The organism is Corynebacterium sp. 122RC1 (assembly GCF_024580955.1).
Classification (GTDB): domain Bacteria; phylum Actinomycetota; class Actinomycetes; order Mycobacteriales; family Mycobacteriaceae; genus Corynebacterium; species Corynebacterium kozikiae.
In genome coordinates this window covers 1-53865 of sequence record NZ_JANIKD010000017.1, presented here as the reverse complement: position 1 = coordinate 53865, position 53865 = coordinate 1, and the positions used below count along the sequence as shown (strand labels likewise).

Genomic DNA, 53865 nt, shown 5'->3' with positions numbered 1-53865 from the left:
CTCCCCAACTGCTGCCCCTACACGGACACCTCCGGGTGCAGGTCCTTGAACTTCATTTGGCGTTCACGGCGCCCCGCCAAGGTGGAAATGCTTAGGCACAGGACGGTGATTCCCACAAGGATCAAGATGGCCTGCTGGCCGCGCGGATCAAGCGCGGTATCCGTGTTGTAGAGCACCTGGCGCAACAGGTTCACTGTGTAGGTCATGGGGTCGTAGGTGTGGAACCAGCGCAGCGGCGCGGGCTGCGTCTCCGGCGGGTAGAGGCCACCGGAGGAAACAATCTGCAAAGACATAAACGCGATACACAGCACCCTGCCCACGGTGGTGCCAAATACTGAATTAAACATCTGGGTGATGCTCATGAAGGTAATGGAGGCCAGACACATCGCGAGCCACGCTCCCACCTCGTTGTACGCCTCCAAACCAATACCGAAGCGCTGCACCAGCACCATCACGGTTGCTTGTGCGATGCCAATGAGTGCCGCGGGCAAGTACGACGCAACCACGGCCCGAAATGGCGAGGCTCCAGCATCAATTGCGCGCCGCTGCAAAGGCCGCAGCACCATGAACGTCACCGTGGCACCCATGAACAGGCCCAGTGAGATGAACATTGGCGAAAGGCCAAAGCCAAACAGGGACATCGTGTCTTTGGCGTAGTTCAAGGACACGGGTGCAGCCACGTTACGGGCGGCTTCTTCCAGGGTGTTTTCGGAGAAGTTGGGCACCTGGTCTGCGCTCTGGTTGAGCTTGAGCGCGAGCTCCCCCGAACCTTCGTCGAGCTGCACCAAACCGGAGCTGAGTTGCGCCGCGCCGACCGTGAGCTGCTGGGAGCCTGCGGAGAGCTGCTCTGCGCCGTCGGTGGCCTGCTGCATGCCGTCACGGTAGTCCGAGATGGGGTTGCTCAATTGGTAGGCCAATTGGCCGGTGCCGTCGCTGAGTTTGCCCAGTTGGGTCATGAGTTCGCTGCCCTGGCCCAGGCCCTGGGTGTGGATTTGGTTGACCAGTTGGTCGGCCATGTTGGCCAGCTCAATGGCTACGGGGATGCCGGTGGAGCGCAGCTGCGCGGCGAGGTTGATCAGCGGCACGGTGAGCTGCTCCTGTGCCAGCGAGGCACGGTTTGCCACACCGACGAGCTGATCCACACCCTGGGAAATTTGGCCTGCGCCCTCACCGAGTTGCTGCGTTGCCGCGTTGAGTTGCTGCAGCCCTGCAGAAAGCGAGTTCGCGCCTTGGTGCGCGGTTTTGATGCCTTCGTCGAGCCTTTCGGCACCATCGGTGAGCTGCTGCGCACCGTTATCAGCCTGGCCGAGGCCGTCGGAAAGCTGTGTGGCACCGCCAACAAGATCTCCCGCGCCGTTGTTCGCGGTGGCGGTGCCGTCAGCGAGCTGCTGCGCGCCGTCACCAGCGGTGTGCAGACCGTCGCCGATAGTGTTGAACCCCACCAACAATTGGGAGGCCACCTGAGTACCAATTTGCTCATTGACCGTAGCCAGCACCTGGCCAACAACCAGATTGCCCAGCATTGTGGCCAGGAATCCATTGGCATTGTTATACACCGCGTTGAGCTTTGCCTGATGCGGCGTGTCACTGTTTGCGCTGGTGGCGGCAATGGAGAAATCGGTGGGCAGCTCCACTGCAAACTAATAGGTGCCGTCGGCAATGCCTTCGCGAGCCTGCTCAGGGGTCACCTCGATGAAGTCCGTCTGAGTATTGGCAATCAGGGATTTGGTCACCTCGTCACCCGCGTTGAGCTCCTTGCCGTCAACGGTGGTGCCTTGATCCGAGTTCACGATCGCCACCGGCAACTGGTTAATCCGCCCGATTGGGTCCCAATAACTCCACACAAACAACCCGCCGAACAGCAGCGGCAGCAAGATGATCACCGTAATCGCCACCGGGGGCAGCTTCCCGTGGCCGAACCTGCGCAGCTCCGAACCAATGTGAAACAGATTCACTGCCCCACCTCCTGTTGAATACGCTCCCGGACCAAATGCAGTGGCCCCTGAGCGCTGGCACGACTGAGCGCCTCACCCACTTGAATGGTGGCGTCGGCAATGCCATCCACATCATCGTTCACGGCGATTGCAAGTACCGACGTACCCAAGGCCTGCCCCTCGCCGGGAGCACCTAGGCCGCGCAAGGCTTGCAGAAACTCGGCACGCAAGCGGAGACTGCGGAGCTGATCAATGTCATCGACGATGAGCAGCTCAGCCTCAGGACGGGCGAGCAACGCCAGACAGATACGCAGCTTGAAGCGCTCGAGGGGACCCAATTCACCGACAGTAGTGTGCTTGGCCTCTTGATTGCTCAACGTGAATCCGATGCGCTCGGCGGCGGTGCAATAACGCTCGATGTGATCGATATTGCTCGGGGTGCGGCGGTACCACGGGCTGATCCACGCTACTTGCTCGCGGACAATGGAACGCACCGGAACCAGGCGCTCCACGTAGTCAATATCCGGCACCCCACTGAATGCGATGTGACGATGCAACTCATCTAGCGAGGTGAACTTCCCGTGGCTCGGACGGTACTCAATGCGGCCGGATTTCGGCTTCATCCGCCCAGCGAGCGTGAGCGCCAACGTGGTGGCAGAGGTTTCTCTGGGGCAATGCAGTACCGTTAGGCCCCGCTGAACCTCCAGTTCACTGAGGTGGAACCCGGAGGCAAACTGGACGTCAGTGGCGTTCAAAATGGGATGGGGCGCTTCGGCCGCTTCTTGTTGGGTGGTCTGTGTGTGCCGCTTGGGCTGCGGCAGGGTCGATTTTTGTGGATGCGTCTTCTTGCATCGGCTTCACCTGGTTTTGAAGTAATTTGGCTCAACATTACGCCGCACCCAATGCAGCGAGGAGCTGCGCTTGGGCGGCGTTTGTGAGCCTTGTCTTTGATTTCTTTCCGCTTCCGAGGCGGTACTAGAATTTGATGTGGTTGAGGATACCTCAACTGATAAACTTAACTCCACTTTGAAGAAGGCCACCATGCGTACCGACGCACTCCGACGCCGCAATGCGATCCTCGCAGCCGCCTCAAAGGCGGTAATCACCAACCGATTCGGCTTCACCGCCGAAGAAGTGGCCGCTGCGGCCAAGGTGGGAATCGCCACCCTGTACCGCAACTTCCCTACCCGCCAGGATCTCACCAACGCTGCGCTGGCGTTCCTGTTGGAGGGGTGCGCAACCCAGTTCGAGCAGATCCTCGCAGAGCTTGAAGCACAGGATTCCGTGGATGAATCGAATCCAGAGGCAGCAGAAAAGGCCATCGCCCAAACCATTGATGTGATTGCGAGCTTCGGCCCAAACGTTCTTGGCCCAGACGTCCTCTCCCCTGTGTTCGATCCCGAAGCACATGAAGAAGACCTGTTCCGCGAATCCCGGGAACGCATTGTGGAAAGCCTTCGAACACTGGATATCCATTATCGCGCCGCTGGTCTTATTCACGAAAGCGTGCAAGTTCTGGACTTCATCAATGGCCTCGTGGCACTGTGCGGCCCCCCGCAACTGGAAGAATTTGAATCCACCCGCACCAGCAGTGATACCTTGATCGCCATCTATCTAGCCGGCTGCAAGGTTGGTATTTCCACTCCGGTAGTACCCACGGTGATGCGCACAAAGGACTAACCTTTGTGCCATGACCATCAGCGTGTGTGATCTGTTCAGCATCGGCATCGGCCCTTCCTCAAGCCACACCGTAGGCCCCATGCGGGCGGCAAACAACTTGGTGGAACGCTTCCCGGAAGCACTCAGATCAACCGTAGAAATTACGCTGCACGGCTCTCTAGCAGCCACCGGCGTGGGTCATGGCTCCGACCGCGCAGCAATCCTCGGCCTCGCCGGATACACCCCCACTACTTGTGACTCCACCACAGCTCCCGCATTCGGCGAGGCCATCGCCCCCTCCGGGACCGTCACCGGGCCAAATGGCACCGTAGATTACCGCCTCCACTTTGACACCACCGCGCTACCCGAGCACCCCAACGCAATCACCTTCGCCGGCCCTAATGGCGTGTGGGAGGTCTACTACTCAGTAGGCGGCGGGTTTGTGCAGGACTCTACAACCATAGGCCAGCGATCCAGCAGTGCCGGCAGTGCCAGCGCTGCAAGCCAAGCAAACCAAGAAGCGGCACTTCCCTACCCGTTTCACACCGGCGCCGAACTGCTGGCCCACTGCACGCGCACAGGCCTCACCATCCCCGAGGTGATGCTCGCTAACGAGACAGCGATCCACGGAGACTCCAACAAGGTCTTTGCCCACCTCGACGCCATCTGGCACACCATGCAGCAATGCGTTGCACGTGGCATGAAAACCGAAGGCATCCTGCCCGGCGGCCTCGGCGTGAGCAGAAGGGCAATGGGCATCTACACCGCGCTTGTGGAACGGGAAACAAAAAGTACCGACGATCCCCTGCGCGCCATGGAGTGGCTCAACCTCTACGCAATGGCGGTGAACGAGGAAAACGCCGCCGGTGGCACCGTAGTGACCGCCCCCACCAACGGGGCTGCCGGCATCATTCCCGCGGTGTTGCACTTTGCCAAGAAGTTCCGCCCGGAATACACCCACACCACCCACAGAGACTTCCTCCTCGCCGCGGGCGCAGTGGGCCTCATCATCAAAGAAAACGCCTCCATATCCGGCGCGGAGGTGGGTTGCCAGGGTGAGGTGGGCTCCGCCAGCGCAATGGCGGCGGCGGGAATCTGCCAGGTCACTGGCGGCACCCCGCATCAGGTGGAACACGCCGCAGAAGTGGCCTTGGAGCACAACCTCGGGCTCACCTGCGATCCCGTTGGTGGCCTCGTCCAGATCCCCTGCATCGAGCGCAACGCCATTGGCGCAGTGAAATCCATCAACGCCTCGCGGCTTTCCAAGCACAGCACCGGCACGCACCTGGTGAGCTTGGATGATGTGGTGAAAACCATGGCTGATACTGGCCGTGACATGCTCACAAAATACAAGGAAACCTCAACTGGCGGCCTTGCCGTCAACCTCGGTTTCCCTGTGAGTATTACTGAATGTTAGCGGGCGCTAGAGCTGCTCGGCGATAGTGCGCACCAAAGAATCGATGCTCACTTCCTGCTGCTCGTGGCTGCGCAGGTCTTTGAGCATCACGGTCTGCTGCTCCAGCTCCCGGTCACCGAGCACCAGCGCGAAGCGCGCCCCGGCACGGTCGGCGCCCTTCATCGCGCCTTTGAGCCCACGATCCCCATAGCTCATGTCCGCCCTGATGCCTGCCGCCCGGAGAGCGTCGATAAGCTTCACCATCGCTGCCTTGGCGGGGGCGCCCATGGCAACGCCGAACGCGTCCACCCTGGAGCCGTCGGTGACGGTGCGCTGTTCCGCCTGGAGGGCCAGGAGCGCGCGGTCCACGCCCAGGCCGAACCCGATTCCGGAGAGTTCTTGGCCGCCGAGCTGGGCCATGAGGCCGTCATAGCGGCCGCCGCCGCCGATGCCAGACTGCGCGCCAAGGCCGTCGTGGACGAACTCGAAGGTGGTCTTGGTGTAGTAATCCAAGCCGCGAACCATGCGCGGGTTGATGACATACTGCACGCCTAGGTCATCGAGCAGCCCGGTGACGGTTTCAAAGTGCTCGCGGGCCTGGTCCGAGAGGTGGTCGATCATCAGCGGGGCGTCGGCGGTCATCTCGCGTACTTCCTCGCGCTTGTCATCGAGCACGCGCAAAGGGTTGATCTCCGCGCGGCGGCGAGTTTCCTCATCGAGGGGCAGCTTGAACAAGAACTCCTGCAGCTTCTCGCGGTACTGAGGCCGGCAGGTGTGGTCGCCGAGGCTGGTGAGTTCCAGGCGGAAACCGTTGAGCCCGATGGAGCGGAAGCAGCGGTCTGCGAGGGCGATCACCTCGGCGTCCAAGGCGGGGTCATCCACTCCAATCGCTTCAACACCCACTTGCTGGAGCTGGCGGTAACGGCCTGCCTGGGGGCGCTCGTAGCGGAAGAATGGGCCGTAGTAGTTGAGCTTCACCGGCAGTTGCCCGCGGTCCAGGTTGTGTTCGATCACCGCACGCATCACGCCAGCCGTACCCTCTGGGCGCAGCGTGGCCGAACGCCCACCGCGATCCTCAAAGGTGTACATTTCCTTGCTCACCACGTCCGTGGACTCCCCCACACCGCGAGCAAACAGGGCGGTCTCCTCAAAGACAGGCAGCTCAATGTGCTCATAGCCCGCGAGCCGTGCCTGATGGGCGAACGTATCGCGGACAGCAATGAACTCTGCAGATACCGGTGGGATGTAGTCTGGCACGCCCTTGGGTGCGGAAATCTTGTCTTTGCTCACGATCTCCCACCTTAATCGTTTGCCCCGCTACTAATCCACACCCGCGGCCTGCGTGTAGATCAGCAAAAGCCGTTGAGGAAGGGGTTACTGCGCCGCTCCGCCCGAATGCTCGTTGCCCCACCGTGCCCCGGCAGCACCTGCAGTGCATCGTTCAGAGGCAAAACGACGTTCACAAGGCTGCTGTGCATCGCTGCTGGGTTGGAGTGCGGCAGGTCCGTGCGTCCAATGGAACCAGCAAAGAGCACGTCTCCGGAAAAGACCACCTCTTGCCCCACGAACAGCACCGAGCCAGGGGAATGCCCTGGGGCATGCGCCACTGTGAAGGTATGGCCGGCAATCGCTACCTCTTGGCCGTGGTTCAACAAGCGCAAGTCCTGGGCCTGGGGCAGCTCCTGTGCATCGAACAGGACTTTCGCCTGTTCGCTTATGCCGTCACCCCCAGCCAGCATGAAGGCATCCTCCTCATGGATCCACAACGGCACACGCCACTTGTTCGCCAGCGCTGCGGCGTCCCTGGTGTGGTCGATGTGCCCGTGGGTGAGCAGGACCTGCCCAAGCTCTACGCCTTGTTCTTCCAGAAGTTGCTCAACTCTTCCGAGGGCGTGCATGCCTGGGTCAATCACCGTTGCTTTGGGCAACGTGTTGGCGCCGGCGTTCGCGGCACCAGCACTCACCACATAACAATTGGTCTGGTAAGGCCCGGCCGCGAAACCCGTGATGTTCAGCTGCAGCGCCATGGTTAGCGCAGCGCCTCAATTGCGGCGTCGTAATCTGGCTCCTGAGTGATCTCTTCCACCAGTTCAACATGAGTGATCGTACCGTCGGCATCAGCCACAATCACGGCGCGAGCCAACAGACCCTTCAGTGGGGAGCCCTCGAGGTCCAAGCCGTAGTCCTGCCCAAAGCTGGAGCGGAATGCGGAAGCGGTGACCACATTCTCAATACCCTCAGCGGCGCAGAAACGCCCCAGCGCAAACGGCAGGTCCTTAGAGACGCCCAGGACCTTTGTGTTCTCAAGGGATGCGGCGAGCTTGTTGAACTCGCGCACGCTTGCAGCGCATACGCCGGTGTCAATGCTTGGGAAGATGTTGAGCACCAAACGAGAGCCCGCAAAATCTACTTGCGCCACGGTGCCGAGGTCCTGCCCTACCAGGTCGAATGCCGGAAGTACGTCACCTACCTTTGGCAGCTCGCCGGAGGTGGAAACTTCTTCGCCTTTGAAATGTGTGTTAGCCATGGTCCAAGCCTAGGAGCTTTGAGCGTGATGCGCCACACTTTTGCTCAGGATTCTGCGGAGGATTGAAACGGCTCGATCAGGGTTTCCCAGCTTTAGTGGGTTAAGATGGCGCTTTGATACTTGACCACTTTGATTCATGGGAGACGCATCTTGAGCGCAAACAGTGAGCGCCTCGAAGAAGGCCTGCGCGATCTTGACAAGCAAATCAAATCGCGTGATCGCGCAGAAAAAACCAAGCCGCTCGGAGTGATCGCGGCAGCAGCCGTGGCCATCTTGGCAATCGTAGGTGGCATCTACTACGCCACCACCTACACCAATAACGATGAGCAAACCCAAGCTGCAGAGACCGCCGCGGAATCCACCGCGGCTACCCCCGAATACCAGCCGCTAGCGCTCACCCGTGAAACCCCACTGGCAAACACGGTGACCTGTGAATACACCGCAACCGAGGAGGAAACCGGCGGCGACGCACCCGATCTGCCATCCACCTCAAACATCTCAACCTCCGGCACCGTAGATATCACCCTGGAGACTTCCCAGGGCACCATCGGCATGGAGCTGGACCGCAGCGTCTCCCCCTGCACCGTAAACGCCATTGAGTCCCTGGTGGAACAGGGCTACTACGATGACACCGTGTGCCACCGCCTCACCACCTCCGGCATCTACGTACTGCAGTGCGGTGACCCAACCGGCACCGGCTCGGGCGGCCCAGGCTTCCAGTTTGCAAACGAGTACCCTACTGATGAGGCAACGGACACCAATACTCCTGTGATCTACAGCCGCGGCACCATCGCTATGGCGAACGCGGGCGCGGACACCAACGGATCCCAGTTCTTCCTGAACTACCAGGACTCCCCGCTCCCACCGAACTACACCTATTTCGGTCAGATCGATGAGGAGGGCCTGGCTACCCTCGATGCCATCGCTGCCGCAGGCGCGGAAGGCGGCGCTACCGACGGCGCACCCGCCGAGGAAGTGCGCATTGAAAGCGCAACTGTAGCAAGCTAGAAACAACACGAGGCGGTGCCCCACTAAGGGGCACCGCCTTTTGCTTTGCTCGTTCTCAAGCTCCCGGCATCTTCGGGTGGGATTATCCGCCGCTGGTCACACGGTAGACGTCAAACACCCCTTCAATGTTGCGCAGTTGGGTCATGAGAGAGCCCAGTTGTTTGGTGTCAGATACGGAGAAGGTAAACCGTACGGTTGCAACGTGATCGTCGGAAGTGTGTGAGTTCATGGCCACAACCTGCACGCGCTGCTCATTGACCACCCTGGTGAGTTCCATGAGCAGGCCGTCGCGGTCGAGTGCCTCGAGCTGCAGCGTGGCGGCGAATGCGCTACCCGTGCCTTCTGCGGCCCAAGCAACCTGGATGAGGCGCGCGGGCTCTTGCTTGAGCTTTTCCGAGTTGGTGCAGTCCGTGCGGTGGACCGAGACGCCGCCGCCGCGGGTGACAAACCCAAAGATCTCATCCCCAGGCACAGGCATACAGCACTTGGCCAGTTTTGCCATAACGTCTGGGCTGCCCTCCACGAGAATCCCGTTGGAATCAGAGGTCAAGGCCTTCTTGTTGACCAACTCGCTGAACGGTGTGCGGGAAACCAGGGTGTCTTCGGCTTCGTCAGCATCACCGAAGGCGGCCATGAGGCGCGAGGCCACGTGGTGGGCAGACACCGAACCGGAGCCAATGGCGGTGTAAAGCGCATCGATGTCTGGGTAGTGCAGCTCGGTTGCCACGGCCTTCATGGACTGCGCCGTGAACAGCCTGTGCATGGGCAACCCGCCGCGCTGCACCTCAGCGGCCAGGGCATCGCGGCCCGCCTCCAAGTATTCCTCGCGGCGCTCCTTGGCAAACCACTGGCGGATTTTCGCCTTTGCGCGCGGGGACACCACGAAGTCCTGCCAGTCTCGGCTTGGGCCCGCGTTGGGGTCTTTGGAGGTGAAGATCTCCACCTTGTCCCCAGACTTCAACTTGGATTCCAGGGCAACGAGCTTGCCGTTTACCTTCGCGCCGATACAGCGGTGGCCCACCTCGGTGTGCACGGCGTAGGCGAAGTCCAATGGGGTGGCATCCACGGGCAGATTCACTACGTCACCCTTCGGGGTGAACACAAAGATCTGCTGTGAGGTGAGGTCGTAGCGCAGAGAGTCGAGGAACTCGTTCGGATCAGCAGCTTCCTTCTGCCAGTCCAGCAGTTGGCGCATCCACGCCATCTGGTCTACTTCAGCCTGCTCAGAACCATGGTTGCCCTTGGTTTCCTTGTAGCGCCAGTGCGCCGCGATGCCAAACTCCGCGTTGTAGTGCATCTCATGGGTACGCACCTGGACTTCCAGCGGCTTGCCGGCGTCCCCCATCACCGTGGTGTGCAAAGACTGATACACGCCGAACTTCGGGGCGGAAATGTAGTCCTTGAAGCGGCCGGGCATCGCATTGAACATGGAGTGCACAACGCCGATCGCGGCGTAACAATTGTTCACATTGTCCACCAGGATGCGGATTCCCACCAGGTCAAAGATCTCATCAAAGTCTTTGCCGCGCACGATCATCTTTTGGTAGATGGACCAGTAATGCTTTGGTCGGCCCATGACATCGGCCTCGATGTGGTTTTCTTTCAGTGCCGCCTGAAGCTGCGAGGTGATTTCTTTAAGGTAGCGGTCCCTGGAAGGCGCGCGGTCTGCAACCAGGCGCACCACTTCCTCGTACTTCTTTGGGTAGAGGATGGCAAAGGAGAGATCCTCCAGCTCCCACTTCACGTTTGCCATACCGAGGCGGTGTGCCAGCGGCGCGATCACCTCCAGCGTCTGGCGAGCCTTCTTGGCCTGCTTCTCTGGCGGGAGGAAACGCATGGTGCGCATGTTGTGCAGGCGGTCTGCAACCTTGATTACCAAAACCCGGGGATCCTGGGCCATGGCCACGATCATCTTGCGGATCGTCTCCGCCTCAGCCGCAGCACCGAGCGCCACTTTGTCCAGCTTGGTTACACCGTCCACCAGGCGGGCAACCTCCGCGCCGAAGTCCTCGGTGAGGTCATCCAGCGAGTATTCGGTGTCCTCCACCGTGTCGTGCAGCAGCGCGGCTACCAACGTGGTGGTGTCCATGCCGATCTCCGCAGCGATGGTTGCCACGGCCAGCGGGTGGGTGATGTACGGCTCCCCAGATTTCCGGAACACACCCTCATGAAGGCGCTCGGCGGTGGCGTATGCGCGGGACAACAACTCAGCGCTCGCCTTGGGGTGAAACTCCCGGTGAATGCTGAGCAGCGGTTCGAGCACAGGGTCAATGCGTACTCGGCTGCCGGTCAGGCTGCGCGCAAGCCTTGCAGACATGCTCAACACAGAATTGCTCTGCTTTGCTGGACGCTTCTCACCAGTCATTTCTTGGCCTTCCCTCGCTATCCCTCACACCAGTGTGGAGTGTGCCCAACCGCGCACCACTGTTTTACTGTTGCTGATTGACCACCACGAGCGGGATCCCCTCAAGGTTTTCCCGCCCACCGAGGCCTTTGACCTCCAGCACCACGGCGCAGGCCACAACTTCACCGCCACACGCGTCAATGAGCTGGCGCGCAGCATTCAACGTACCGCCAGTAGCCAGCACATCATCAACGAGCACCACACGCTTGCCTTGCAACTCCAGGCCTTCTGCAGGCAGTTCGAGCGCGGCGCTGCCATACTCCAGGTCATACTCCTGCGTGTGCACTGGCGGCGGCAGCTTCCCCTTCTTGCGGATCGCAAGGATTCCAGTGTCACAGCAGTACGCCACCGCGGAGCCCAGCAAAAATCCGCGCGCATCCAGACCACCGATCAAATCCGGGGAGTAGGGCTCTAACGACGCGCACAGCGCATCCACCACGAGCCGAAACGCGGCGGGGTCCGCGAGCACGGGTGTGAGGTCCTCAAAAACCACACCTGCCTCCGGAAAATCAGGGACGAATCGCGTACGTGCAGCGATTGCTTCCTGTGCGCTCTGGTACATCCTTGGCCTACTCACTTTCTGTTGCGTCACGCCAGCGGCCCATGTTCCAACCGATGCCGGAAAGATCTGTATTACTCACAACGTTACCTACGGCGCGGTGCGTCACATAGACACGGGGCTGGGCAGCCAGTGGGATGGTGTTCACTCGCTGCCAGGAATCCCGCTCTGCATTTCGCGCGGCTTCCAAGTTTGTGCTGGGAGTAGCAATTTCTGGGAATTCTGCCATAGGGTCAATCGCCTGCAAAATCGCATCTGCGCTGCCCTCAGCATAGGTTTCGTACCCCCATTCGGAGATGTACGTGCGGCTCAAATCACCAAAGGTGTGGGCTTGCTCAGAAACGTCCACCACCGTGATTCCCGCCTGCTCGCAGGACACCCGGATCGCCTCCACCATGGCTGCCTTGCGTGCGTCGGGAGCCTCATAGCCGATCCTCACGGTTTGTCCTGCGAGACCCCTGGCGTAGTCCATGTTTGTGTGGCGGTGCGGCTCGATGATGTCACCCATTTGTGCCACCGCTGGATCGCCGCTGCGCACCGTGCGGGCAAAGAGGGGCTCCACCTTGACGCCCGAAATGCGGGAGGATTCCGCGGCCACAGTGTGTTGGTCTACACATGCGGCGAACTGTCGGCGCGCCTCCTCGTCATAGAACAGCCCGGATGACCCGAGGACTAACTGCTCGGTGAGGATGCCGGAGATGAGCTCAACGGCAAAAGGATTCTCTGGATTATCCCGGTCCAACCAAGAAAGGTCCACCGCGGATTCCGTATCCACCACCCGTAGGTCACCGGACTCGCGCAGCGCCTTCAAGTCTGCCGTGCGAGGCCACATTTCGACGTGACTCAGAGGTGCAGCACCGCCGTTGAAAAGGTCATTCCTTTCCAGTACCACTTCACCCTGCTCCCCCACGGACACAATCTTGAACGGGCCGTAGGAAACCTGAAGTTGCGGGTCGAAGGAAGTCAGGTTGAAGCCCTCGCGCCACACCTGAGCGATTGGCTCGAGCACGGCTTCATCACCGGACTTCAGCGTGGTGTTGAGCTCTTCCAAGCTCATCCCGAGTTTGGCCGCCACAGCGTGCGTAGGCAGCAGCACACCAGGGCCGAACAGTTGGCGCCAGCGCTCACCGAAACCGGGTTTGAAGGTAACGGTAGCGGTACGCGTGCCCGCTGGACATTCCACGCGGCTGATCTGTTCCATCATGGGCAAGTGGGCATCAAACAACTGCGGATGCTTCCCTGCGGTGACCGCCAAGAGAAAAGAATCGCAGGTCACTGGCTGACCATCTGAGTATTTGGCCTCAGGGTTGATGCGATAGACCACCTGCGGCTCGCTTGCGGGAAGCACGCTGGTTTCCGCTAAGTCAGTGTTGGGGATCAACTGCCCTTTGGGCCCCAACACATAGGTCCCTGGGTACAAGCGCCCGGCGATTACCTGGGCGTTACTCGCTGACCCCTCATTGGTTCCCGCGTTGGTGGTACTTAGGGCGCTATCGCTGACGTAGGTGAAGTGGTCCGTCTTTTGTGCTTGCTCCTGTTGGGAGCCCATCCCACAAGCAGTTGCAAACACGCCCACCGCTACCGTTACGGCGCATAGCGCATGAGCGCGCTTCTTCCCATGGGTAAAGGGCAACACTACCTCCAGTGGTTTAGCGAGACAGGCAGAAACACGGTGCGGGGATACCGCACACAGCCTGCAGAAATTATAAGCCGCCATTAAGAAAAAGCCCCAATCCCAAGAGTAAGGATCGGGGCAACAGCTCCGGCTGAGCTGTGAACCGGTTCTAGGACCGCGTGGCCTAAGACGGACGGTCAGGGCGCCAGGATGCGCCGGCAGTCTCTCCGGTTGAATTCACCGTGCGGGTGGCAGGCGACACCACGGAACGCTTCACCGTTTGGGATGCGGTTTCCTGCACAGGCTGTGCCTCCCCAGCAAGCGCCGCCGCAACCTTTGCATTGTGCTCACGGGTTTCCTTGGTGCGGTTCTTCAAGCTGACCAGCATTGGGGTGGCCAACAGCACGGAAGACAAGGTGCCTTCGATCACGCCGATGAGCTGGATCACCGCGAGGTCCTTCAGCGTACCCACCCCCATGAGCCACACCGCGATCACCATGAGTGCCACGATTGGCAATGCAGAGATCACGGTAGTGGAGATGGAACGCATCACGGTCTGGTTTACCGCAAGGTTGGCATGTTGGGCATAGGTTGTTCTGAGATTGCCCAAATAGCCCGCGGTGTTTTCGCGGACCTTATCAAACACAATCACTGTGTCATAGAGGGAGAAGGCCAGAACCGTGAGCAGACCGATCACGGTTGCTGGGGTGACCTCAAGGCCAAAGATCGCGTAGATGCCGCCGATGACCACGATGTCCACGACCAACGCAGCAATTGCCGCAATGGCCATCTCTCGCTCGAGGCGCACCGTGATGTAGACGAACACCGCCGCAAGGAAGACCGCCATGGAGATCAACATGCGCTGAGTAATGGTGGAACCCCAGGACTCGGACACAGTTGAATCACCCACGGCGTCTGGGCTTGGCTCCCCATTGACGTCGAGTGGCTGGTACTCCTCGTAGAGCGCTTGCCGGGCCTGGGCGATCTGATCCTCGCTCAACCGCTCAGAGTTGATTTCCAGCACTCGGGTATCGCCGGAACCCACAATCTGCACCTGCTCGGGGACCACACCGGTTGCTTCCTCAAAGGTTTGGGCAACCGCTGTGGTTTCCAGATTTGCAGCGGGCATGTTCAGCTTGGTGCCACCCACAAAGTCAATGCCCAGCGTGAAGCCACGAATCACAATACCCAGAATGCACACCGCCATGATTGCGGCGGTAGCCCAGTACCAGGTGCGGCGGCGAGATACGAAGTCAATGCCACCGGCACCGGTGTAGAGATTTTCCAGAAAACCTTTCTTGCTCATTGCGTTACTCCTAGTTTTCTGTGCTTACGTTGGTGCTTACGATGGTTGCTGGGTGTGCGTTGCTTGGCGCGCTGGTTGTAGCTGCCGCAGCGGTAGCTACCTCGCGCGCTGCCCGGCGCTCCTGAGCCAGTTTGAACACTCGACCCATACCATTTGCGCTTGGCTTTGCAGTCCATGGCTTCCTGGAGGCAAGCACCACCAGTGGTGCGGTGACCAGGAAGGTCACAACAAGGTCAAAAACGGTGGTGATGCCCAGGGTGAAAGCAAATCCCTTGACGTCACCAACTGCCAGGAAGTAGATGATCACTGCACCAATCAGGGTGACAGCATTACCGGTCACGATGGTTTGCTTTGCTCGATCCCATCCACGCGGCACCGCCGAACGGAAGGTTCTGCCGTCACGCACTTCATCCTTGATGCGTTCGTAGAGCACCACGAAGGAGTCTGCGGTGGTGCCGATACCGATGATTAAACCAGCGATACCCGCGAGGTCTAGCGAGTAGCCAATCGCGCGGCCAAGCAGCACAATCATGCCGTACACCAGCGCGAAGGATAGCACCAGAGACACGAGCGAGATCACGCCGAAGAAGCGGTAGTTCACCAGAGAGAACACGGCTACCAAGATGAAGCCCACCAGGCCGGCGATGAGGCCCGCTTCCAGGGAGGCGATACCCAGGGAGGCGGGAACCGTGGTGGTGGTACCACCGGACTCGCCATTTTCACCAGCAAAGCTGAGTGGCAGCGCACCGTACTTCAGGTTGTTGGCCAGCTCTTGGGCCTCAGTTTGGGTGAAGTCACCCGTGATCGAGGTTGCCGAGCCCACGGGAGTTGCCGCCTGGATAACAGGCGCGGAGATCACCTGAGAGTCGAGGGTGATCGCAATCTGCTGCCCCAGGTAGGTGGTGGTGAGGTCTGCCCAGGTAGCAGCGCCCTGGTCTCCGCCGTCAGACTTGAAAGAGAAGCTAATCTCCATCTGGCCGGTGGTTGGGTTGAGGCCACCGGTAATCGGGCGATTGGAATCAATTTCATTGCCCGTCAATCGGGTGCCGTTTTCCTCATCGGTTTGGCCGAGCAGCAGCGGCGCTGGGGCGAGTACATAGCTCTGCCCCATCGAAGGGTCACAGGTGACCAGCGGCAGACGAGGATCATCGGTACCCTGCAATGGGTCGGGCTGATCGGAAGTGCACTGCATCAGCGATGTGGCTGCGATCTGGGTGGTGCCGTCGGTAGACTGCCGATCTTCCTTGAGCACCTCCAAGCGTTTGGTGCGCAGTTCCTCAGCCTCAATGGAGTTGCGTGGTTCCGTGGGGGCCTTGGCACTGACGGTTGGGGCTTCGTCGGTGGTGCCGTTTGCCGAGTTGAGCTGGGTGGTGGTGAGGGTGAGGGCAGCGTTGGCCTCGTCGGGCGTCAGAGCGCCCACCTCGACCCAGCGGTTTGCCATGGATTCCAGCTCATCCATGAGGTTGGTGAGGTCAGCCTGCCCGGGAGCGGAAACCGGACGGAAGAGCAACTGGGAAGTTTGGCCGAGCGCTCGGGCCTGAGAAGTATCTTCACCTGGGACGGTGATCACCAGCGTGTTGCCGTCTACCACCACGTCGGCGCCGGAGACACCCATGCCATTGACACGGTTCTCCAGGATCAGGCGGGCTTGCGCGAGCTGCTCCTCAGTTGGGTTCTGCCCCTGGGGAACGAGCGTCACCCTTGTGCCACCTTGGAGATCAATACCCAGGCGCGGGGTGAGACTGCGGTCACCTGTGAGCAAGACGAGCGCATACACCAGCGCCAGAATGGCGAAAAACAGGGCTAATGCCCTTTTTGGCCAGCCCTTCCACTGTGAACTCGCATTCTTCGGCTTCGAAGACAATGCAGTTTCTCCTTACAAATGAACAACATGTCCCGCAGGGAAATCCTGCAGGGATGTACCCGCGCCACAAACGCTATTTTCGCTCCTTGCTCCATTGCAAGACGGCGCGGAAAAACACACAAAAGCACATGGTACGGCATGAAGCTCAAAGCTCGTGAACTCACACAGTCTTCATGACGCCCGCACTCTTGCTACTTTTGCTCAGCCCAGTGAAAAGTATTCCGGTGAAAAGCCATCACCGGACAGGAGTGCAAAGGAAATGAGCAACAAAAAGCACGGCACCATGATCGCCTAGATCGCAGTTCCGTGCTGATTTGTGAGCCTCCAAGGTTGGGCCGATCATCATGCTCGGCCCAGAGGCTTATGTTACGGCTGATCGTTGTTTTCTGGATGGCGGCCTTCTACTGGCTGTGCTTCTTCCGCTGCCGCCACGGAGCCGTTGGCGCGTGAAAGGTTTTGCACCACTGCGAACTTCTCCCAGGTAGACACCACACCGGGCGAGATCTCCAATGTAACGGTTTCCCCAGTGACCGCCAGTACGGTTGCGTGCAGGCCGGCGGTGGTCACAATCTTGTCGCCTGGGGCCACGCTTTCTTGAATGGCGCGAATCTCATCAAGGCGGCGCTTCTGGCGGCGCTGCAACAAGAAGGAGGGCAAGACCAACACGGCCAGCAGGATGACGAGCAAAAAGATACTTTCCATAGCTCACCAGTGTGCCAGTTAAGACGTGAAGCCGCATCCGCCACCTAGATCAACGTACCGATGGTCCCTTCTGGCGGCGTGAGCCCCAGGTGCTCCCAGGCGGCGGCCGTGGCAACGCGCCCACGGTGAGTGCGGGCAATCATCCCAGCGCGAACCAGGTACGGCTCGCACACTTCAGCCACAGTGGAAGGCTCCTCCCCCACGGCAACGGCCAAGGTGTTCACACCAACGGGTCCGCCACCGTGGCCTTTAATGAGTACTTCCAAAACCGCCCGGTCAAGGCGATCAAGGCCCATCTCATCCACATCGAAGACCACGAGCGCCGCCCGGGCGGCACCGAGGTCGATGTGGCCGCCGCCGTGAACTTCAGCAAAGTCGCGCACGCGGCGCAGCAACCGGTTGGCAATACGCGGAGTGCCACGGGAGCGTGAAGCAATTTCGACGGCAGCATCAGGGTCAATACTCACACCCAAAATTCGGGCGGCACGGCTGACCACCTCAGTGAGATCCTCGGTGTTGTAGAACTCCATCTGCGCAGTAAAGCCAAATCGGTCACGCAGGGGGCCGGTGAGCATGCCCGAACGGGTGGTCGCACCTACCAGGGTAAACGGAGCCAACTCCAGCGGAATTGAGGTGGCACCGGGGCCCTTTCCGACGATCACATCAATGCGGAAATCCTCCATCGCCATATAGAGCATTTCCTCCGCCGGCCTGGACATCCGGTGGATCTCATCAATGAACAGCACGTCGCCTTCCATGAGATTGGAAAGCATAGCCGCAAGATCACCCGCACGCTCCAGCGCTGGGCCCGAAGTCATGCGCAAACTCGTGCCCAGCTCATAGGCAATAATCATCGCGAGCGTAGTCTTCCCCAGACCCGGAGGCCCCGAGAGCAACACATGGTCTGGCGTCACACCACGCTGCTTCGCCCCGGCGAGCACCAGGTTGAGCTGATCACGGACCTTCGGCTGCCCGATGAACTCCTCCAGGCTACGCGGGCGCAGCGTGGTCTCCGCATCCTGGTCTGGCGGCTGTAGGTTCGGGGAAATAGCATCGTTTTGGCCCAAAGGCGTGCCCTGACCGGTACCAGCACCGCCACCACTTTGGCTACCACTTTGGCCACGCAGGTGCTCAGGCAGGCGGAACTCAGTTTTTTCTACGTTGCTCAACGCTGCCTCCTGTATGGCTCAAACAATTCCGCTTCCGCGAACATGCACACCAGCTTACTTCCCGGAGCCCAGCACGCTGAGCGTTGCGCGCAGCGCGGCTGAAGTATTCAGATCTGGCTGCTCCGCCAACACCCCTTCAAGCGCCGGAACCGCCACCTTTTCAGCAAACCCGAGCCCAACCAGGGCCTCCAGCACCTGCGCGTGCACCAGCGGAGAACCGGGAACAGCCACCGTAGCGCCCTGGGGAGCGCTTTGGGGGGTATTTGGCTCGGCCGCATACTGTGCAACCTTGTCTTTCAGATCAACAATCATGCGCTCTGCGGTGCGCTTTCCCACACCCGGCACTCGCTGCAGCGCCTTCGCGTCGCCAGCGGCGATCAAGGAGGCAATGTCCTCCGTGCTGTACACCGCCTGGGTGGCAAGGGCCAGACGAGGGCCGAGGCCAGAAACGGTTTGCAACAGACTGAACATTGACCGGGTAGCAGCATCCAGGAACCCAAACAAGGTTTGGGAATCTTCGCGGACAACCATGGTGGTGAGCACAAATGCCTCTTCGCCCCGCTGCAGCCGTGCAAGGGTATTTGGCGATGCCAGCACCTCGTACCCCACGCCATTGCATTCGATGACTGTGTGGTCCAAGGCGATGTCCTGTACCGTTCCGCGCAGGGAGACGATCATGTCAATTCCATTTCTTCTCAGGTCAAATATCGGGTTCTAGCTCCGGCTACGAGCCAGTGTTCCACGTTTGGGAGTGGAGTTTGCGCTGTTCTTTCTCTGCGGCCAGGAGTTGCTGTTTGGCTTTGCCGAGCTTGCCCTGTTGGCGTTGCGCCTGATCGTGGGCAATCTTTTGGGTGTGGATGAGTGGGGCTCGCCAGCAGTGGCACACGGCGAGTGCGAGGGCGTCGGCAGCATCCGCCGGCTTCGGCGGGGAACCAAGGCCCAAGATCCTGGTGATCATGGCGGTCATTTGCTTCTTGTCCGCCCGCCCGTTGCCGGAGATCGCCTTCTTCACTTCACTCGGCGTATACATGTGCACCGGGATTCCCCGTTGTGCGGCTGCGAGCACCAGCACGCCCACGCCGTGGGCGGTGTGCATCACGGTGGAAACGTTGCCGCGCTCGAAAATACGCTCGATGGCCACCACATCCGGACGATATTCATCCATCCAATCATTCACCGCATTGGATAGGTCCAACAGCCTGTCCGGCAGGTCACCGCCCACTTCGGTACGCACCACTCCCACCGCCACGGGGATCACTTGGCGGCCGCGTCCTGCCTGCACCACGGAAAGGCCGCATCGCGTGAGGCCTGGGTCTATCCCCATGACCCGCAGCCCTTGAATATTCATTGCGACCCTTTCTGCGTGTGCCTCAGTTGCGGCGCATCACCAACACAACTTAGCACACATATGCGAATATCTGGGCAAAGCGTAGGTGCCTACCCCAAGTTTCGCAAAACGGGGCAGGCACCTAGGCTCAAACCAGAGCTCGGGCTAAAAAATTAGTCCTCAAGCTGCGCCAGCACGTCCTCGCTAAGGTCCATGTTCGTGTAGACGTTCTGCACATCATCGGAATCTTCAAGGGCATCGATGAGACGGAAAATCTTGCGGGCACCGTCAGCATCCAGCGGCACCAGCACGTCAGCACGGAAGTCGGACTCAGCCTCCTCAACCTCAATGCCGGCATCGGCCAGAGCTTCCTTGATCGCAGGCATGTCACCCGGCGCGGAGAGGATTTCAAAGACCTCGCCCACCTGGACTACTTCCTCAGCCCCGGCGTCGAGGACCGCAAGGAGGAGGTCATCTTCACTCAGATCACCCTGCTGCACGGTTACCACGCCGCGGCGGTTAAACATGTAGCTCACTGCACCGGACTCGGCCATGTTGCCGCCATTTTTTGACATGGCGGTGCGTACTTCGGTGGCGGCGCGGTTGCGGTTGTCGGTGAGACATTCAATCAGCACAGCAACGCCGTTGGGGCCGTAGCCCTCGTACATAATAGTCTGCCAGTCAGCGCCGCCGGCTTCTTCGCCGGAGCCGCGTTTGCGGGCGCGCTCAATGTTGTCATTGGGCACGGAGGCCTTCTTGGCCTTGCGGATCATATCGTCCAAGGTTGGGTTAGCCGCTGGGTCACCACCGCCGGTCCGTGCCGCAACCTCGATGTTCTTGATCAGCTTGGCAAATTCCTTGCCACGCTTTGCGTCGTTTGCGGCCTTCTTATGCTTGGTGGTTGCCCATTTAGAGTGGCCTGACATAGCGTTCCTTGTCTCCCTTATCCTTGATGCGCAGCGACGTGCAGCCGGACACCGCACGATTCGCTACATTTCGCTGTGGCGATTATACGCGATCCACACCGAACCCCATTACTTGGGTTCATTGAAGAACCGTGTGAGCCCTTCTTGCGTGACCACCGCTACCAGCTCACCGGCATGGTTGAATACTTGCCCCTGGGTCAGCGCACGCCCATGTGCGGCGGAGGGGGAAACCTGGTCATAGAGCAACCATTCGTCGGCGCGGAATGGGCGCAGGAACCAAATCGCGTGGTCCAATGAGGCCATCTGGACCTTTGCCTTGGGATGCCGCGCGATGGCGGAGTGGAGCAACGTCATGTCAGACATGTATGTGAGCGTGCACATGTGGAAGTTTTCGTCATCCGGCAACGTGTTTTTTGCTTTGAACCACACGAGCTGCCGAGTTGGTGGCGTCGTTTCTGCTCCCTGGCCCTCAGGCTGTGCTACCCGCAGGTCAAAGTTCGTCCATTCCCCGAGCAGCGCGCGCTGGCCTGGGGTGAGTCCCTGCGCCGGTGGGAGTGAATCCGGGTCGGCCACGTTGGGCATTTGGTCGGAGTGGACAATGCCTTCATCACCGCGGATGTGGAAGCTCGCGTGCATATTGAAGATGACCTTGCCGTCCTGAATGCCCGCGACTTGGCACACGCTGAAGCTGCGGCCTTCACGCAACGTTTCTACTTCAAAAATGGTCGGCTGCTTGGGATTTCCCGGGCGCAGGAAGTAGGAGTGCAGCGAGTGCAGCTTGTAGGCGGGGTCCGCGGACCGCGTGGCGGCTACCAGTGCCTGGGCGGCCACCTGGCCACCGAACGTCCTGGTAAACAGGGAAGGCACCACGGGGCCGCGGAAGAGGTTGCGGTCGATTGTTTCCAGGTCCAAGACCTTTTCAATCCCATTTTCAAAGCCGCCTTCGGGCACCTTCGGCCGGGGTTCGGCCGTGCGCTTCTGTTCGCGATCCTCGAGTTGCGCCATCACAGTCCACCTTCCTTCTCTCACCTGCGTGCGATGTTACAGAAACCGCGTGCCAACCGCCGGATTGAGTACACATCGCTATGATCTTTGCGTGCGCAACTCCTCATCCGCGGCCGTCACGCCATCCGCGAGCAAACCCCGCCCGCCCCTGCTGGGTCGCACCTGGCTACAGTGGCTGGCTTGGGTGTTGGCCAGGGCTGTGCTGGGCTTTGTCACCACACTCAACCTCATGCCGCTCGGGGACGTGAAGTACTATTTCACCAATCTGAACAGCTCCGATCCTGCTGCTCTGCGCGAATATCCCCTCACCGGCCTACTTCCGGCGATGACAGCCAATGCGTTCGCCGGTCAGAATGAAGAACACTTCATCGCAGCGTTCATTGGGTTAGTGCTGCTTTTCGACGCCGTGTTTCTCCGCTCACTGCAGTACGGCAAGCGCGGCGGGGTTCCGACGTTGGCTGCCTGCTGGTTCTGGATAGTTTTCCCACCGCTGCTGGCACACCTGCACATTCTTCGCCTGGATAGTTTCACCGCGGTGGTGGTGGGTTGGGCTGCAATGGCGTTGTTCCGTTTTCCCGCGCTGGCGTCAACATTGCTCGCTTTTGCCACCACAATGAAACTTTGGCCCGGTGTGTTGGGTGTGGGGCTGGTGCGAGGCTGGCGGAACTCCACAACATGGGTGTCGGTAGGCACGTTCGCGGCAACGCTGCTTGCGCTGTGCGCGAGCATCTGGGTGTTCTTTGGCGCTGATCGGGTACTTTCCCCGCTGGATTACCAAGGTGACCGCGGCCTGCAAATTGAGTCCGTGGCCGCAAGCCCACTGATGGTGCTGCGCTACTTCCACCCCGAAACCTGGACGGTGAGCTACGCACCTTCCAAGAGCTTTGAGATTTTTGGCCCCCACGTAGATCTGGCGATCACCATCACGGACGCTGCCACGGTGGGCATGCTAGCCTTCGCCATCGGGTGGGCGCTGTGGAGCCTGTTCCGTGGGAATGTTTCCCCTCAAGCCACCCTGGCGCTGTGGATCGCTCTGATTTTCCTGCTGCTGTGCACCAACAAGGTATTTTCCACCCAGTATGTGCTGTGGCTGGGCCCCATCCTGGCAGTGGCGTTGCAAAACATGCCTCGCAGTAAGGCGCTGAGCACGCTGGTGTGGGGCACCATGGGAGTTGCCGTGATGTCTTTGCTGGTCTACCCGTTTATGTACAACCAAATACTGAACCCAGAGCTGGGCGGTTCTCTGCTGCAACCGGCGGTGCTGGCAGCACGCAACCTCCTTATCGTGATCCTCACCGTGGTCGCTGTAGCGTGGGCGATTCAGGAGGCCAGGCGCGGCACCCGGACGCCTAAGAAGGACTGGAAGGACTAGAAGGGCTGGCAGGGCTGAGCAGTTCAAAATACTCGGGCAAGCTGGCTGTTCCACCGAGGCGCATCACCCGGACCAAGGGCCTCGTGCGAAGCGCGCGGGTATCTGCCACCGCGTCGTTGTAAAAGCGCACCGCAAGGTGCAGGCGGGCTTCGGCGTCTGTGAGAGCCGCTGGCACCTTTTCACCAAGATCCTCGATGGCCTGAGAGATGGGCCACTCCCTCTCCCCTCGCTCAGCAAACGTGGCGTAGCGCAGTTGCACTGCCTGGGCTTTTGCCGCTTGTCCTGCACTGGAAGGAATCAGGGCCGCGCTCAAGGCGGCGCGGCGATCCAATGCGGCCTGGAGGGCCTGGAGGGCGGCGTCGGTACGAATGTGCAGCCTGTTCAGGCGCTGCGCCGTGTTCCAAGCCCAGCCCAAAAACGCCGTGATAAGCACAGCGAGGAGGACCAAAAGTGCAGTGCTCATTTACGCCTCTACCTTCTCATCTGCCACAACAGTTTCATACACCCTGGTGATCAGGGTGGCTACTCGCTCCCAATCGTAGAGCTGCGCGCGAAGCTCCCCCGCGCGTTGCAGAGCCGCACGCTTCTGCGGGGAATCGATCAGACTGCGCAACACGCAAGCGAGGTCCTTGGGGTCACCGTTGCGAAACAGCATTCCGGCGGGTTGCTCACCTTGGGCGTCGCAGACCGCGGCGAAGGCTTCGAGGTCACTGGCAACCACCGCGCAACCCGCGGCCATCGCTTCCACGAGCACGATCCCAAAGCTCTCCCCGCCAGTGTTCGGCGCAACGTAAATGTCCGCTTGTGCCAGCAGCCTCGCCTTTTCCTCATCACTCACCCGGCCAGCAAAACGCACCTCTACCCCAGGTGAAACTTGGTGCGGCGCCAGCGGAGGTGGCGTGCCGCCGCCCATCACCGTGATCGTGGCGGGACGCGCCAAATATCGCAGGGAGTCCAGGAGAATCTGCAGACCTTTGCGGGACTCGCCAAGGCGGCCCAAGAAAGCGATCTCCACTGGGCGTTCCTGTGCCGGCGCCGCAGTTCCGACGTCCATCAATGCCTGGCGATACATCTGCGTATCCACGCCGTTGGGGATCAGCACCGGATCCCCGCCAAGTTGTTCCACCTGCCAGCGCCGCGCCATTTCCGATACGGCAATGCCGCCGCGGATCTTCTCCAGCGAGCCGCGAAGCAACGGCAGCGCCACTTTCAGCAACTTCGATCCGCTACTCGACGCATGGTAGGTGGCAACAATCGGGCCCCGTGCCAGCCTCAAGGCAGCAAGCGAAAAGCTAGGCGAGTTCGGCTCATGGATATGCAGCACATCAAAATCGCCCTGCTGAATAAAGCTGCGCACCCGGCGAAACACCTGGGGCCCAAAGGCGAGTCTTGCGACGGAACCGTTGTACGGAATCGGAAAACTTCGCCCACCTTTTGTGACAAACTCCGGCACCTGGGTCTTGGCCGAACACGGACCAATGACCTGCACCTGATGGCCCCTACGGATCAGGATCTGTGCCAGATCGAGGATGTGGGCTTGTACTCCCCCGGGTTCGTCGAAAGAGTACGGGCACACAATACCGATGCGCATGCGGTCTTATTCCTCTTCTGGTGGTGCTGGCTGGTGACGCGTCACGAGGCTGGTCATTCAGCGTCACGCTTTAGGCCACGAGCGTAGCGGCGTGAGTCAAGATCGGCAATCCACAATGGTTGGAGCATGTGCCAATCCTCGGGGTGAGCTGCAATGTTGCTTTCCATGATGTGGGCCACTTGCCGCATCGCGGATTCCAGCCCCTGCTCGCCTTCCGCGGTGGGGACCTGCTCAGAGATGCTAAAGCCCCACCCATCGGGTTCAAACCAGCAGTGCACCACATGCAGGGCCGCACCGGTTTCCTGCGCCAGCTTCACCGCACCAACCGGCATTCGCGCAGTTTCACCAAAAAACTCCACTTCGTGGCCCGTAGCCTTGAGGTCCCGCTCCCCCAGCAGACACACCACCTTGCCTTCACGCAGGCGCTGGCGCAGGACGTCGAAAGGTCGCACTACTCCGCCAGTGTGCGGGAGGACCTCAAAGCCCAAGGATTCCCGGAAGTCCACGAATGCTTGGTACAGCCGCTCTGGTTGGAGACGTTCGGCAACGGTGCTAAACGTTCCAAGTTCATGGACCAAGTACACCCCGGCCATATCCCAGTTACCGGAATGAGGAAGGACCAGCACCACCCCTTTGCCCTGGGCAAAAGAATCGCGCAAATATTGCTCCCCTTGCACCACCTGGCTGAGCTTGGAAGTGACCCGCGCATACGCCTTGGGGCTGTGCACCATGGACGGCAGGCGGAACGCCTCCAGCCAATACCTTGCATAGGAGCGCATGGAGGCCTGCACCAATGCATCATTCACTTGGTCCGACCCCACCACCCTGGCAAGGTTTTTGCGCAACTGCGGAAGCTTGCGGCCATTGCCACTTGCCAGGTCCGCACCGAATTGGAAGAGTTTTTCTGCCACAGGTAGCGGGAGGGCACGCACCAGCCGCCAACCTAAAAGGTATGCCTGGGCTGCGAGTTCCTGGCGCACTTGTGTGGGCGCACCCAGTGGAAATTTTGCCATGCCCGCTATGCGCTTTCACCGGAGGTGGTTTCCGCGCCGGCAGGTGGTGCGGTCTTTTCATTGGCCAGCGGTGAGTTCGCCGCCATGTGCAGGCGCTGTACCACCGTGAATACGCTGCCGACGGCAAGGAGCCAGAGGGCAACGTCGATAGCGTAGGGAACGCCGAAGCCCTGCAGCCCCAGGCCGCCAAGGCCCAAGATGAGCCGCTCTGGGCGCTCCACCAAACCACCAATCATGGTGAATCCAGAGGCCTCGCCGCGGGCTTTTACGTAGGAGATCACTTGAGAGCACACCAGCACCACCAATGACGCGACCACCAGAGCGGGGTGTGCCTGGTAACTGTAGATCAGCCACCAGGTGATTGCGGCAAACAGGGCGCCGTCGGTAAGGCGGTCACAGGTTGCGTCAAGCGTTGCGCCAAATTTTGTGCCGCCGCCGCGCAGCCGCGCCATGGTGCCATCAATCATGTCAAAGGCGGCGAAGAGCCCGGAAAGAACCGCGGCGGCAACCAGATGGCCGGTGGGGATCAGCACCACTGCAATGGCGATGGTGATGACGGTTCCCACCAAGGTGATCGTGTTCGGCGTGAATCCCACCTTGAGCAGCGCTCGCGCAACCGGCTCCACCACCACTGCAGCGGGCTTTCGCCCGCGCACACTAAGCATGAGCTTCTCCGTTTTGGGCAGCATCTTTGGGGGATGCTGGAGCTTCGGGGGCTGCTGGGGTTGGGGGGAGGTTGACCCAGGCATCCGCCAGTAGCGCGCGGGTTTCTTTCAGTGTCTGTGGGAGCACCTTGGTGCCGTCGATCACCGTCATGAAGTTTGCATCCCCGCTCCACCTGGGCACGATGTGCATGTGCAAGTGCTGCGCAACCGATCCTCCGGAGGCGCGACCCAAGTTAAAGCCGGCATTGACCGCGTCGGGACGCGAAACCTCCTTGAGTGCCCTGATTGCCCTCTGTGCGAACGCAAGCAGCTCGTGGGACTCCGCTTCGGTGAGCAATTCGAGCTCCGACACCTCGCGGTATGGCACCACGAGCATGTGCCCAGGATTGTAGGGGTACAGGTTGAGCACGCAGTAGACGTGCTCGCCCCTAGCCACGATGAGTGACTCCTCATCGGAATGCTCGGGCAGGGACACAAAGGGATTGCGGCGGGACCCGCCTGGTGAATCCGCGGCGTCTTTGACGATGTACGCCATGCGGTACGGGGCCCACAGCCGAGTGAGCAAATCGGGCGTACCTGCGCCTTGGTCCACATAGGGGCCCGCTTCCGGTTCTCCATGTGAAGCCGTGTTCGGCGATTCCGCACCCATGATCCCAACCTTTCCCTTTAATGACACCTGTTGTGGGCTGTACTGCCTTGAGACTTGCCTTTAGGCCAGGGCTTCCTGCACATTCTCTTCCGTTGGCTGCTCATTGTTGCGCTGCGCAACCCACGAGGCAATCAACTCCACAGCCTTGTCCGTAGGAACGCCATTGACCTGGGTGCCATCGAGGAAGCGGAAGCTCACGGCGCCAGCTTCAACGTCGCGCGCGCCGGCGAGCAGCATGAACGGCACCTTGCCGGTGGTGTGATTGCGGATCTTCTTCTGCATGCGATCATCTGAGGTATCCACCGTTGCACGAATACCTTTTTCGCGCAGCGCCTTGGTGACTTCCTCCAAGTGCGGAATGAAAGCGTCCGCAACAGGAATACCGATCACTTGCTGGGGAGCGAGCCACGCAGGGAACGCGCCGGCGTAGTGCTCCAGCAGCACGCCGAAGAAACGCTCGATAGAACCGAACAAGGCACGGTGGATCATGATCGGCTTTTTCTTGGTGCCGTCTGGGGCGGTGTACTCCAGATCAAAGCGCTCCGGCAGGTTGAAATCCAACTGAACCGTAGACATTTGCCAGGTGCGGCCGATGGCGTCACGCGCCTGCACGGAAATCTTCGGCCCATAAAATGCAGCACCCGCAGGATCTGGCACGAGCTCAAGGCCGGAATTGGTAGCAACTCGCTGGAGGATCTCCGTGGAGTGCTCCCAGATCTCATCCGAACCCACGAACTTGTTTGGGTCCTTGGTGGAAAGCTCTAGGTAGAAGTCATCCAGCCCGTAGTCCTTGAGCAGGGAAATGATGAACTCCAAGACCGTGGTGAGCTCTGCTTCAAGCTGATCCTCGGTGCAGTAAATGTGCGCGTCATCCTGGGTGAAGCCGCGGGCGCGGGTGAGGCCGTGGATCACACCTGACTTCTCGTAGCGGTACACGGTGCCGAACTCGAACAGGCGCAGCGGCAGCTCGCGGTAGGAGCGTCCGCGGGACGCGAAGATCAAGTTGTGCATCGGGCAGTTCATTGGCTTGGCGTAGTAGTCCTGCGCCGGCTTGGTCACGTTGCCATCTTCATCGTGCTCGCCGTCAAGCTGCATTGGGGGGAACATGCCGTCCGCGTAGAAGTCCAGGTGGCCGGACTTTTCAAAGAGATCACCCTTGGTGATGTGAGGGGTGTTCACAAAGGAGTACCCGGCAGCAATGTGGCGCCGCCTGGAGTGCTCCTCCATTTCAAGACGCACAATGCCGCCGTTGGGGTGGAACACGGGGAAACCAGAGCCGATCTCATCTGGGAAGCTGAACAGGTCCAGCTCCGAGCCGAGGCGTCGGTGATCGCGCTTCTCCGCCTCCGCCAGCATGTGCTGGTATTCATCCAGGGCTTCCTGGGATTCCCACGCAGTGCCATAGATACGCTGCAGACCGGCCAGGGATTGATCACCCCGCCAGTATGCGGCGGAGGAACGGGTGAGGGCGAACGCTGGGATGTACTTGGTGGTTGGTACGTGGGGGCCGCGGCAGAGGTCGTACCACTCCACTTCACCGGTCCGCGGGTTGAGGTTGTAGTAGCCCGTGAGCTCGCCGGCACCGACCTCGGTGGCCTCGTCGGAGTTGGGATCAACGTTGCCCTTGTCCTGGATGAGCTCAAGCTTGTACGGCTCATTCTTCAGAGCCTCGGCGGCTTCCTCTTGGGAGGCGTAGACGCGACGCTCAAACTTCTGCCCCTGCTTGATGATCTTCTTCATCCGCTTTTCCAACGTCTTCAGATCTTCTGGGGTGAAGGGTTCTGCTACGTCAAAGTCGTAGTAGAAGCCGTTTTCTATGGCTGGCCCGATGCCCAGTTTTGCGCCTGGGAACTCCGCCTGCACAGCCTGCGCCAGAACGTGGGTGCAGGAGTGGCGGATCACAGCGCGGCCTTCCTCGGAGTTTGCTGGCACAGGCGTAACCACGGTATCAACCTCGGGGACAAAGGAAAGGTCCTTGAGGTTACCCTGCTCGTCTTTAACGCAAACAATAGCCTCTGGACCCTTGTTTGGCAGTTCTAGCTCACGCATAGCCGCACCGGCAGCGGTTCCTGCTGGGACGGTGAAGGCGGGCAATGGTTGTGCCGTGATGTGTTCTGAAACCATGGAAGGTCGCGCTCCTTTACTGCGCTCATGCGCACCCGTCATACCTGGACGAGTACGCTACGAAAAGTGTGTTTGCCCAGCACCCACCGCAGGATTTGGCGTCGCCGAAAAGCCACGGGGCTCAATCCCCTTGCACGCAGCTTTTCGGCGCCAAAAGGCGTAGTGCATGTTCAACTTCCCCACTCTACTTTCCGCACGCCAAGGGCACAAAGCTATGCCCCTCAATCGCGGAGGGCTTGGTCGAGAGTGGCGAGCCAAAAATGCCGGGTCAAATGCGGCGCACCCCGACGCTTTTTCTTCCCGCTGGGCCCCTACCCCTAGGTCCCTATCCGTTAGGCCCCTTCCAGCAGGCGCTGCCCCCAGAAGCGATCCTGCCCCTGCGTCTGGCCGACCCCGGGGAAGATGGCGTACACGGCGGAGCCCACATGGGTGATCCACTCATTGAGCCGGTCCGATTGGTCCAACCTGCGCTGAATCGGAATAAAGGATGTCCGTGGGTCCTTTTGGAAGCAAGCAAAAAGCAGTCCGGCGTTGCTGAGCTGTTCACTGCCAGGCACCGGCGGCTGGAAATAGTTGTACGCGCGCCGGCGCATCCTCTGTTCCGGCTGGTCACCAGGCGGTGCGGCGAGCGCCATGTGACTGCGGGGATCAATCACCGGCAAGCCATGTTCGTCGCGCGCGTCAAAGTTTGCCTGATCAAACTCATCACTGCCACCAAGGGGCGCGCCGGTGTCCAATGTGCGGCCAACCGCGTTTTCGCGCGACGCACGATCCAGCATCTCCCAGGTGTCCAGGTTCATTGCAATGCGACGCAACACCATGGCGGTTCCACCGCGCAACCACAGCGGGCCTTCGTTGGCAATCCAGACCTGCTCATCAAACTCGATGTCGCTTCGCGGGTTCACCGTGCCGTCTTTTTGCCCAAACAGGTTGCGTGGGGTCTGCCCTGGCTCAAGCACCCCATGGGCGTTCAGGAAGCCCTGCTGCACCCAGGCCACCTGTGCGTAACTGACACCCGAGCGCACCATGTGCCGGCTGGCAAAAGCCACGTACAGTGGGTCATCGCCACAGATTTGCAGCATGAGGTCCGTCTGCCCGTACTCTGCGCTGAGCTGGTCCAAGGAAAATTCCGGCAGGTCCGCCAGCCATTCCGGACGTTCCTCCTGTTTCCCAATAATGCTGAAGAAGCGCTGCCCCACTCCGCAGGTGATGGTGAGGTTCGCCGGGGTGCTCACCATCTCCGGCTCCAGGGAGCCCACCGGGTTGCGCCCCTGAGTGAGCTCCCGTGCGTCCTCAGTCCACAGGCGCAGCAAGCGCGTGACCGCCGCCCGATCCACTCCCGCCCGCAAATTGAGCCCCAGGATCTCGCAATGCGCCTGCGGCGGTGTTGCGATGCCGGCCTGGTGCACGTCGTCAAACGCAACCGTTGCGGTCCCGAGGGTGCCCTGTGCACCGCTGCTTCCTGGAGCGCCTTCTGCTGCGGCGCCACTGGGCTGGGTGTCTGCCTGGCACGCCGCGGTTGCTGCGGTGGCAGTCACGGCGGTGGCGGCGAGGAAGGCTCGGCGGGTTACCAGGGCAGGTTGGGAGCTGGTCTGTTCAGGCATGGCGCTGGGGTTTCGCGGTGGAGGGTGGTGAGTGGACTAGTGTGCGTATTCTTCGTCACCGGCAGCGACAGTCCGCACTGGCACGTCGGTGAAGCTCACGGAACCGAGTTCGCTCACCTCGAGGGTGATGTCCGCGGTGTCACCAGCGGCAACGGGGGTCTCCACGCCCAGCACCATGAAGTGATCCGAGCCTGGCTCCAGCACCACGGTCTCACCCGCGGGAATCACCAGGCCGCCCTCTTTCTGCCGCATCTGCCCGTCCACAACCTCGTGGATCTCGTATGCCTGCGCGGGAATCGAGCCACTCAGACCAGTCACGGTGACGTCCTGCTCGGTGTTGTTGGTGAGCTCGCCGAAAATCGCGGTCATATCTGCATCCGCTGCCATTTCACGGATGTACGCGCCGCCCAACACCAACGCATTCTCGGCGTCCTCGGCGGAGGTTGCCGAGGAAGCGGCGGCGCTGTGCGGCACGGCGGCGGAGGTGGCGGTTTCCACCTTCATTTCGGAGTCGCGCTCGGAGGTGGTGCAGGCCGCCAGCCCCAACGAGGCCAGCACAATCGCGCCCGAGGTGAGCAGGTACTTCTTGACGTTGTTGTTCAGCATGTCTCTTCCTTGACTTAAAGATGGAGGTGAAAGGCTTAGAGCTTGGGGCGGCGCAGCACTACCGCCGCCACACCCGCCGCCGCAAAAATGGCAACTGCGGCACCCAGGATCAAAGGCAGGTTGCTGCCGCTTTCCGACGTCACCATGTCCTGATTACTCGGGGTTTCCTCACTAGCCGTTGGCGCGGGTGCGGGTGCGGATTCTGTATTGGTCTCGGTGGCTGCGCCGGCGTAGGAGAACTCGAAGCTTCCCCTGGTCGCATGGCCGTCAGACGAGGTGATCTGATAGCCGACGGTGTATGTCCCCGGGCTAAGCTGGAGATCTTCTGGCACCTCGATGGAGACATTTTGGCCTTCCACAGCGGGCTCACCTTCAAACACCACCCTGCCTTGAGCCTGATCCGTAACGGCAATGGTGTTGAAGCCATCTTGCACTTCACCGGAGAACACAAAAGAAATAGTTTCGGGGAAGGCCTCAACGGTAGTGCCCGCCTCCGGCGAGGTACTCAGCACCGAGTCATGCGCTGCGGCGATTCCAGCACCGAACGAACCTGCCCACAGCACCGCAGTTGCGGCTACGGCACCGGTGAAACGCTTGCCCATATTTGAAAATCCAATCCTCGAGTTTTGGGGTGTATTTGGGGACTCAACCCACTCATAGCACCACCCCACGCAATTCATCACAACCCCGTAGAGTGCATCTCCTTGGTTGTCCGTAGAAGACCATGAGCAAGAAAACACCAGGTGCGGGGTCGGTACAGCAGTAGTCGAAGCAGAATTGCGATAAGTTCCCCAGGCTAGGTGTGGGAAACATCTCACATCTTCGAGCGTGCCCGAGGCGTGTGCCGGGGGTTGGTGCTGAGGAGTTTTCTGGGAAACCGCCGACTACCGGTGGTTCAACTCCGATCTTTGGTGCCGCGGAACGCGTTGGTAGATAGCTAAAAGTCGATAGGGCGCCGCGTTGGTCGATAGGGCCCGCGATTTCGGGGGGAAAATCGCGCCCTATCGACCTTTAGGTATCGACCAACGCCTCCTTTCGACCAACGCGCAAAAGCCCCAGGAACACCCCACCCATTCCAACAACAAGCAACCCGCCGGGCAAAACGCCTCGGCGGGTTCATTCAAACAAATTGGTGGTCCTAGCTGGGATCGAACCAGCGACCTTTCCGGTGTGAACGGAACGCTCTTCCACTGAGCCATAGGACCGCAAGCACCACTTCTTCAGTGAAGCTCATCGTGCGTTGTTGCAAGACCTGCTCACAACAGGTTTTAAAGCTAGCACGGGTGCGGCATTCACACCTAATCCGCACGTTATCCACCACTTGCGCGCCACCCAGCGCGCACCAAACACCAAATCAACCAACCCCACCATCAACAGCGCACTCCACAGCACACTCCGTGCCGCAAACTCACCTCAACCACACCGCACACCCGCACCTTGCTGGGGATTTGTCTCAGGCGTGGAAGTCACGCTAATGTTGTTCATCGCAACGAAGGTTGCATGCGGATGTAGCGCAGTTGGTAGCGCATCACCTTGCCAAGGTGAGGGTCGCGAGTTCGAGTCTCGTCATCCGCTCCATTTCTTTTTATCCATCCGCCTTCACCATGAGGTGGCTCGGAGAATAAGGAATCCCGGGCGCGTTTAGCTCAGCGGGAGAGCGCTTCCCTGACACGGAAGAGGTCACTGGTTCAATCCCAGTATCGCGCACGGAGTCTTTTGATCCAGACTCCCCAAAAATACGGATCATGCGGATGTAGCGCAGTTGGTAGCGCATCACCTTGCCAAGGTGAGGGTCGCGAGTTCGAGTCTCGTCATCCGCTCTGGTACTTCGTACTTCGCGGTACCTGAGGCGGTAACGCCGCGGTGGAATGGCCGAGTGGTGAGGCAACGGTCTGCAAAACCGTGCACACGGGTTCGATTCCCGTTTCCACCTCGTACCGGCGCGTTTAGCTCAGCGGGAGAGCGCTTCCCTGACACGGAAGAGGTCACTGGTTCAATCCCAGTATCGCGCACGGAGTCTTTTGATCCAGACTCCCCAAAATACGGATCATGCGGATGTAGCGCAGTTGGTAGCGCATCACCTTGCCAAGGTGAGGGTCGCGAGTTCGAGTCTCGTCATCCGCTCCACCACACCCCCAAGTTCGTCTCGGTCTCGAGCGCTTGGGGGTGTTTCCGTACCCACGACCGTACCCAAACCCCATTAAGGCCTCCCATGCACGATGCACATTCGGCGCTGCTTTCCCGCCTGCTCGGCCCCACCAAGGACGTTGGCATTTCCGATGTCCGCGCCGTAGCAATCCAATCACTCAACGGCGCAGCAACGGTGGGCGGCACCTCCGGGGGCCTGGGCAACGAGCTCGACCAACAAGTGCTGCTCACAATGCGAAGCTGGGCCGACCTCATCCTGGTTACCGCCACCACGGCAGACGCGGAATCCTACGGCCCCGTGCAACTTTCCACAGAGGCGCAACAAAAACGCACCAACCGCGGCCAAGCCCCCTTGCCCACATTGGTGCTATGGGACCGCTCGCTCAATGCCATCAGGCAATCTGCGCACCTCCAGGAACTCGCCCAACACCCAAACACCGTAATTCTGACCCACACGAGCACTCACACCGCCAACTCTGAGCTCACACTCCCCCGCGCGATCACTTACCAGGGCGAAGGCGCCGAGGCCCTAGCGGCCCTGCGCGAGCATCTGCCCCATTCCGCACGGGTCAGCGTGGAGGGAGGGCCGCACGTGTACAGTGAGCTGCTGGGTGCTGGGCTCGTCGATACGCTTCACCTCAGCATCTCCCCTGTGATCAGCGAGCACATCGAGCATCCCTTGTTCGCCCCTGAACACGCAGTGCATTTGGAGCCGGAGTTTGTGCACGTGGAGGGCCTTATTTTCACGCGGCTGCGCGTGCGGCGCGGGGATGAGTAATCTGGGCAGCATGACTGATTTCAAGCTCATTTCCGACGCAGAATGGCGCCAGCGGCTCAGCGCCGAGGAGTACCGCGTGCTGCGGCAGGCGGGCACCGAAGCACCTCATGTGGGTGAATACACAAATACCACTACAGAGGGCATCTATTCGTGTAAAGCCTGTGGCGCTGAGCTGTTTCGTTCCACCGAGAAGTTCGACTCTCACTGCGGCTGGCCCTCATTCTTCTCGCCGTTGGCCGGTGACCGCATCATTGAACGCGATGACTTTTCACTCGGCATGCACCGCGTGGAGGTCCTGTGTGCCAACTGCGAATCACACCTTGGGCATGTATTCGCCGGGGAGGGCTACAACACCCCCACCGACCTGCGCTACTGCATCAATTCCATTAGCTTGACCCTCAGCGAGCAGCCGGTAGAACAGTAAAGCGCCACCGAAACCGGTGGCGCTTAGCCCTTGAACCTGCGTTCGTTATGGCAGCACAGCGATGAGCTCTGCCACGTCCTCTACGCGGCGTCCGGTGAAGAATGGGATCTCCTCACGCACATGCAGGCGCGCATCGGTGTAGCGCATCTGGTGCATGAGGTCCACGATGCGGTGCAGCTCGGGTGCCTCGAATGCGAGCAACCACTCGTAGTCGCCCAGGGCGAATGCCGGAACCGTGTTGGCGCGGACGTCTGCGTAGTCGCGTGCAGCTTGGCCGTGTTCGGAGAGGATGCGGCGGCGCTCCTGTGGGTCCATGATGTACCAGTCGTAGGAGCGCACGAATGGGTACACCACTACCCACGCGCCTGGGTCTTCGTGCATGATGAAGCTCGGCAGGTGAGACTTGTTGAACTCGCTTGGGCGGTGCAGGCCATTGCCGATCCAGAAGACCTCGCTGACCTGGCCCAGGACGGTCTCGCGGCGGAAGTCTGAGTAAGCCTTCTGCAGGGAGGTGAACTCTTCAGCGTGCCACCAGATGGCAAAGTCTGCTTCTGGGCGCCCGCCGGAGAGGTCGTAGATTCCGCGGACAGTGACCACACCTTCCGCCTCTAGTGCAGCGAAGAATTCCTGGGCCTGCGCAATGATTTCCGCACGCTCGGTACCCAAAGCACCTGGCAGGGATCGGAATGCTACGAACTGGGTGTAGCGCTGGACAGCATTGAGTTCATCAAAGTTGAGCTTTTCAGCCACGGTGGCGTTTCCTTTCTCAGGGATCTGGCACGGCACCGAGGCACAAAAGAACTCCGGCGTCTTGCCCGCGACACTCGATTTCGTGCCGCTTCAACACACAACGATATCAATCATAAGTTGTACCCGTGGTTTCTGGCCAAACACACCCCCTCTCGGCGTGCCTTCCCCTAAGCCACCGCAGTTGCGGATAGGTTGACACTGTGAATGAGATCCATGCAACGCCAAAGATCGCGCCCTCACCAACCCAGGTTGGCAGCGATCAGACGCCGCGTGAATTTTCCCAGGCGGTTGAGTCGATGCACAGCGCTCGTCTGCGCCCCGAAATCAGCTTGGGCACCATCCGCCCACCGCAACGCCTCGCCCCCTTCAGCCACGCTATCGGCCTCGAAATTCTCCATGAGGAGGAGCTTTCCGACGCCACCCGATTGGACACACACGGTGATGCGTTCGGTCGGCTCATTTTGCTGCACGATCCCGCCTCTGAGGAATCCTGGGAGGGCTCGATGCGCCTGGTGGCATACATCCAGGCAGACATGGACGATGCCGTAGCCAACGACCCCATGCTCCCAGATGTTGCCTGGGAGTGGCTCTCCGAAGGCCTATCCCAAGCTCAAGCCGAGCACACCAACCTCGGGGGTACCGTCACCTCCACGGCTTCCGTCCGTTTTGGGGAAATCGGCGGGCCACCACGCGCCTACCAAATTGAGATGCGCGCGTCCTGGACCGCCCAAGGCACTGACCTCGCTGCGCACGTTGAAGCCTTTTCCTATGTGCTTGCCAATGTTGCTGGCCTCCCGCCGGAGGGCGTGGTTGAGCTCGGGCCCCGGGCATAGTTTTGGGCACGTCCAACACCCAGGCCCACCAACGCAGCAAGCACAGTGAACGCACCTTCAGCACAACCGCCAGCAGACCGCACCTTTGTGCTCGCGGATACCCCCGCAGCAATTGAAGCAGCCGCAACGCACCTAGCCTCCGGGAGGGGAAGGTACGCTGTGGACGTCGAAAGAGCTCCCTCACACCAGTACTCCCCCGATGCCTGCTTGGTGCAGATCGCGCGTGAGGGCGCTGGGACCTTTTTGTTTGATGCTCACCTGCAACCTCAGGCCGTTGCCGAGCACCTGGCAACGCTTCTCAACGGCCAAGACTGGCTGCTTCATTCAGGTGCAAATGACCTTCCTAACCTGCACACACTGGGGCTGACCCCGGGATCCGTGGTGGACACGGAGATCACCGCAAGGATTCTGGATTTGCCCAAGGTGAACTTGGCCACGCTCGCGGAACACTGCGTTGGGGTGCACCTCGCTAAGGGTTTTGGTCAGGAAAATTGGGCTAGCCGCCCGCTCCCCACTTCCTGGCAACACTACGCGGCAATGGATGTGTTCTACCTCAATGCCATCGATGAGGTGTTGCGCCAAGAAATCCACGCCCAAGGTAAGCAGCGGATCTTCGAGGAGGAAATGGCCTGGCAAACGCACCTCTACCAGCACTTTCAATCCCCCTCCCGCACATGGTTGGACATCAAGGGCGTGCATCGCTTGCGCACGAGGCAGCAGCTCGCGGCGGCACAGGCGTTGTGGCAGGTTCGAGAGCGCATCGCCCAGGAACATGATCTTCCTGTGGCGCAAGTGTTGAAAGACTCCCACCTGATCACCTTGGCGTCCAAGCTTCCGCGGGGTTGGCGCGACGCCCAGCGGCTCCTTCCCCCACAAGCCACCCGACCAGCGTGGATGCATAGCTTTGTGGGGTGCATCCTGGACACCTTGCGCGCGCCGAAGCACAGCTATCCAGAACTCGCGCCCAGTTCCAGCTTCACCGCCGGCAGCGACCACATCAAGGTGCCACCGCGCAACCAATGGCAGGCGCTCGCCCCGGATGCGTACAAGTGCTACGGCCAAGTGGAGGCTGAGCTGCGGGAAATCGCCAGTTCCCTTGACGTCCCGCTCGACATTCTGCTCACCCCCGCCGTACTCAGGGAGGTTGTCTGGAGTGCGGTGGTGCTGGGGCAGCTTCACAATCGTTCGCAGATTCACGACGCGCTCAGGCAGGCAGGTGCGCGGCCGTGGCAGCGCGAGGCGGTGCTCGAAGTGCTTGTGCACGCGCTCATCGACCAGCGTGCATAAGGGCGCGAGCCTAAACTTCTGCGCTAGTCCTCCGTGCTGGCGAGTTCACCGAAAAGCTCGCTGATCCACTGTGTGCTTTGCTCTGCAATGCCCTCTGCGTTCATGCCAAAAGCATCCATGAGCTGCTCACGCGTGGCGTGCTCTGGGAAAACTTCGGGGAAGGCGATATTGCGCATCGGGGTGTCGATGCTCGCTGCGTTGGCGGCGGAGGCGATCAGCGCCCCAATGCCACCGTGGACCACGCCGTCTTCCACCACGATCACAAGGTCGTGGTCGTCTGCGAGGGCGAGCACCGACGCCCGCACTGGTGCCACCCAGCGAGGGTCGATCACCGTCACGCCAACGCCTAATGCTTCGATTGCCGGGACTGCTGCCTTGACCTCGGTTGCCATGGGGCCAACGGCCACGATGAGCACGTTCGGGGTGTCCTCCGAGGCGTCTGCCGCGTCGGTGTAATGCAGCACCTCCACGCCGTCTTCAAGCACGCTCAGTGGCTCGATGACCTCCGGAAGATTGCCCTTTGGGAAGCGCACCACGGTTGGCCCAGAGGTGATTTCCAGGGCCTCATTGAATTGCTCCACCAGGGCTTCGCCGTCACGGGGTGCGGCGATTTGAATCCCGGGAATGATGCTCGCCAGGGAGAAGTCCCACACGCCGTTGTGGCTGGCACCGTCGGAACCGGTGATCCCGGCGCGATCCAGCACAATGGTCACGGGCTGGTTGATGAGTGCCACGTCCATGAGTAATTGGTCGAATGCGCGGTTGAGGAAGGTGGAGTAAATCGCTACCACTGGGTGCAGGCCGCCCAGCGCCAACCCTGCCGCGGAAGTGACGGCGTGTTGTTCGGCGATGCCGACGTCGAAAAAGCGCTTGGGGAACTGCTCACCGAATGCCGTGAGCCCGGTGGGGCCTGCCATGGCTGCGGTGATTGCGACGATGTCCTCGCGGCGTTTGCCCGCCTCCACGAGTGCCTTGCTGAACACTGAGGTCCAGCCCGGGCTCTTGGTGCCCACGGGTTCTCCGGTTTTGGGGTTGATGACCCCGGTGGAGTGCATCAATTCGGCGACGTCGTTTTCCGCAGGCGCGTAGCCTCGGCCTTTTTCCGTGACAACATGGACGATGATTGGGCCTTCATAGTCGCGGGCGTAGCGCAGGGCGTGTTCTACGGCTTTGAGGTTGTGCCCGTTCACGGGCCCCACGTACTTCATCCCGAGCTCGGGGAACATTTCCGTGGGGAACACAGTGGAGCGCACCCCCTCTTTGAAGGCGTGCAGCGCTTCGAAGGTGCGTTCCCCCATCCAGCCCAGGGATTTGAGCGTGGACTTCCCTTGTTCCATCACCTTGTCGTAGAAGGGCTTCATCCTGAGGTCAGCGAGGTTTTCCGCAAAGCCACCGATGGTTGGTGAGTAGCTGCGGCCGTTGTCATTGACCACGATCACCACGTTGCGTTCCTTGGAGGTGGCAATGTTGTTCAGTGCCTCCCAGCACATACCGCCGGTCAGGGCGCCATCGCCCACCACTGCGATCACGTTGCGCTCTGGAGTGCCTTGAATCTCAAAGGCCTTAGCAAGGCCGTCGGCATAGGAAAGCGCTGCTGAGGCGTGAGAAGATTCCGTCCAGTCATGCTCGCTCTCTGTACGGCAGGTGTAGCCGGAGAGACCACCTTGCTGGCGCAGGTTGTCAAAGCCCTCCATGCGCCCGGTGAGAATCTTGTGGACGTAAGACTGGTGCGAGGTATCAAAAATGATGGCATCAGCGGGCGAGCTAAACACCCGGTGCATCGCAATGCTGAGCTCCACCACACCCAAGTTGGGGCCCAAGTGCCCGCCAGTGGCGGAGACCTTTTCCACGAGAAAGTCGCGGATTTCTCTGGCGAGCTGTTCAAGCTCTTCACCGCTGAGCTTCTTGAGGTCTGCGGGCGAGGAAATGCGTTGAAGGATTCCCATGGGTGAAACGATCGCACCTTTCTCTACATACCGATGTCCTGCCCGATGCCGCGGTAAGCACCGCAGGTGGCGCTCCACTGAGGTGAGTACGCCACAGGGTCATTGAGTTCGCCACAGGGACGCAACAACAGGATCTCCCACGCCGAAGTGCGGGGCTGGCCACACTCCCCAGCAGCACGAATGCCACTTAGGCGCAGACGCCCGCGCAGTGCGGGCACAAATCTACTTGCATTCTACAAGCTGGCTTCCAAAAACTGTGTTTCTGGCGGTTTGTGGCACTCGTTGTGGCCCTCATTGTGTCACTCGTGGCTTGAGCGCACGGGGCGCAACCTGCCGAGCGTTTCAAAATGGTGGGTCCCTGGAAAAGCATTGACCACCTGCACTTCTTCCAGTTCGTACCCGGCTTCACGCCACGCCAAGGCGTCTCGTGCAAACGTTGCCGGATCGCAGCCTATGTGCACCACAATGTTGGGTTGTGCCGCCGCAATCTGGGCGATCACCTCAGCACCTGCCCCTACCCGCGGCGGATCCAGCACCACTGCGTGTGGCGCGAGCAGGCCCTTGACGGCCCGTTCCACCTTCTCACTGTGGAAACGTACCTCGAAGCCGTCCACCTGCGCATACGCCTGTTTGCCGGCTGCCGCAGCCTGGGGTGCAAGCTCCACAGACTCCACGAGGACAGAGGGGACGGCGGTGTTGGCATCTGGGCGTATCGACGCCAACCCATCGCCCAAAGCCGCCACAAAGGCTCCTGCGCCGCCGTACAAATCCCAACCGACGAGCCTTGCGGCCTGGTCTTGCTGAAGTTCCAGCCCAGCAGTGGCCCCATCCCACTTTCTTACCCACTGGAAAATCACGTCCGCATACAACTGAGCTGCCCCTTTGTGGGCTTGCCAGAAGGCGGTGGCTGGAAGCTCAAAGCGGACATCGCCCACCTGCTCCGTGACAATGCCAGAGCCAAGAACTACCCGTTCCGTGCGCTCGGCGCGCTTGCCGCGTGCGGGTGCGGTGACTTCCACGATGTGGACCTGGCCGAGGGCATCGAGCACACCCACAACCTCACTGCCGGGAGTGAATCGTTGTGCAAAAATCGCATCAGCTAACTCTTGGGGCATTTGTGCACACGGCACGCCTGCAAGCACCTCACGGGAATGGAGCTTGCGCACGCCTGCAACACCTGAGCTGTCCACCCCCAAACGCACTCGGGTGCGCCACGCCGTTGGTTCCCCAAACGCAGCTTGGCTAATCTCTGGCAACTCGGCAAACCTGCCCACTTTCTGAAGCTGCTCGCGCAGCACTTGGGTTTTCAACTCAAGTTCGCTGGCTGGGTTCAGGGCTCCGAAGTCGCAGCACCCACCGCCCTGTGCGGCCGCCTGGCAGCGTTGCTCACTACGGCTCGGAGAAGCCTCGAGGATCTCCACCGCATGACCGCGAGCGAATCGCTTTTTTACCTGATCCACGCGTACCAACACTTTGTCCCCAGGGAATCCTCCTTGGACGAACAACACTTGGCCGGCCACTCGGGCGATGCCCTCCCCACCATGGGCCATGGTGGTGATGAGGGCTTCGAGTTGTGCCCCCACTTCTAATGCGGGTTGGTGCTGGTCCATGATTGCCTGACTTTTCAAATGTGCTCGGGGGGAGAGTCCGGGGAGAGTCTCAGTGAATGGTTGGTGTGGGGCGCAGCGTTGTTGGCCTACTCCTGATTTGGCTGCTGCTCCTGCTGAGCTTGCTGGTTCTGCTGAGCTTGCTCGTTCTGCTGCTGTGCCCGGCGCGTCATCTCTTGCTGCACCTGCTTGGCAAGCGGCTCAGGCAGGGTTACTGGCAGTGAGTTGCCCGCAAGGATTGGGTTGTTGCCGCGGACCACAAAGGTGCGTGCCACTACTTCACGGGCGAGTTCAGCCATGGCTTCGGCCTTGTCTGCGGGCGCTGCGGTGGTCATGCGCAGCATCCAGCGTGGGCCATCTACACCAATGATGCGGATGATGCCTGCGCCTTCCTGCTCTGGCTTGCCCACAATTTCACGCCCCCACGGGCCCTGTTCGATGGTGACGTGCAGGTTTTGGGCACGCATGTCCTCTGCTACCACCTTGGTGTGCTCGCGCCAATGCCCATCCGTTTTGGAAGCTGCGAAGGCAACTGGGGTGAGCCTGCCATGCTCGGTGAGGATGTGCAGCATCTTTGGCCCCTGTGGACCCATCTCTACCTGCACTTCGCTGGGGCGTGGAAGCGCCACGATGAGCGAGCCGAGGTTCAAGACGCCGTCGGAGAAATCGGAGAAATCGAACTCCTGGGGGTTCACCAGGCCCGCGTCGTAGGGGCCCATTTCCCCGCTCACGGGGTCGTGCGCAACCTGCTCGTCTGCGTGAAAATCACCCACCTGGGTTGCTTCAACGGCCTCGGCCGCAGGGGTTTCTCCCTCAATTCCAGCGGCCGGGTGATCTGTGGTTGGTTGATCGGCGGTTGGGGTTTCGTCGGTACGCTTCTTGGAAAATGGCCACGCCATAATTAATTCTTCCTTTTACATTTCGGTTGGCTTCTCAGGGGTCTGGGCACTGGGCCTCGCGCGAAGGCAGATGGCTAATTGACGCCCGTGGAACCGTAGCCTTGGGCGCCACGGGTGGTGGAATCGAGTTCTTCCACCTCAATGAACTCTGGAAGTTCCACGCGTTGAATCACAAGCTGCGCAATGCGCTCACCCCGGGTGATGGTGATCGGTTCAGAGGGGTCCAGGTTGATCAGGCACACTTTGATCTCACCGCGGTAGTCGGCATCAATTGTGCCCGGGGTGTTCACCACGCTCAAGCCCTCTTTCAGGGCGCGCCCACTGCGAGGATGAATCAGGCCGACGGTCCCCAGCGGCAGGGCTATGGCTACGCCCGTTCCGACGAGCACCCGGTGGCCAGGAGCGATCACAGCATCCGAAGCCGCGTAGAGGTCCACACCTGCGTCACCGCGGTGTGCACGCACCGGCATAGGGAGCCCTTTATCCAGGCGCTGCAGGGAGACCTTCTTCACCTCGAGGAGGATTTCAGGAGGCTGTACTTGTAGATCTGGTTGCGCTTGTTGCAAGTTGTCTTCCACCCAAACAACCCTACCTTCCCAAACCCAAACATCTCCCCTCTGCCGGATTCCGCCTACGGAGCCGGGAGCGAAAGCAAGCCGCGGGCTGGGCGCACATGCGTTGGGGGATTTACCGGGATTCCAACTTTAGTGGGATACACTTGCTGCTTGTGACGCAACAGCAAGACTCTTCCCAAATCAAGGTGCTCTACAGCGAACGGCAGTGGGTGCCGTGGTATTGGTGGCTCATCGCCGGTTTTTTGGTTGCTCTGCTCACCGCGCAATTTGCCATGAACCGCGCGGAAATCTGGCTGTATGTACCTGCGGTGCTGCTCAGCGCCGCAGCGGTGTGGATCCTGCTGTCTCTTTCCGGGACGCGGCTGCGCGTTGAGGAGGATTCCACCGGCGTGAGGTGGCTCGTGGCAGGCGAGGCCAACCTACCACACACGGTGGTTTCCCGCGCGCTCGCGGTTCCTTCCAACGCGAAGCGCAGCGCAATGGGGCGTCAATTGGACCCCGCCGCCTACCTGGTGTCCCATGGCTGGGTGCCCGAAATGGCAATGCTTGTGCTCGACGACCCGGAAGACCCCACCCCCTATTGGCTGATCTCCACTAAAGACCCTGATGCCCTCTTGGAGGCGTTCGTTCCCGACGTCACGCACGCGCGCAGCGCGGAACAAGTTGGACAATAAACACGAAAAGGCGCCCCACGATCGTCAATGATCATCAACAGTGGTGGGGCGCGGGATTTGAAGCGCTATGCGCAGTCTCGGCAGATAACCGAGCCGTCATCCTCTACATGGTCAATGAAGCTGTTGCGCTGCACCAGGAAGCAGGATGAACAGGTGAACTCGTCAGCCCTGCGTGGCTCCACCTGCTTGACATCCAAGCCTTCACCGGAGACATCGATCGCGGGGAACTCATAGGAGTCGATGAGCTCGCCGTCGTCGTCAACGTCACTCTTATTTGCCTCCGCGGCCTTGAGCCCCTCCAGGGAATCGGTTTCAAGATCGTCTTCCATGCGGCGGCGCGGAGCGTCGTAGTCAGTCGCCATAATCGTTGTCCTTTTTGTTCAAGGCGGAGTAAGGAGCAGTGCCTTCTTTGCAGGCGAGTCTTATCCCTTCCCTTTCCTGCCCGGGTCCGTTCCTGCTGACCAAAAGCCTGGACTTGAGGTTGGAAAGGTTTGGAAATTTTGGGAATTTTCTTGAGCCGCCCACATGCGTGTGCAGCGCGCGTGTGCTACTTCCTACCACCACATGCGTTGGTTGTCGAGGCGCATATTAAAAGAACTTCCCCTTTTTGTCACCTCAAGGCGCGAGGGGGCAAAGTTTACCCCTGCACAAACCCCTCAGAAACACCCAGAAAAATATGCCGTGAAAAGCAAAAATGCACATTTTCTACCCTAAGGGAAGATTGCCCCCGATCACCCGTTCCAAGGCGCGGACGTTCTCCAGTTGTCCACCAACAATCGCCGCACCATCGGCCCCTGGGGTGTCCAGCTTGGGGCGGTGAATCGCCAACCCCGCCTCCGTTGCAATAAGCGCACCTGCGGCAAAATCCCAGGAGTGCAGCCCGTGCTCAAAATACAGGTCCACCTGCCCGGCTGCGAGCGCACACAAGTCAAGTGCGGCGCTCCCCATCCTCCGGACGTCGCGCACACGCGGTAGCAATTGCGTGAGCAGCTCGGCCTGGGCAGCCCGCCGTTGCGCGTTGTAGGAAAACCCGGTGGCAAGCAAGCTCTGCTGCAGCGGCGCGGGGCGCGGCCCTGCCAACACTTCTACACCTCGCGCGTTTACCGCAATCGCGCCGGACCCTTCCACAGCAGCGTAGAGCGTGCCTGTGGCCACGTTCACCACCACACCAACGAGCAGCCGCTCCCCCTCCGCAGCAGCAATCGACACTGCATATTGGGCAATGCCGTACAAAAAGTTCACGGTGCCATCAATGGGGTCCACATACCAGGTGACTCCGCTTTCCGACGCAGCCTGGGCCCCCTCCTCCCCCACGAAACCATCGCGCGGACGGGCAGCAGACAAGGACCCCACGATGTGTGCTTCTGCTTGCTGATCCACCACCGTCACCGGGTCCACCTCAGAGCTCTTCGTACTGGTGTACGCGGTGAGATCGCCGAGCTCCCCACGGGTGCGTGTGATGAGTTCTGCTGCGCTTAATGCAGTGCGAACTGCGAGTTCGAGCAGCTCCAGCTTCTCCCCCTCCGCCCTCTCCACCCCTTGCTCCGCCCTGCAGCCTTGGGTGAAGTGACGCTGGGCGGCGTCGGCAATTGCCTGGGAACCGGGTGTCATGAATGTCATGTTTTTCAAGGATATCCCTAGGGCGCGGGGTTGGCGCGGCGGCGGGAGAGTTCTGGCTACACTGTTGGGCATGACGAACATTGGTTTTGGCATTGACATTGGCGGCTCCGGCATCAAAGGCGCCAAGGTAGACCTCTCCACCGGTGAGTTCATCGGTGATCGCATCAAAATCCTCACTCCTCAGCCAGCTACCCCTGAGGCAGTGGCTGCAACAGTGGCCGAGATTGTGCAGCAGGCGGAATGGGAAGGCCCGGTTGGCATCACGATCCCCGCAGTGGTGCGTGGCGGCGTGGCGCTGACCGCGGCCAACATCGATCCTTCCTGGGTGGGCACGGACTGCAACGAGCTGTTCACCGAAGTACTTGGGGATCGTGAAATCAGTGTGCTCAACGACGCCGACGCCGCGGGCCTTGCCGAGGTGAACTTTGGTGACCCACGCGCGAAGGAAGGCGCAGTCATCCTGCTTACTTTCGGCACGGGCATTGGCTCCGCCCTACTTATCGACGGCGTGCTGTTCCCCAACTCCGAACTCGGGCACATGATGGTTGATGGCGCTGAGGCTGAAAGCTTTGCCTCTTCTTCAGCGAAGGACCGCGAGGAACTGAGCTATGGCAAGTGGGCCAAGCGCGTCAACACTGTTTTGGCTGAGTACGAGCGCCTGTTCTGGCCTTCGCTGTTCATCGCCGGCGGTGGCATTTCCCGCAAGGCGGAAAAGTGGATTCCCAAGCTCGAGGTGAACACTCCCGTAGTCCCTGCTGAGCTGCGCAACCGCGCTGGCATCGTAGGTGCCGCAATGGCAGTTGCCGGGCACGTTCACCCGTAAGTGGGCGCAGCCCCAGCACCCACTGGTTGGGATTGGGGCGCTAAATCCGGCAGTTCAAAGCGCCGCTCAGCACAAAGATGTGCAACTTGTTTTATAATGGCGCTTTGTTCAATTCATATTCAATCCACTTTCTCAATAGTTTCGTGGGGGCTCACCCTCCCCCACTTGCCATTGAGTGCCGCACTCGGCGGAGGCGTTCCAAACCGGCATCCCTCCCCGCGGGGCGTACACCTTGACCGTTGAAACTACTCACCCCGACGGCCAGTTGCATGCCCTGTAGTGCAAAAAGAAGTTTTCCAACTCCGAGCGAAAGGGCGTTCGTGGCAGCCACTGACTCTCCCGAGAATGCAACCGCTGAGGCAAGCGCGGATCAAAGCACCGCGAAAAAGACCGTGAAAAAGGCAGCCAAGAAGTCTGCCCGGAAGGTTGCCCGCAAGGTAGCACCACGCGTTGAGGCAGCAGACGCCCAGCCATCAGCGGACTCCACCACGGCCGGCGCCCGAACCGACGCCGCTACCGACGCCGGCGAGGAACGCAGCGCGGCCGAAAAGCCAGCAAAGAAGACGGCAAAAAAGGTTGCGGCGAAGAAGACAACCAAGAAGGCTACGAAGGCGGCTGCGAAGAAGACCGCGAAGAAAGCCACCAAGGCCGCAAAGAAGACGGCGAAAAAGGCCACTTCTCGCGCGACCAAGGCAGAAGGTTCCCCGGAGGCGGAAGACAAGGAGGAGCTAGCAGGGGCGCTCGGCGCTGATGGCGTTGTTGAGGCCGACGTTGATTTGGACGCTGATGTAGACGCTGACCTCGACGGCGACCTGGGCGACGACCTTTCCGAAGACCTTGACGAGGACTTCTCCGATGACGAGGAAGACATCGAAGGCGGCATCAACGAGATCGATGAACTCGGTGGCGGCGACGATGAAGAAGACGAGGACGACGAAGAAGACGCCGGCGCAGCCGTCTGGGATGAGGACGAGAACGCGAATCTGCGCCAGGCACGCAAGGACGCCGAGCTCACCGCATCTGCGGACTCCGTGCGCGCGTACCTCAAGCAGATCGGCAAGGTAGCTCTGCTCAACGCCGAACAAGAAGTGTCTCTGGCAAAGCGAATTGAAGCCGGCCTGTATGCCACCTACCGCATGGAGCAGATGGAGGAGGCATACGCCAACGGCGACAAGGACGCTAAACTCACCCCCGCAGTCAAGCGTGACCTCCGCGCAATTGCCCGTGATGGCCGCAAGGCAAAGAACCACCTCCTTGAGGCGAACCTGCGCCTCGTGGTGTCTTTGGCCAAGCGCTACACCGGCCGTGGCATGGCGTTCTTGGACCTCATCCAGGAAGGCAACCTAGGCCTGATCCGTGCGGTGGAGAAATTCGACTACACCAAGGGTTACAAGTTCTCCACCTACGCAACCTGGTGGATCCGCCAGGCCATTACCCGTGCGATGGCTGACCAAGCCCGCACGATCCGCATCCCAGTGCACATGGTGGAAGTGATCAACAAGCTTGGTCGTATCCAGCGCGAGCTGCTGCAGGACCTCGGCCGCGAGCCAACGCCGCAGGAGCTGGCCAAGGAAATGGACATCACTGAGGAGAAGGTGCTGGAAATCCAGCAGTACGCCCGTGAGCCCATTTCCCTGGACCAGACCATCGGTGACGAGGGCGATTCCCAGCTCGGCGACTTCATTGAGGACTCCGAGGCCGTCATCGCCGTGGACGCCGTCTCCTTTACCCTCCTGCAGGACCAGCTCCAAGACGTGCTGCACACGCTCTCCGAGCGCGAGGCCGGCGTGGTGAAGCTGCGTTTTGGCCTCACCGACGGCATGCCGCGCACTTTAGACGAAATCGGCCAGGTCTACGGTGTGACCCGTGAGCGTATCCGCCAGATCGAATCCAAGACCATGTCGAAGCTGCGCCACCCATCGCGTTCGCAGGTGCTGCGCGATTATCTGGACTAGCACAGCGCGAAACGACGCCACCAGGTGTGTTGGTAGACCTGGTGGCGTCGTTTCGCGTTTCGGTGCTGCGGCTACGCCTGCTGCACTGCCGCGTCGAGGGCAGCGAGCCCACGGCTGAAGTCATTACCGATGGAGCGTTCCATCTTCATCACTTTGAACATCACCTTCATGAACGCGCTCTGCTTACCGGTCATTTTCCAGGTGACCTCAGTGTGCTCATTGTGCTCACCCACCGAGACGAGCTCGAAGTGGCTGCGGTTCTGCGCCGGGAAGGGCTTGATGAATTGGATGTCCACCTCAACCAGGGTTGGGGTGTCATGGACAACAGTCATGCGGCCCTCACCAGCTTTTTTGTTGCCCACCCAGTGCATCTGGGCGCCGGGGCCAGACTCCGGGCCGGTGTAAGTCTGGGTCATCTCTGGATCAAGCTGCTGCCACGGAGACCATTGCTCCCAGGCATGCAGGTTATTGATCATCGAACGCACCTGCTCAATCGAAGCGTGGATCGTTGCGCTGCGCTTCATTTCAAAATTGTTCACCGGCAAAGCCTAACACCCACAGCGGCTATGGCACGCACCACGAGATGCCTACCCCGCCGGCGCCCGCCTACCACTGCCGCAGGTAGTCAATCCTCGCCTGAAGCTGCTCCGCGGAACACAGCGCGGTTGCCGGACCCCCGCATGCCTGGCGCACCTCGGTGTGGATTGCACCGTGAGGGCGCCCCGTGCGACTAGCGGCGTGGGCTACCAGGTTGTTAAGTTCCTTGCGCAGCCGTGGGATGACCTGGCTGGCCACCTCCTCAGCGCGTGCCTGCTCGTTCGGCGCTGCGGACGCGGCGGCACCCGATGCCGAAACGGATTGTGCGCCAGGTTGCTGTGCTGCTGACCTTTTCAAGCTCTGGCTTTCGATTTGCTCCGCCTGGCGTTTTTGCAGCAGCGCCCGCATCTGTTCCGCATCCAAGAGCCCGGGCAGGCCTAGGTAGTCCGCCTCCTCCGCGGAACCAGCGATGGCGCCGGTTCCATAGGAGGAGCCGTCGTAGATCAGGGCATCCAGCTCCGCCACCGCACCGAGCGACTCAAACTTCTTCAATTCATCGGGCTCTGAGAGTTTCCTGTTTGCTTGGGCAAGCAAGTCATCATCAAAGCCTTCCTTTTCCCGGTGCGGCTTGCCCAGCACATGGTCACGGGATTGCTCCAGCTTGGCGGCCAATTCCAGCAACACCGGCACGGATGGCAGGAACACGGAGGCGGATTCGCCCTGGGCGCGCAGGCGCACAAATCGGCCGATCGCCTGAGCGAAAAACAGCGGGGTGGAAGAGCTGGTGGCGTACACGCCCACGGCAAGACGGGGCACGTCCACGCCCTCGGACACCATACGCACCGCAACCATCCACTCATCCGCACTGGCGTTGAACTCTTCGATTCGTTCGGAGGCCCCGGCTTCATCAGAAAGCACCACCGCAACCGGGGTGCTGGACATGGTGGCCAGGATCTTTGCGTAGGCGCGCGCGGTTGTCTTGTCCGTGGCAATCACCAGGCCACCGGCATCAGGGATGTGTTGGCGCAGTTGCGTCAAGCGGGTGTGCGCCGCCTGCAATACGGCTGGGATCCACTCACCCTTGGGGTCAAGGGCTGTCTTCCACGCCTTGGCGGTTTGTTCCGCGTTCAGCGGCTCGCCGAGCCTCGCCTCAAATTCCTCCCCGGCGCTGGTGCGCCAGCGGGCTTCACCGGAGTAGGCCAGGAACACCACGGGGCGCACAACGCCGTCGGCAAGCGCATCGGAATAGCCATAGGTGTGGTCCGATTGGCTGACCAGGTGCCCCTCACCGTCTTCTTCGTAGCGGACAAAGGGGATGGCGGCATCGTCGGAGCGAAATGGCGTACCTGTCAGCGCGAGGCGGCGCTCGGCGTCCGCGTAGGCCTCTCGGATGCCGTCGCCCCAGCTCTTGGCGTCACCGCCGTGGTGGATCTCATCGAGGATCACCAGGGTGCGCCTGGCGGTGGCCACGGCGTAGTGCTTGTAGGGGTGCATGGCAACCTGGGCATACGTCACCACCACACCTTGGTACTGGGGATTGATCGCATCGGTGTTTTTGAACTTGGGGTCCAGTGCGATCCCCACCCGTGCCGCAGCGAGCGCCCACTGCACTTTCAGATGCTCCGTGGGAACCACCACGATCACTCGGTCCACCGTGCGGTTTCCCAAAAGCTCCGTGGCAATGCGCAGCGCAAAGGTAGTTTTTCCAGCGCCAGGGGTTGCCACGGCCAGGAAGTCTTTTGGCTTTTCGGTGAGGTACTTCTCCAATGCTGCTTGCTGCCAAGCGCGAAGGTTGGAACTCACTTTTTCCGCAGACCTCGGTACACGCGTTCGCAGTCAGGGCACACGGGGCTGCCCGGCTTGGCTTGTTTGGTCACCGGGAACGTTTCCCCACACAGCGCCACCACCATGCGGCCGGATACGGCAGATTCCACGATCTGATCCTTCTTCACATAGTGGAAAAACTTTGGGGTGTCATCATCCGTCCCGTGGTCTTCCCGGATTTCGGGACGCTCAATCGTTTTGGTGCTCGTACTCACCCCACCCATATTGCACCACTTGGAGCGTTCACGCACACTCAAGGGCTAGGCTATGAACCATGTCCGTTTCAGGCCCCGATGAGGTGTGGCACGATGACCCCGCGCAAGCCGAGCAGCACCGCACGGTCAGCCCTGCTCGTCGCCTCTGGCGCAGGCTTCGGGGTCACAGGGCGGCTTTGGTCACGGATGCCAGGCGCTCCGCCCAGGAAAACTTGCGTCACCGGGAACGGGCCTACGCTTGGCTGCAGGGCCTGCGTATTCCTTTTCTTCTCGCCGCCGGAGCCACGTATGTGTGGTTGGAAAATTGGTGGCTGTCCTCCCTGCTGTTCGTCATCTCGGTGCCCCTGCCTTGGATCGCCGTGGTGGTGGCCAATGGAGTGGGCGAGCCCCGCGATTCCCGCGCGCCCAAAGTGTATAAACCCGCGGTGGCACGCTTCGAGATCGAGCAACGCTCCACACCCGCACTGCCCCAAAGCCCGCCCGAAGGCCGCGATGCTGAGATCATGATTTACGACGACGCCAGCGCCACAGCCCCCACGCAGCAAGCGCGGCCTAGCACCCCTCCCTCAGCCTGAGTGCAGGACCTATTGCGACCGGAAATATTTGAAAGAAAACGAGGAACACCCCTGTGACTGCACACCTTCACCTCGCGGCAGCACTGCTCGCTGAGTTCTTCCGCTCGGTGGGCTACACCCCCTCCGGACTGGAATCCTTGTTGGGCGCCGCAGCCCTCGCGGCACTCCACCGCGGGGACCCTGCCTCGGTGAGCTTCGCCCTGCGTGAGAATCACACCCCACAGGCGCAGGCAGTCCGCGTGTTTGCTTTACACCAGGGCATCACCCCAGAGGAGCTCGCAGCGCTGTTGGGTGCAGATCTGGCAGCCACGCTCCAGGAAACGGGTGTACTCGCAGCAGCTACGAACGCGGGCGCTTCAGCGGAATTGCTCTACGCGCAGTTTGATATCCGCCCTCATACGATTGCGGGTGAAGACCATTGGGTGTTTTCAGACCGCGACGCCTCCATCATCTACCAGCACGTTCCCAGTAGTGACCATGTGCTCGGCGTGGGCGCCGCAAGCCTTTCGTTGTTGTCCGTCACCCCCACTTCCCCGGTATCGAGCGTGCTGGATCTAGGCACCGGCTCGGGCGTGCAGGTGTTGGGCCAGCTCGGATGCGCCGAACAGATCGTCGCCACAGACGTCCACCCGCGCGCGCTCGATCTTGCCCGTGCCACCTTGGCCGCGTCGGCAAGCGGCACTGACATCACCTTGGCCGAGGGAAGCTGGTTTGAGCCTGTGGCGGGGCGGCGCTTCGGACGCATCATCGCGAACCCACCGTTTGTGGTGGGCCTTGGGCAGGTAGATCATGTGTACCGTGATTCCGGGCTGGATTTGGACGGCGCCACAGCCCTGGTGACCAGCCAAAGCCCGGAGCACCTGGAGCTTGGTGCAACAGCATTTCTGCTGGGCAGTTGGGTGCACACCGCGAGCGAGCGAGCCCAGGCGCGCATCGCTTCCTGGCTGCCCTCCCACGGCGTGCGGGCCTGGGTGCTGCAGAGGGATATTGCTGACCCAGCACTGTATGTGCACACGTGGCTGCGCGATGAAAGCATCGACCCTCGCTCCCCCGAAGGCCAACTCCGCGCAACCGCCTGGCTGGAGCATTTTGCCCGACGTGAGGTGGAGAGCATCGGTTTTGGGTTCATTTTCCTGCACAAAGTGGACGAGGACACTCCGAGCGAGTTGGTGTTTGAAGAGTTCAACCAGCAATTTTCCGGCAGCCTGGGCCAAGAGGTGGAGGAATACTTCACCCGAGCACAGTGGCTCAGCGAGCAAACCCCCGAGGATCTTTTGGCTGCGCGTTATCAGGTGCGCCCGGGCCTCGCGCTGGAGGAAGTGAGTGTGCCTGACGACGCAGCCGGCCAGGGCTTCCGCAATGTGGTGCGGCGCCTCACCCGCACCGAGGGGCCGCGGTGGACGCATGAGATTGATGAAGCCGTGCAGACTATTGTGCAGGGCCTGCACCCGCAGGGGCTAGGCTTGGAGGAAATTGGGGCGTTATATGCGCTGAGCCAGGGTCTCGGTGAGGAAGAGTCGGACGAGCTTGTGAGCGAGCTGCCGCGACTGATTGCTGATTTGGTACGGCATGGCCTAGTAATCCCTGCCGAGCTTGTGGAATAGGTGGTGATTCTCAGTGAAAGCAGTGCTCACTCGGGTTAGTGAGGCAAGCGTTACCGTGGACGGTGAAGTGGTGGGAGCCATTTCCGCCCCAGAGACTGGTGGGGTGCTCGCGCTGGTTGGCGTGGGCAGCGAGGATGCGCCCGATGCTTGGGAAACCATGGTGCGCAAGATTGCGGAATTGCGAATCCTCGAAGGCGAGCTCAGCGTGGAAGATGCCGGCGCGCCCGTTTTGTTGGTCAGCCAATTCACGCTGATGGGAGCTACCAAGAAAGGCCGGCGCCCGTCTTGGTCCGCCGCGGCGAAGTCTGAGATAGCGGAACCCGTGATGGACCGCATTGCGCGGGGATTGCGCGAGCGCGGGATTCCGGTGGAAACGGGGCGCTTTGGGGCGATGATGCGGGTCTCCAGCGTCAATGAAGGACCCTTTACTTTGTTGGTGGAGTGCTAGCGCCGCGAACGCGTGTGCCCCCATGTGGGGGCGGAGTGTGACGTCGGAAGGCAGCTCTTTTGCAGCAAATTTTGTGCCGCATGGATGGCTCGGGAACTTATTTCAAGGCAAGTCCGTTGGGCTGTGTAGAACCGCGGTAAGGGCGCTGTGCACACCACGCATGGGCAGCCTGTTTTGCACTGTCATTCGGTGCGCTGCTGTGAACGCAGGAAGACAACCGCGCAACAACGGCTTTGAAGGAGGCGAGGATGACCAACCCATCCATGCAGGAGATTGAATCCGAAGAGGTTGACCGCGGAAGCCGCCGCGGCCATAGCAATGACAACCCCTCCGCAGACCTGGTCCGCGTGTACCTCAACGGTATTGGTAAGACCGCGTTGCTGACGGCCGAGGACGAAGTTGAGCTCGCCAAGACCATCGAGGTTGGCCTGTATGCAGAACACCTCCTGGAAAACTCAGATCAACCGCTGACTCGAGCGATGAAACGTGACCTCAAGGTGCTTGTCAAGGATGGCCGCAAGGCCCGCTCCCACCTCCTTGAAGCGAACCTGCGCCTGGTAGTTTCACTGGCGAAGCGCTACACAGGCCGCGGCATGCCCCTGTTGGACCTCATTCAGGAGGGCAACCTAGGGTTGATCCGCGCCATGGAGAAGTTCGACTACTCCAAGGGCTTCAAGTTCTCCACCTACGCCACCTGGTGGATCCGCCAGGCCATTACCCGCGGTATGGCAGACCAATCCCGCACCATCCGCCTCCCAGTGCATTTGGTGGAGCAAGTCAACAAACTTTCGCGCATCAAGCGCGAGATGTATCAGCAGCTCGGCCGCGAAGCTACCAATGAGGAACTCGCCGAGGAGTCGGGGATTGAGGAAGACAAGATTGACATGCTGCTGCGGCAGTCCCGTGACCCAGTGAGCTTGGACATGCCCGTGGGTGCTGATGAGGAAGCCCCACTGGGTGACTTCATCGAGGATTCCGAGGCAACCGACGCAGAATCCGCAGTTGTAGCTTCCCTACGCCACTCCGACATCCGCGACGTCCTGGACACCCTTGAGCAGCGTGAACAAGATGTGATCCGTATGCGTTATGGTCTGGACGACGGCGTCCCTCGCACCCTGGACCAGATCGGCCGCGAGTTCGGGCTCTCCAGGGAACGGGTACGCCAAATTGAACGTGAAGTGATGAGCAAGCTGCGTGACGGCTCACGAGCAGACAAGCTGCGCGCCTACGCTGTGTAGGCCAAGTCGGTTCGGAACGAGGTGGCTGGCTCTCACAGTCGGACCTTTCCTCCACCTCTACCTCCGCCCAAGCTCCCGCC

The 53865-nt window shown here is 60.6% G+C and carries 49 protein-coding genes, 7 tRNA genes and 1 pseudogene; 21 read left to right on the top strand and 36 right to left on the bottom strand.

The window, feature by feature from the left end; all coding sequences use genetic code 11:
- Positions 1-17: 17 nt before the first annotated feature.
- Both NQ050_RS08880 and NQ050_RS08870 read right to left on the bottom strand, forming a co-directional pair.
- Positions 18-1955, bottom strand: a pseudogene (locus NQ050_RS08880) (YhgE/Pip family protein).
- On the bottom strand, positions 1952-2689 hold the full coding sequence (locus NQ050_RS08870) for a hypothetical protein (protein ID WP_257038939.1): 738 nt from the start codon (positions 2687-2689) through the stop codon (positions 1952-1954). Before NQ050_RS08870 ends, NQ050_RS08880 begins: the two are co-directional and overlap by 4 nt.
- A gap of 286 nt (positions 2690-2975) precedes the next feature.
- Between NQ050_RS08870 and NQ050_RS08865 the strand changes: the two genes are divergently transcribed.
- Positions 2976-3614, top strand: coding sequence for a TetR family transcriptional regulator (locus tag NQ050_RS08865; protein WP_257038938.1), 639 nt, complete (start codon positions 2976-2978; stop codon positions 3612-3614).
- A 10-nt stretch (positions 3615-3624) separates the two neighbouring features.
- Positions 3625-5010 carry an L-serine ammonia-lyase gene (locus tag NQ050_RS08860; protein WP_257038937.1) on the top strand — a complete coding sequence of 462 codons (1386 nt, stop codon included), beginning with the start codon at positions 3625-3627 and terminating at the stop codon, positions 5008-5010.
- 6 nt (positions 5011-5016) lie between these two features.
- On the opposite strand, the gene hisS is transcribed toward NQ050_RS08860, so the two are convergent.
- Genes hisS through tpx form a run of 3 tightly spaced genes read right to left on the bottom strand, consistent with a single transcriptional unit; the run spans position 5017 to position 7516 of the window.
- On the bottom strand, positions 5017-6279 hold the full coding sequence (gene hisS, locus NQ050_RS08855) for a histidine--tRNA ligase (protein ID WP_257038936.1): 1263 nt from the start codon (positions 6277-6279) through the stop codon (positions 5017-5019).
- 59 nt (positions 6280-6338) lie between these two features.
- A complete protein-coding gene (locus tag NQ050_RS08850; protein ID WP_373456410.1) occupies positions 6339-7004 on the bottom strand; it encodes an MBL fold metallo-hydrolase in 666 nt (221 codons plus the stop codon).
- Positions 7005-7018: 14 nt separating this feature from the next.
- Positions 7019-7516: a thiol peroxidase gene (gene tpx, locus NQ050_RS08845; protein WP_257038933.1), complete on the bottom strand. Its 498-nt coding sequence runs from the start codon at positions 7514-7516 to the stop codon at positions 7019-7021.
- A 150-nt stretch (positions 7517-7666) separates the two neighbouring features.
- On the opposite strand from tpx, the gene NQ050_RS08840 reads away from it, so the two are divergent.
- On the top strand, positions 7667-8524 hold the full coding sequence (locus NQ050_RS08840) for a peptidylprolyl isomerase (RefSeq protein WP_257038932.1): 858 nt from the start codon (positions 7667-7669) through the stop codon (positions 8522-8524).
- Between the two features lie 82 nt (positions 8525-8606).
- Here the strand turns inward: NQ050_RS08840 and NQ050_RS08835 are convergent, their stop codons facing one another.
- The 11 genes from NQ050_RS08835 to NQ050_RS08785 all read right to left on the bottom strand — a co-directional run bounded on the left by NQ050_RS08835 (position 8607) and on the right by NQ050_RS08785 (position 21401).
- Positions 8607-10889 carry a bifunctional (p)ppGpp synthetase/guanosine-3',5'-bis(diphosphate) 3'-pyrophosphohydrolase gene (locus NQ050_RS08835; protein WP_257038931.1) on the bottom strand — a complete coding sequence of 761 codons (2283 nt, stop codon included), beginning with the start codon at positions 10887-10889 and terminating at the stop codon, positions 8607-8609.
- 64 nt (positions 10890-10953) lie between these two features.
- Positions 10954-11490, bottom strand: a complete 537-nt coding sequence (locus tag NQ050_RS08830; RefSeq protein ID WP_257038930.1) for an adenine phosphoribosyltransferase — start codon at positions 11488-11490, stop codon at positions 10954-10956.
- 7 nt (positions 11491-11497) lie between these two features.
- Positions 11498-13036, bottom strand: a complete 1539-nt coding sequence (locus NQ050_RS08825) for an ABC transporter substrate-binding protein (RefSeq protein ID WP_257038929.1) — start codon at positions 13034-13036, stop codon at positions 11498-11500.
- Between the two features lie 250 nt (positions 13037-13286).
- Positions 13287-14408 carry a protein translocase subunit SecF gene (gene secF, locus NQ050_RS08820; protein ID WP_257038928.1) on the bottom strand — a complete coding sequence of 374 codons (1122 nt, stop codon included), beginning with the start codon at positions 14406-14408 and terminating at the stop codon, positions 13287-13289.
- Positions 14409-14418: 10 nt separating this feature from the next.
- Entirely contained in the window at positions 14419-16209 is a 1791-nt protein-coding gene (secD, locus tag NQ050_RS08815; RefSeq protein ID WP_373456409.1) for a protein translocase subunit SecD, read from the bottom strand.
- A 429-nt stretch (positions 16210-16638) separates the two neighbouring features.
- On the bottom strand, positions 16639-16974 hold the full coding sequence (gene yajC / locus NQ050_RS08810) for a preprotein translocase subunit YajC (RefSeq protein ID WP_257038926.1): 336 nt from the start codon (positions 16972-16974) through the stop codon (positions 16639-16641).
- A 44-nt stretch (positions 16975-17018) separates the two neighbouring features.
- Complete coding sequence (gene ruvB, locus NQ050_RS08805; RefSeq protein WP_257038925.1) at positions 17019-18143, bottom strand: Holliday junction branch migration DNA helicase RuvB; 1125 nt, start codon at positions 18141-18143, stop codon at positions 17019-17021.
- A 54-nt stretch (positions 18144-18197) separates the two neighbouring features.
- The gene (ruvA, locus tag NQ050_RS08800) at positions 18198-18821 is read right to left on the bottom strand and encodes a Holliday junction branch migration protein RuvA (RefSeq protein WP_257038924.1); all 624 of its coding nucleotides are present in this window, start codon (positions 18819-18821) and stop codon (positions 18198-18200) included.
- 46 nt (positions 18822-18867) lie between these two features.
- Positions 18868-19491 (bottom strand): crossover junction endodeoxyribonuclease RuvC, encoded by a 624-nt coding sequence (ruvC, locus tag NQ050_RS08795; RefSeq protein WP_257038923.1) that lies wholly within the window; start codon positions 19489-19491, stop codon positions 18868-18870.
- Between the two features lie 152 nt (positions 19492-19643).
- Positions 19644-20396 carry a YebC/PmpR family DNA-binding transcriptional regulator gene (locus NQ050_RS08790; RefSeq protein WP_257038922.1) on the bottom strand — a complete coding sequence of 251 codons (753 nt, stop codon included), beginning with the start codon at positions 20394-20396 and terminating at the stop codon, positions 19644-19646.
- Between the two features lie 108 nt (positions 20397-20504).
- Positions 20505-21401: an acyl-CoA thioesterase II gene (locus tag NQ050_RS08785; protein WP_257038921.1), complete on the bottom strand. Its 897-nt coding sequence runs from the start codon at positions 21399-21401 to the stop codon at positions 20505-20507.
- Between the two features lie 91 nt (positions 21402-21492).
- Between NQ050_RS08785 and NQ050_RS08780 the strand changes: the two genes are divergently transcribed.
- Positions 21493-22773, top strand: coding sequence for a DUF2029 domain-containing protein (locus NQ050_RS08780; RefSeq protein WP_257038920.1), 1281 nt, complete (start codon positions 21493-21495; stop codon positions 22771-22773).
- Here the strand turns inward: NQ050_RS08780 and NQ050_RS08775 are convergent.
- From NQ050_RS08775 to NQ050_RS08730, 10 genes are all read right to left on the bottom strand, one after another.
- On the bottom strand, positions 22751-23236 hold the full coding sequence (locus NQ050_RS08775; protein ID WP_257038919.1) for a hypothetical protein: 486 nt from the start codon (positions 23234-23236) through the stop codon (positions 22751-22753). The two genes, NQ050_RS08780 and NQ050_RS08775, sit on opposite strands and share 23 nt — an antisense overlap.
- Positions 23237-24364, bottom strand: a complete 1128-nt coding sequence (locus NQ050_RS08770) for a glycosyltransferase family 4 protein (protein ID WP_257038918.1) — start codon at positions 24362-24364, stop codon at positions 23237-23239.
- A 53-nt stretch (positions 24365-24417) separates the two neighbouring features.
- Positions 24418-25377 (bottom strand): phosphatidylinositol mannoside acyltransferase, encoded by a 960-nt coding sequence (locus NQ050_RS08765; protein ID WP_257038917.1) that lies wholly within the window; start codon positions 25375-25377, stop codon positions 24418-24420.
- A 5-nt stretch (positions 25378-25382) separates the two neighbouring features.
- Positions 25383-26042: a phosphatidylinositol phosphate synthase gene (pgsA, locus tag NQ050_RS08760; protein ID WP_257038916.1), complete on the bottom strand. Its 660-nt coding sequence runs from the start codon at positions 26040-26042 to the stop codon at positions 25383-25385.
- Positions 26035-26691 carry an HIT domain-containing protein gene (locus NQ050_RS08755; RefSeq protein ID WP_257038915.1) on the bottom strand — a complete coding sequence of 219 codons (657 nt, stop codon included), beginning with the start codon at positions 26689-26691 and terminating at the stop codon, positions 26035-26037. The genes pgsA and NQ050_RS08755 overlap by 8 nt, the downstream gene beginning before the upstream one ends.
- Positions 26692-26751: 60 nt before the next feature.
- Positions 26752-28815 carry a threonine--tRNA ligase gene (thrS, locus tag NQ050_RS08750; protein WP_257038914.1) on the bottom strand — a complete coding sequence of 688 codons (2064 nt, stop codon included), beginning with the start codon at positions 28813-28815 and terminating at the stop codon, positions 26752-26754.
- A 332-nt stretch (positions 28816-29147) separates the two neighbouring features.
- Positions 29148-30419 (bottom strand): Dyp-type peroxidase, encoded by a 1272-nt coding sequence (locus tag NQ050_RS08745; RefSeq protein ID WP_257038913.1) that lies wholly within the window; start codon positions 30417-30419, stop codon positions 29148-29150.
- Between the two features lie 36 nt (positions 30420-30455).
- Positions 30456-31025, bottom strand: a complete 570-nt coding sequence (locus NQ050_RS08740; RefSeq protein WP_257038912.1) for a copper chaperone PCu(A)C — start codon at positions 31023-31025, stop codon at positions 30456-30458.
- 35 nt (positions 31026-31060) lie between these two features.
- Complete coding sequence (locus NQ050_RS08735) at positions 31061-31627, bottom strand: copper resistance CopC family protein (protein ID WP_257038911.1); 567 nt, start codon at positions 31625-31627, stop codon at positions 31061-31063.
- A gap of 528 nt (positions 31628-32155) precedes the next feature.
- Positions 32156-32230 (bottom strand) — tRNA-Val (locus NQ050_RS08730).
- 297 nt (positions 32231-32527) lie between these two features.
- Between NQ050_RS08730 and NQ050_RS08725 the strand changes: the two genes are divergently transcribed.
- The 8 genes from NQ050_RS08725 to msrB all read left to right on the top strand — a co-directional run bounded on the left by NQ050_RS08725 (position 32528) and on the right by msrB (position 34375).
- Positions 32528-32603: transfer RNA gene (locus NQ050_RS08725), tRNA-Gly, on the top strand.
- 57 nt (positions 32604-32660) lie between these two features.
- Positions 32661-32732: transfer RNA gene (locus NQ050_RS08720), tRNA-Val, on the top strand.
- A gap of 40 nt (positions 32733-32772) precedes the next feature.
- Positions 32773-32845: transfer RNA gene (locus tag NQ050_RS08715), tRNA-Gly, on the top strand.
- Positions 32846-32887: 42 nt separating this feature from the next.
- Positions 32888-32958 (top strand) — tRNA-Cys (locus NQ050_RS08710).
- Positions 32959-32965: 7 nt separating this feature from the next.
- Positions 32966-33037: transfer RNA gene (locus NQ050_RS08705), tRNA-Val, on the top strand.
- A gap of 39 nt (positions 33038-33076) precedes the next feature.
- Positions 33077-33152, top strand: a tRNA-Gly gene (locus NQ050_RS08700).
- An 85-nt stretch (positions 33153-33237) separates the two neighbouring features.
- Entirely contained in the window at positions 33238-33951 is a 714-nt protein-coding gene (locus NQ050_RS08695) for a dihydrofolate reductase family protein (RefSeq protein ID WP_257038910.1), read from the top strand.
- Between the two features lie 10 nt (positions 33952-33961).
- On the top strand, positions 33962-34375 hold the full coding sequence (msrB, locus tag NQ050_RS08690) for a peptide-methionine (R)-S-oxide reductase MsrB (RefSeq protein ID WP_257038908.1): 414 nt from the start codon (positions 33962-33964) through the stop codon (positions 34373-34375).
- 45 nt (positions 34376-34420) lie between these two features.
- On the opposite strand, the gene hemQ is transcribed toward msrB, so the two are convergent.
- Positions 34421-35125, bottom strand: coding sequence for a hydrogen peroxide-dependent heme synthase (hemQ, locus tag NQ050_RS08685; RefSeq protein WP_257038907.1), 705 nt, complete (start codon positions 35123-35125; stop codon positions 34421-34423).
- Between the two features lie 200 nt (positions 35126-35325).
- Between hemQ and NQ050_RS08680 the strand changes: the two genes are divergently transcribed.
- Both NQ050_RS08680 and NQ050_RS11270 read left to right on the top strand, forming a co-directional pair.
- Entirely contained in the window at positions 35326-35958 is a 633-nt protein-coding gene (locus tag NQ050_RS08680; RefSeq protein ID WP_373456448.1) for a DUF3000 domain-containing protein, read from the top strand.
- 45 nt (positions 35959-36003) lie between these two features.
- On the top strand, positions 36004-37245 hold the full coding sequence (locus NQ050_RS11270) for an HRDC domain-containing protein (protein ID WP_257038906.1): 1242 nt from the start codon (positions 36004-36006) through the stop codon (positions 37243-37245).
- A 23-nt stretch (positions 37246-37268) separates the two neighbouring features.
- Here NQ050_RS11270 and dxs read toward each other — a convergent pair whose 3' ends face one another.
- The 4 genes from dxs to dut all read right to left on the bottom strand — a co-directional run bounded on the left by dxs (position 37269) and on the right by dut (position 42209).
- The gene (gene dxs, locus NQ050_RS08670; RefSeq protein ID WP_257038905.1) at positions 37269-39191 is read right to left on the bottom strand and encodes a 1-deoxy-D-xylulose-5-phosphate synthase; all 1923 of its coding nucleotides are present in this window, start codon (positions 39189-39191) and stop codon (positions 37269-37271) included.
- 299 nt (positions 39192-39490) lie between these two features.
- Entirely contained in the window at positions 39491-40801 is a 1311-nt protein-coding gene (locus NQ050_RS08665) for a class I SAM-dependent RNA methyltransferase (protein WP_257038904.1), read from the bottom strand.
- Positions 40802-40887: 86 nt separating this feature from the next.
- Positions 40888-41697, bottom strand: a complete 810-nt coding sequence (locus NQ050_RS08660; RefSeq protein WP_257038903.1) for a DUF3710 domain-containing protein — start codon at positions 41695-41697, stop codon at positions 40888-40890.
- Between the two features lie 74 nt (positions 41698-41771).
- Positions 41772-42209, bottom strand: coding sequence for a dUTP diphosphatase (gene dut, locus NQ050_RS08655; RefSeq protein WP_257057928.1), 438 nt, complete (start codon positions 42207-42209; stop codon positions 41772-41774).
- A 215-nt stretch (positions 42210-42424) separates the two neighbouring features.
- Between dut and NQ050_RS08650 the strand changes: the two genes are divergently transcribed.
- Positions 42425-42946, top strand: coding sequence for a DUF3093 domain-containing protein (locus NQ050_RS08650; RefSeq protein WP_373456449.1), 522 nt, complete (start codon positions 42425-42427; stop codon positions 42944-42946).
- A 65-nt stretch (positions 42947-43011) separates the two neighbouring features.
- Here the strand turns inward: NQ050_RS08650 and NQ050_RS08645 are convergent, their stop codons facing one another.
- Positions 43012-43308, bottom strand: a complete 297-nt coding sequence (locus NQ050_RS08645) for a DUF4193 domain-containing protein (RefSeq protein WP_257038901.1) — start codon at positions 43306-43308, stop codon at positions 43012-43014.
- A 343-nt stretch (positions 43309-43651) separates the two neighbouring features.
- Entirely contained in the window at positions 43652-44557 is a 906-nt protein-coding gene (locus NQ050_RS08640) for an inositol monophosphatase family protein (RefSeq protein WP_373456450.1), read from the bottom strand.
- 79 nt (positions 44558-44636) lie between these two features.
- On the opposite strand from NQ050_RS08640, the gene ppgK reads away from it, so the two are divergent.
- Together ppgK and NQ050_RS08630 are read left to right on the top strand one after the other, a co-directional pair.
- Positions 44637-45389, top strand: a complete 753-nt coding sequence (ppgK, locus tag NQ050_RS08635) for a polyphosphate--glucose phosphotransferase (RefSeq protein ID WP_257038898.1) — start codon at positions 44637-44639, stop codon at positions 45387-45389.
- A gap of 320 nt (positions 45390-45709) precedes the next feature.
- Complete coding sequence (locus NQ050_RS08630) at positions 45710-47344, top strand: RNA polymerase sigma factor (protein ID WP_257038897.1); 1635 nt, start codon at positions 45710-45712, stop codon at positions 47342-47344.
- Between the two features lie 71 nt (positions 47345-47415).
- On the opposite strand, the gene NQ050_RS08625 is transcribed toward NQ050_RS08630, so the two are convergent.
- The 3 genes from NQ050_RS08625 to NQ050_RS08615 all read right to left on the bottom strand — a co-directional run bounded on the left by NQ050_RS08625 (position 47416) and on the right by NQ050_RS08615 (position 49920).
- Positions 47416-47883, bottom strand: a complete 468-nt coding sequence (locus tag NQ050_RS08625) for an SRPBCC family protein (RefSeq protein ID WP_257038896.1) — start codon at positions 47881-47883, stop codon at positions 47416-47418.
- Positions 47884-47950: 67 nt separating this feature from the next.
- Positions 47951-49684 (bottom strand): DEAD/DEAH box helicase, encoded by a 1734-nt coding sequence (locus NQ050_RS08620; protein ID WP_257038895.1) that lies wholly within the window; start codon positions 49682-49684, stop codon positions 47951-47953.
- Positions 49681-49920 carry a DUF3039 domain-containing protein gene (locus NQ050_RS08615; RefSeq protein ID WP_257038894.1) on the bottom strand — a complete coding sequence of 80 codons (240 nt, stop codon included), beginning with the start codon at positions 49918-49920 and terminating at the stop codon, positions 49681-49683. The genes NQ050_RS08620 and NQ050_RS08615 overlap by 4 nt, the downstream gene beginning before the upstream one ends.
- Positions 49921-49979: 59 nt before the next feature.
- Between NQ050_RS08615 and NQ050_RS08610 the strand changes: the two genes are divergently transcribed.
- The 4 genes from NQ050_RS08610 (at position 49980) to NQ050_RS08595 (ending at position 53785) form a co-directional block, all read left to right on the top strand.
- Positions 49980-50495, top strand: a complete 516-nt coding sequence (locus NQ050_RS08610; protein ID WP_257038893.1) for a DUF3099 domain-containing protein — start codon at positions 49980-49982, stop codon at positions 50493-50495.
- 53 nt (positions 50496-50548) lie between these two features.
- A complete protein-coding gene (locus NQ050_RS08605; protein WP_257038892.1) occupies positions 50549-52099 on the top strand; it encodes a methyltransferase in 1551 nt (516 codons plus the stop codon).
- 13 nt (positions 52100-52112) lie between these two features.
- On the top strand, positions 52113-52547 hold the full coding sequence (dtd, locus tag NQ050_RS08600; protein WP_257038891.1) for a D-aminoacyl-tRNA deacylase: 435 nt from the start codon (positions 52113-52115) through the stop codon (positions 52545-52547).
- 248 nt (positions 52548-52795) lie between these two features.
- Positions 52796-53785 carry a sigma-70 family RNA polymerase sigma factor gene (locus tag NQ050_RS08595; protein WP_306428371.1) on the top strand — a complete coding sequence of 330 codons (990 nt, stop codon included), beginning with the start codon at positions 52796-52798 and terminating at the stop codon, positions 53783-53785.
- Positions 53786-53865: the final 80 nt, after the last annotated feature.

Bases quoted from the DNA above. Each gene is read 5' to 3' on its own strand.
- NQ050_RS08865 (WP_257038938.1), top strand. From the start codon at position 2,976: ATGCGTACCGACGCACTCCGACGCCGCAATGCGATCCTCGCAGCCGCC.
- NQ050_RS08860 (WP_257038937.1), top strand. From the start codon at position 3,625: ATGACCATCAGCGTGTGTGATCTGTTCAGCATCGGCATCGGCCCTTCC.
- tpx (WP_257038933.1), bottom strand. From the start codon at position 7,516: ATGGCTAACACACATTTCAAAGGCGAAGAAGTTTCCACCTCCGGCGAG.
- NQ050_RS08835 (WP_257038931.1), bottom strand. From the start codon at position 10,889: ATGACTGGTGAGAAGCGTCCAGCAAAGCAGAGCAATTCTGTGTTGAGC.
- NQ050_RS08830 (WP_257038930.1), bottom strand. From the start codon at position 11,490: ATGTACCAGAGCGCACAGGAAGCAATCGCTGCACGTACGCGATTCGTC.
- NQ050_RS08825 (WP_257038929.1), bottom strand. From the start codon at position 13,036: ATGGGCTCCCAACAGGAGCAAGCACAAAAGACGGACCACTTCACCTAC.
- secF (WP_257038928.1), bottom strand. From the start codon at position 14,408: ATGAGCAAGAAAGGTTTTCTGGAAAATCTCTACACCGGTGCCGGTGGC.
- yajC (WP_257038926.1), bottom strand. From the start codon at position 16,974: ATGGAAAGTATCTTTTTGCTCGTCATCCTGCTGGCCGTGTTGGTCTTG.
- ruvA (WP_257038924.1), bottom strand. From the start codon at position 18,821: ATGATCGTCTCCCTGCGCGGAACGGTACAGGACATCGCCTTGGACCAC.
- ruvC (WP_257038923.1), bottom strand. From the start codon at position 19,491: ATGAATATTCAAGGGCTGCGGGTCATGGGGATAGACCCAGGCCTCACG.
- NQ050_RS08790 (WP_257038922.1), bottom strand. From the start codon at position 20,396: ATGTCAGGCCACTCTAAATGGGCAACCACCAAGCATAAGAAGGCCGCA.
- NQ050_RS08785 (WP_257038921.1), bottom strand. From the start codon at position 21,401: ATGGCGCAACTCGAGGATCGCGAACAGAAGCGCACGGCCGAACCCCGG.
- NQ050_RS08775 (WP_257038919.1), bottom strand. From the start codon at position 23,236: ATGAGCACTGCACTTTTGGTCCTCCTCGCTGTGCTTATCACGGCGTTT.
- NQ050_RS08770 (WP_257038918.1), bottom strand. From the start codon at position 24,364: ATGCGCATCGGTATTGTGTGCCCGTACTCTTTCGACGAACCCGGGGGA.
- NQ050_RS08765 (WP_257038917.1), bottom strand. From the start codon at position 25,377: ATGGCAAAATTTCCACTGGGTGCGCCCACACAAGTGCGCCAGGAACTC.
- pgsA (WP_257038916.1), bottom strand. From the start codon at position 26,042: ATGCTTAGTGTGCGCGGGCGAAAGCCCGCTGCAGTGGTGGTGGAGCCG.
- NQ050_RS08755 (WP_257038915.1), bottom strand. From the start codon at position 26,691: ATGGGTGCGGAATCGCCGAACACGGCTTCACATGGAGAACCGGAAGCG.
- thrS (WP_257038914.1), bottom strand. From the start codon at position 28,815: ATGGTTTCAGAACACATCACGGCACAACCATTGCCCGCCTTCACCGTC.
- NQ050_RS08745 (WP_257038913.1), bottom strand. From the start codon at position 30,419: ATGCCTGAACAGACCAGCTCCCAACCTGCCCTGGTAACCCGCCGAGCC.
- NQ050_RS08740 (WP_257038912.1), bottom strand. From the start codon at position 31,025: ATGCTGAACAACAACGTCAAGAAGTACCTGCTCACCTCGGGCGCGATT.
- NQ050_RS08735 (WP_257038911.1), bottom strand. From the start codon at position 31,627: ATGGGCAAGCGTTTCACCGGTGCCGTAGCCGCAACTGCGGTGCTGTGG.
- NQ050_RS08695 (WP_257038910.1), top strand. From the start codon at position 33,238: ATGCACGATGCACATTCGGCGCTGCTTTCCCGCCTGCTCGGCCCCACC.
- msrB (WP_257038908.1), top strand. From the start codon at position 33,962: ATGACTGATTTCAAGCTCATTTCCGACGCAGAATGGCGCCAGCGGCTC.
- dxs (WP_257038905.1), bottom strand. From the start codon at position 39,191: ATGGGAATCCTTCAACGCATTTCCTCGCCCGCAGACCTCAAGAAGCTC.
- NQ050_RS08665 (WP_257038904.1), bottom strand. From the start codon at position 40,801: ATGGACCAGCACCAACCCGCATTAGAAGTGGGGGCACAACTCGAAGCC.
- NQ050_RS08660 (WP_257038903.1), bottom strand. From the start codon at position 41,697: ATGGCGTGGCCATTTTCCAAGAAGCGTACCGACGAAACCCCAACCGCC.
- NQ050_RS08645 (WP_257038901.1), bottom strand. From the start codon at position 43,308: ATGGCGACTGACTACGACGCTCCGCGCCGCCGCATGGAAGACGATCTT.
- NQ050_RS08640 (WP_373456450.1), bottom strand. From the start codon at position 44,557: ATGACACCCGGTTCCCAGGCAATTGCCGACGCCGCCCAGCGTCACTTC.
- ppgK (WP_257038898.1), top strand. From the start codon at position 44,637: ATGACGAACATTGGTTTTGGCATTGACATTGGCGGCTCCGGCATCAAA.
- NQ050_RS08610 (WP_257038893.1), top strand. From the start codon at position 49,980: ATGTCCGTTTCAGGCCCCGATGAGGTGTGGCACGATGACCCCGCGCAA.
- NQ050_RS08595 (WP_306428371.1), top strand. From the start codon at position 52,796: ATGACCAACCCATCCATGCAGGAGATTGAATCCGAAGAGGTTGACCGC.